Origin of the sequence: Synechococcus sp. MIT S9504 (assembly GCF_047497135.1) — a bacterium.
Classification (GTDB): Bacteria; Cyanobacteriota; Cyanobacteriia; order PCC-6307; family Cyanobiaceae; genus Synechococcus_C.
Window position 1 is genome coordinate 1596458 of sequence record NZ_CP138942.1, and the last position, 56564, is coordinate 1653021.

Annotated in this window: 57 protein-coding genes, 1 tRNA gene and 1 pseudogene (2 of these 59 running past the window's edge); 33 read left to right on the plus strand and 26 right to left on the minus strand. The window is 56.5% G+C overall.

What is annotated here, in order from left to right; all coding sequences use genetic code 11:
- The 3 genes in view from SIB58_RS09130 to lysA are tightly spaced (at most 27 nt apart) and all read right to left on the minus strand, a layout consistent with a single transcriptional unit that may run on beyond the window.
- Positions 1-225, minus strand: partial view of an isoprenyl transferase gene (locus SIB58_RS09130; protein WP_066912289.1) — the beginning only. 573 nt of this gene lie to the left of the window's left edge; 225 of the gene's 798 nt are visible here — the first part of the coding sequence; the start codon lies at positions 223-225; its stop codon lies off the left edge, out of view.
- Positions 222-1055 carry a diadenylate cyclase CdaA gene (cdaA, locus tag SIB58_RS09135; RefSeq protein WP_170953500.1) on the minus strand — a complete coding sequence of 278 codons (834 nt, stop codon included), beginning with the start codon at positions 1053-1055 and terminating at the stop codon, positions 222-224. Before cdaA ends, SIB58_RS09130 begins: the two co-directional genes overlap by 4 nt.
- A 27-nt stretch (positions 1056-1082) precedes the next feature.
- A complete protein-coding gene (gene lysA / locus SIB58_RS09140; protein ID WP_067325188.1) occupies positions 1083-2444 on the minus strand; it encodes a diaminopimelate decarboxylase in 1362 nt (453 codons plus the stop codon).
- A gap of 72 nt (positions 2445-2516) precedes the next feature.
- On the opposite strand from lysA, the gene SIB58_RS09145 reads away from it, so the two are divergent.
- The 5 genes from SIB58_RS09145 (at position 2517) to SIB58_RS09165 (ending at position 8412) form a co-directional block, all read left to right on the plus strand.
- The gene (locus SIB58_RS09145; protein WP_231857210.1) at positions 2517-2993 is read left to right on the plus strand and encodes a GNAT family N-acetyltransferase; all 477 of its coding nucleotides are present in this window, start codon (positions 2517-2519) and stop codon (positions 2991-2993) included.
- Between the two features lie 138 nt (positions 2994-3131).
- Positions 3132-5720 carry an ATP-dependent Clp protease ATP-binding subunit gene (locus SIB58_RS09150; RefSeq protein WP_066912298.1) on the plus strand — a complete coding sequence of 863 codons (2589 nt, stop codon included), beginning with the start codon at positions 3132-3134 and terminating at the stop codon, positions 5718-5720.
- Between the two features lie 5 nt (positions 5721-5725).
- On the plus strand, positions 5726-6850 hold the full coding sequence (locus SIB58_RS09155; RefSeq protein ID WP_067325185.1) for an iron-containing alcohol dehydrogenase family protein: 1125 nt from the start codon (positions 5726-5728) through the stop codon (positions 6848-6850).
- Positions 6847-7746, plus strand: a complete 900-nt coding sequence (locus SIB58_RS09160; RefSeq protein ID WP_066912302.1) for an alpha/beta fold hydrolase — start codon at positions 6847-6849, stop codon at positions 7744-7746. The genes SIB58_RS09155 and SIB58_RS09160 overlap by 4 nt, the downstream gene beginning before the upstream one ends.
- 36 nt (positions 7747-7782) lie before the next feature.
- The gene (locus SIB58_RS09165; protein ID WP_066912304.1) at positions 7783-8412 is read left to right on the plus strand and encodes a DUF2993 domain-containing protein; all 630 of its coding nucleotides are present in this window, start codon (positions 7783-7785) and stop codon (positions 8410-8412) included.
- Between the two features lie 33 nt (positions 8413-8445).
- On the opposite strand, the gene SIB58_RS09170 is transcribed toward SIB58_RS09165, so the two are convergent.
- Complete coding sequence (locus tag SIB58_RS09170; protein WP_066912306.1) at positions 8446-9363, minus strand: phosphatidate cytidylyltransferase; 918 nt, start codon at positions 9361-9363, stop codon at positions 8446-8448.
- A gap of 20 nt (positions 9364-9383) precedes the next feature.
- Positions 9384-10781: an aminotransferase class I/II-fold pyridoxal phosphate-dependent enzyme gene (locus SIB58_RS09175; RefSeq protein WP_067325528.1), complete on the minus strand. Its 1398-nt coding sequence runs from the start codon at positions 10779-10781 to the stop codon at positions 9384-9386.
- Positions 10782-11013: 232 nt separating this feature from the next.
- Between SIB58_RS09175 and SIB58_RS09180 the strand changes: the two genes are divergently transcribed.
- Both SIB58_RS09180 and SIB58_RS09185 read left to right on the plus strand, forming a co-directional pair.
- Positions 11014-12624, plus strand: a complete 1611-nt coding sequence (locus SIB58_RS09180) for an ABC1 kinase family protein (RefSeq protein ID WP_066912309.1) — start codon at positions 11014-11016, stop codon at positions 12622-12624.
- A 74-nt stretch (positions 12625-12698) separates the two neighbouring features.
- Entirely contained in the window at positions 12699-13178 is a 480-nt protein-coding gene (locus SIB58_RS09185; RefSeq protein WP_066912312.1) for a hypothetical protein, read from the plus strand.
- A gap of 24 nt (positions 13179-13202) precedes the next feature.
- Here the strand turns inward: SIB58_RS09185 and SIB58_RS09190 are convergent, their stop codons facing one another.
- Positions 13203-14168, minus strand: a complete 966-nt coding sequence (locus SIB58_RS09190) for an RpoD/SigA family RNA polymerase sigma factor (protein ID WP_414494647.1) — start codon at positions 14166-14168, stop codon at positions 13203-13205.
- Positions 14169-14258: 90 nt separating this feature from the next.
- Here SIB58_RS09190 and SIB58_RS09195 point away from each other — a divergent pair, with 90 nt between their 5' ends.
- From SIB58_RS09195 to SIB58_RS09210, 4 genes are all read left to right on the plus strand, one after another.
- Positions 14259-15029, plus strand: coding sequence for a response regulator transcription factor (locus tag SIB58_RS09195; protein ID WP_066910061.1), 771 nt, complete (start codon positions 14259-14261; stop codon positions 15027-15029).
- Between the two features lie 83 nt (positions 15030-15112).
- Positions 15113-16186: a sensor histidine kinase gene (locus SIB58_RS09200; RefSeq protein ID WP_231857144.1), complete on the plus strand. Its 1074-nt coding sequence runs from the start codon at positions 15113-15115 to the stop codon at positions 16184-16186.
- Between the two features lie 16 nt (positions 16187-16202).
- Positions 16203-16931 carry a pseudouridine synthase gene (locus SIB58_RS09205; protein WP_066909814.1) on the plus strand — a complete coding sequence of 243 codons (729 nt, stop codon included), beginning with the start codon at positions 16203-16205 and terminating at the stop codon, positions 16929-16931.
- A gap of 7 nt (positions 16932-16938) precedes the next feature.
- Positions 16939-17802 carry a helix-turn-helix domain-containing protein gene (locus tag SIB58_RS09210; protein WP_066909817.1) on the plus strand — a complete coding sequence of 288 codons (864 nt, stop codon included), beginning with the start codon at positions 16939-16941 and terminating at the stop codon, positions 17800-17802.
- Here SIB58_RS09210 and malQ read toward each other — a convergent pair.
- Positions 17766-19280 (minus strand): 4-alpha-glucanotransferase, encoded by a 1515-nt coding sequence (gene malQ, locus SIB58_RS09215; protein WP_066909820.1) that lies wholly within the window; start codon positions 19278-19280, stop codon positions 17766-17768. The genes SIB58_RS09210 and malQ overlap by 37 nt on opposite strands.
- Positions 19281-19313: 33 nt before the next feature.
- Positions 19314-20348 (minus strand): NAD(P)-dependent oxidoreductase, encoded by a 1035-nt coding sequence (locus SIB58_RS09220; RefSeq protein ID WP_197461168.1) that lies wholly within the window; start codon positions 20346-20348, stop codon positions 19314-19316.
- Between the two features lie 71 nt (positions 20349-20419).
- Here SIB58_RS09220 and SIB58_RS09225 point away from each other — a divergent pair, with 71 nt between their 5' ends.
- Positions 20420-21415 carry an LCP family protein gene (locus tag SIB58_RS09225; protein ID WP_066909823.1) on the plus strand — a complete coding sequence of 332 codons (996 nt, stop codon included), beginning with the start codon at positions 20420-20422 and terminating at the stop codon, positions 21413-21415.
- Here SIB58_RS09225 and SIB58_RS09230 read toward each other — a convergent pair.
- Entirely contained in the window at positions 21354-21884 is a 531-nt protein-coding gene (locus SIB58_RS09230) for a hypothetical protein (RefSeq protein ID WP_067326733.1), read from the minus strand. The two genes, SIB58_RS09225 and SIB58_RS09230, sit on opposite strands and share 62 nt — an antisense overlap.
- A gap of 96 nt (positions 21885-21980) precedes the next feature.
- Between SIB58_RS09230 and SIB58_RS09235 the strand changes: the two genes are divergently transcribed.
- The 6 genes from SIB58_RS09235 to SIB58_RS09260 all read left to right on the plus strand — a co-directional run bounded on the left by SIB58_RS09235 (position 21981) and on the right by SIB58_RS09260 (position 26360).
- Positions 21981-22976, plus strand: a complete 996-nt coding sequence (locus SIB58_RS09235) for a ribose-phosphate pyrophosphokinase (RefSeq protein WP_066910070.1) — start codon at positions 21981-21983, stop codon at positions 22974-22976.
- 409 nt (positions 22977-23385) lie between these two features.
- Positions 23386-23682, plus strand: coding sequence for a hypothetical protein (locus tag SIB58_RS09240; RefSeq protein WP_156486725.1), 297 nt, complete (start codon positions 23386-23388; stop codon positions 23680-23682).
- A gap of 269 nt (positions 23683-23951) precedes the next feature.
- Complete coding sequence (locus tag SIB58_RS09245) at positions 23952-24086, plus strand: hypothetical protein (protein ID WP_255355650.1); 135 nt, start codon at positions 23952-23954, stop codon at positions 24084-24086.
- A gap of 116 nt (positions 24087-24202) precedes the next feature.
- On the plus strand, positions 24203-24361 hold the full coding sequence (locus SIB58_RS09250) for a hypothetical protein (RefSeq protein WP_156486724.1): 159 nt from the start codon (positions 24203-24205) through the stop codon (positions 24359-24361).
- 414 nt (positions 24362-24775) lie between these two features.
- Complete coding sequence (locus SIB58_RS09255; RefSeq protein WP_156486723.1) at positions 24776-24937, plus strand: hypothetical protein; 162 nt, start codon at positions 24776-24778, stop codon at positions 24935-24937.
- A gap of 244 nt (positions 24938-25181) precedes the next feature.
- On the plus strand, positions 25182-26360 hold the full coding sequence (locus SIB58_RS09260) for a hypothetical protein (protein WP_156486722.1): 1179 nt from the start codon (positions 25182-25184) through the stop codon (positions 26358-26360).
- Between the two features lie 592 nt (positions 26361-26952).
- On the opposite strand, the pseudogene SIB58_RS09265 reads toward SIB58_RS09260, so the two are convergent.
- A pseudogene (locus SIB58_RS09265) lies at positions 26953-27057 on the minus strand (DUF3104 domain-containing protein); the annotation flags it as partial.
- A gap of 45 nt (positions 27058-27102) precedes the next feature.
- Entirely contained in the window at positions 27103-27372 is a 270-nt protein-coding gene (locus SIB58_RS09270) for a hypothetical protein (RefSeq protein WP_156486720.1), read from the minus strand.
- Positions 27373-27534: 162 nt separating this feature from the next.
- Between SIB58_RS09270 and SIB58_RS09275 the strand changes: the two genes are divergently transcribed.
- Positions 27535-28647: a glycoside hydrolase family 10 protein gene (locus SIB58_RS09275; protein ID WP_066910072.1), complete on the plus strand. Its 1113-nt coding sequence runs from the start codon at positions 27535-27537 to the stop codon at positions 28645-28647.
- Positions 28648-30121: 1474 nt separating this feature from the next.
- Here SIB58_RS09275 and SIB58_RS09280 read toward each other — a convergent pair.
- Both SIB58_RS09280 and SIB58_RS09285 read right to left on the minus strand, forming a co-directional pair.
- Positions 30122-30652, minus strand: coding sequence for an MFS transporter (locus SIB58_RS09280; protein ID WP_066909837.1), 531 nt, complete (start codon positions 30650-30652; stop codon positions 30122-30124).
- Positions 30653-30661: 9 nt separating this feature from the next.
- Complete coding sequence (locus SIB58_RS09285) at positions 30662-31279, minus strand: MFS transporter (protein ID WP_231884189.1); 618 nt, start codon at positions 31277-31279, stop codon at positions 30662-30664.
- 409 nt (positions 31280-31688) lie between these two features.
- Between SIB58_RS09285 and SIB58_RS09290 the strand changes: the two genes are divergently transcribed.
- Positions 31689-32141, plus strand: a complete 453-nt coding sequence (locus SIB58_RS09290) for a hypothetical protein (RefSeq protein ID WP_231857142.1) — start codon at positions 31689-31691, stop codon at positions 32139-32141.
- An 80-nt stretch (positions 32142-32221) separates the two neighbouring features.
- Complete coding sequence (locus SIB58_RS09295) at positions 32222-32734, plus strand: hypothetical protein (RefSeq protein ID WP_156486719.1); 513 nt, start codon at positions 32222-32224, stop codon at positions 32732-32734.
- A gap of 473 nt (positions 32735-33207) precedes the next feature.
- Here SIB58_RS09295 and pepN read toward each other — a convergent pair whose 3' ends face one another.
- From pepN to SIB58_RS09310, 3 genes are all read right to left on the minus strand, one after another.
- A complete protein-coding gene (gene pepN / locus SIB58_RS09300; protein WP_066909849.1) occupies positions 33208-35868 on the minus strand; it encodes an aminopeptidase N in 2661 nt (886 codons plus the stop codon).
- A gap of 392 nt (positions 35869-36260) precedes the next feature.
- A complete protein-coding gene (locus SIB58_RS09305) occupies positions 36261-36695 on the minus strand; it encodes a hypothetical protein (protein ID WP_156486718.1) in 435 nt (144 codons plus the stop codon).
- A gap of 457 nt (positions 36696-37152) precedes the next feature.
- Positions 37153-37728 (minus strand): hypothetical protein, encoded by a 576-nt coding sequence (locus SIB58_RS09310; protein ID WP_066909855.1) that lies wholly within the window; start codon positions 37726-37728, stop codon positions 37153-37155.
- A 103-nt stretch (positions 37729-37831) separates the two neighbouring features.
- On the opposite strand from SIB58_RS09310, the gene SIB58_RS09315 reads away from it, so the two are divergent.
- Positions 37832-38983, plus strand: a complete 1152-nt coding sequence (locus SIB58_RS09315; protein ID WP_067326745.1) for a histidine kinase — start codon at positions 37832-37834, stop codon at positions 38981-38983.
- Between the two features lie 41 nt (positions 38984-39024).
- Positions 39025-39097, plus strand: a tRNA-Glu gene (locus SIB58_RS09320).
- 118 nt (positions 39098-39215) lie between these two features.
- On the opposite strand, the gene SIB58_RS09325 is transcribed toward SIB58_RS09320, so the two are convergent.
- On the minus strand, positions 39216-39761 hold the full coding sequence (locus tag SIB58_RS09325; RefSeq protein WP_231884188.1) for an SRPBCC family protein: 546 nt from the start codon (positions 39759-39761) through the stop codon (positions 39216-39218).
- A gap of 141 nt (positions 39762-39902) precedes the next feature.
- Here SIB58_RS09325 and SIB58_RS09330 point away from each other — a divergent pair, with 141 nt between their 5' ends.
- From SIB58_RS09330 to SIB58_RS09360, 7 genes are all read left to right on the plus strand, one after another.
- Complete coding sequence (locus tag SIB58_RS09330) at positions 39903-41213, plus strand: FAD-binding oxidoreductase (RefSeq protein WP_156486717.1); 1311 nt, start codon at positions 39903-39905, stop codon at positions 41211-41213.
- Positions 41214-41367: 154 nt separating this feature from the next.
- Positions 41368-42891 (plus strand): glucose-6-phosphate dehydrogenase, encoded by a 1524-nt coding sequence (gene zwf / locus SIB58_RS09335; protein WP_066909861.1) that lies wholly within the window; start codon positions 41368-41370, stop codon positions 42889-42891.
- Between the two features lie 44 nt (positions 42892-42935).
- Positions 42936-44219: a glucose-6-phosphate dehydrogenase assembly protein OpcA gene (locus SIB58_RS09340; RefSeq protein WP_066909864.1), complete on the plus strand. Its 1284-nt coding sequence runs from the start codon at positions 42936-42938 to the stop codon at positions 44217-44219.
- 57 nt (positions 44220-44276) lie between these two features.
- Positions 44277-45671 carry a cobyrinate a,c-diamide synthase gene (locus SIB58_RS09345; RefSeq protein WP_066909867.1) on the plus strand — a complete coding sequence of 465 codons (1395 nt, stop codon included), beginning with the start codon at positions 44277-44279 and terminating at the stop codon, positions 45669-45671.
- The gene (locus tag SIB58_RS09350) at positions 45620-45973 is read left to right on the plus strand and encodes an acylphosphatase (RefSeq protein ID WP_066909870.1); all 354 of its coding nucleotides are present in this window, start codon (positions 45620-45622) and stop codon (positions 45971-45973) included. Before SIB58_RS09345 ends, SIB58_RS09350 begins: the two co-directional genes overlap by 52 nt.
- A gap of 82 nt (positions 45974-46055) precedes the next feature.
- The gene (locus SIB58_RS09355; RefSeq protein ID WP_066909873.1) at positions 46056-46649 is read left to right on the plus strand and encodes a histidine phosphatase family protein; all 594 of its coding nucleotides are present in this window, start codon (positions 46056-46058) and stop codon (positions 46647-46649) included.
- Positions 46649-47335, plus strand: a complete 687-nt coding sequence (locus SIB58_RS09360; protein WP_066909876.1) for a GAP family protein — start codon at positions 46649-46651, stop codon at positions 47333-47335. Before SIB58_RS09355 ends, SIB58_RS09360 begins: the two co-directional genes overlap by 1 nt.
- Before the next feature lie 39 nt (positions 47336-47374).
- On the opposite strand, the gene SIB58_RS09365 is transcribed toward SIB58_RS09360, so the two are convergent.
- Genes SIB58_RS09365 through folD form a run of 4 tightly spaced genes read right to left on the minus strand, consistent with a single transcriptional unit; the run spans position 47375 to position 51244 of the window.
- Positions 47375-48865, minus strand: a complete 1491-nt coding sequence (locus SIB58_RS09365) for an ATP-dependent DNA helicase (protein WP_066909879.1) — start codon at positions 48863-48865, stop codon at positions 47375-47377.
- Positions 48862-49368: a divergent PAP2 family protein gene (locus SIB58_RS09370; protein WP_067326724.1), complete on the minus strand. Its 507-nt coding sequence runs from the start codon at positions 49366-49368 to the stop codon at positions 48862-48864. The genes SIB58_RS09365 and SIB58_RS09370 overlap by 4 nt, the downstream gene beginning before the upstream one ends.
- A gap of 2 nt (positions 49369-49370) precedes the next feature.
- Positions 49371-50309, minus strand: a complete 939-nt coding sequence (crtE, locus tag SIB58_RS09375) for a geranylgeranyl diphosphate synthase CrtE (protein WP_066909884.1) — start codon at positions 50307-50309, stop codon at positions 49371-49373.
- Between the two features lie 53 nt (positions 50310-50362).
- Positions 50363-51244, minus strand: a complete 882-nt coding sequence (folD, locus tag SIB58_RS09380) for a bifunctional methylenetetrahydrofolate dehydrogenase/methenyltetrahydrofolate cyclohydrolase FolD (RefSeq protein ID WP_067326722.1) — start codon at positions 51242-51244, stop codon at positions 50363-50365.
- A gap of 59 nt (positions 51245-51303) precedes the next feature.
- Here folD and SIB58_RS09385 point away from each other — a divergent pair, with 59 nt between their 5' ends.
- Positions 51304-53418 (plus strand): HDIG domain-containing metalloprotein, encoded by a 2115-nt coding sequence (locus SIB58_RS09385; RefSeq protein WP_066909890.1) that lies wholly within the window; start codon positions 51304-51306, stop codon positions 53416-53418.
- A 34-nt stretch (positions 53419-53452) separates the two neighbouring features.
- On the opposite strand, the gene SIB58_RS09390 is transcribed toward SIB58_RS09385, so the two are convergent.
- The 5 genes from SIB58_RS09390 to SIB58_RS09410 all read right to left on the minus strand — a co-directional run bounded on the left by SIB58_RS09390 (position 53453) and on the right by SIB58_RS09410 (position 55911).
- On the minus strand, positions 53453-54100 hold the full coding sequence (locus tag SIB58_RS09390; protein ID WP_066910081.1) for an RluA family pseudouridine synthase: 648 nt from the start codon (positions 54098-54100) through the stop codon (positions 53453-53455).
- Positions 54101-54104: 4 nt separating this feature from the next.
- Entirely contained in the window at positions 54105-54506 is a 402-nt protein-coding gene (locus tag SIB58_RS09395; protein WP_066910084.1) for a hypothetical protein, read from the minus strand.
- A 103-nt stretch (positions 54507-54609) separates the two neighbouring features.
- Positions 54610-55188: a hypothetical protein gene (locus SIB58_RS09400; RefSeq protein WP_066909893.1), complete on the minus strand. Its 579-nt coding sequence runs from the start codon at positions 55186-55188 to the stop codon at positions 54610-54612.
- 42 nt (positions 55189-55230) lie between these two features.
- A complete protein-coding gene (locus SIB58_RS09405) occupies positions 55231-55530 on the minus strand; it encodes an MTH1187 family thiamine-binding protein (RefSeq protein ID WP_066909896.1) in 300 nt (99 codons plus the stop codon).
- 123 nt (positions 55531-55653) lie between these two features.
- Complete coding sequence (locus tag SIB58_RS09410) at positions 55654-55911, minus strand: hypothetical protein (protein ID WP_066909899.1); 258 nt, start codon at positions 55909-55911, stop codon at positions 55654-55656.
- Between the two features lie 85 nt (positions 55912-55996).
- On the opposite strand from SIB58_RS09410, the gene SIB58_RS09415 reads away from it, so the two are divergent.
- Both SIB58_RS09415 and SIB58_RS09420 read left to right on the plus strand, forming a co-directional pair.
- Complete coding sequence (locus SIB58_RS09415) at positions 55997-56467, plus strand: hypothetical protein (protein ID WP_066909902.1); 471 nt, start codon at positions 55997-55999, stop codon at positions 56465-56467.
- Between the two features lie 62 nt (positions 56468-56529).
- Positions 56530-56564, plus strand: the beginning of a protein-coding gene (locus tag SIB58_RS09420; protein ID WP_414494648.1) for a hypothetical protein. The gene runs 172 nt beyond the window's last position; only the first 35 of its 207 coding nucleotides appear in the window; its start codon is at positions 56530-56532; its stop codon lies off the right edge, out of view.

The following is a 56564-nucleotide window of genomic DNA, read 5'->3' on the forward strand; positions in this document are numbered from 1 at the left end:
GGTGAGTGCTTCAACACCCCAGTCGCTACATGACCTGAGGGTGGATTTGAGCGCCTCAACACCGGCCCTGTGTCCCATGACCCGTGGCAGACCTCGAGCTTTCGCCCAGCGACCGTTGCCGTCCATGATCACCGCGATATGACCAGGCATCCTGCGTGGATCCAGTCCCTCAGGACAGCACCGGGGTGCCGCTTGATCAGTACTGACGGCCAGTCTTTGGCTCAAGGCAGTGAATCCTGAGTGCCTGAACTCACGCTACGCGGAGATGGTGATTTCACCGGCGCGGTCGACACAGACGCGGCAATCAACTCGGTGAGCAAATCCTGCAAGCGTGAACTCGTGATCGGGCGTTCCAGACGTCCCTGGTTTGCCAGAGACAAGGTACCGGTCTCTTCGGAAATCACCACGCAGATGCAGCGATCAAACCGCTCAGTGATACCCAGAGCCGCCAGATGACGCGTGCCGTAGCGACTGATGCCCTGCCGTGACAACGGCAGGATCACCCCCGCAGAGATGATGCGGCTGCCCTTGATCACAACGGCACCGTCATGAAGAGGCGTATCGGAAGCGAACAGATTCAGCAGCAGTTCACTGCTCAGCTGGGCATCAATGGTGACCCCAGGATTGAGAAAATCCTCCGGTCTCAGATCACTGCCGAGATCGACAACGATCAAGGCCCCACGACGACTTTTAGACAGGCGACCCGCCGCGTCGGTGAGCTGGGCAACGGTGCTGGCAGTCGCCCTCATTTTGCTCTGGGGATTTCCCAGCAACACAGCAAGACGGCCCGTGCCGAGAAGTTCCATCAACCGACGCAACTCTCCCTGCCAGAGAATGGCCAGCGACAACGAGCAGGCAAGGACCAACGCATCAATGAGCGTTGAGGTCAGCGGCAGATTGAAAAAGCGCTTGACGAACCAGGCCAGCGCGACGAGGAAGAGGTAGCCCCGCAACAGCCAAAGCGTTCTCTGCTCATTGACTCTGGTGAAGAGCAAAAATCCGAGGAGAGAAGCGCAAAGGACGTCCAGAAGAAGGCGCAGTTGCAACACCTCCAACACCTTCGCCTTCGCCCTTTGGTGTCCCTAGTTTACAGAGCGCAACCGTTCAGGCATCAGGTCGTAACGCAGCAGATCTTCAGGCTGCTCTCTGCGCTGAACCAGCTCAGCATCTCCTGCATGCACAAGTACAGCGGCTGGTCTTGGAATGCGGTTGTAATTGGAACTCATCGAAGCGTTGTAAGCACCGGTGGCGAAGACCGCCAGAATCTCGCCACTGCTGCAGGCGGGGAAAGCAAGATCCTTGAGCAGCACATCTCCCGACTCACAGTGCTTACCCGCCAGAGTCACTGTCTCTTCAGCACCTGCCAGTGGACGGTCCGCCAAACATGTGGTGTAGAGAGATTGATACGTGATCGGCCTGGGGTTGTCACTCATGCCTCCATCAACAGACAAATAGGTGCGAATCCCCGGCACCACCTTGCGGGAACCGACGGTATAGACCGTCACACCTGAGGGCGCCACCAACGACCGGCCTGGCTCGCAGAGCAAACGCGGCAACTCAAGACCTCGCTCACTGCAGGCCGCCACGACGGCTTCAGCCACCACTTTCACCCAGGCATCGATCGTCGGTGGATCGTCGCTTTCCACGTAGCGGATTCCCAGTCCTCCTCCGACATTCAGATCCCGGACGGGATGGCCGAGTTCAAGGGCCAGACGCAGCGCATCGGCCATGACAGCGGCCAGGTCGCGATGGGGCTCGAGCTCAAAAATCTGTGAGCCGATATGGGCATGAAGGCCTTCAACCCTCGCCCAGGAACAGCCCTGGAGCCTGCGGAGCACAGGCTCGAGCTGATCAGGGTCAAAGCCAAACTTGCTGTCGAGATGCCCCGTGCGGATGTACTCGTGGGTATGACACTCAATACCGGGCGTGAAGCGAAGCATCAGCCGTACAGGCTGCCCGCCTTCAGGAACAATCCTCTCAAGACAATCCAGGTCGTGCTGGTTGTCCGCCACCACCATCACGTCATGGCCATAAGCCAAGGCCAGCTCTTCGACCGATTTATTATTGCCGTGAAGCACCATCCTCTCGGCAGGCATGCCACCATCAAGGGCGGTCATTAATTCACCCGCCGAGACGGCATCAAGCCCCAAACCCTCCGACGCCACCAGAGCCGTCAGAGCTAATGAGCTGTTGGCCTTCGAGGCATAGATCGCCAGTGATGGCCCAGGATAGTGACGCTTCAGTGCGTCGCAGTAAGCCTGGCAGGCCTGACGAATGCTGGCTTCGTCCAGAACATAAAGAGGCGTGCCATAGCGTTTGGCCAGCTCGCTCAAAACACAGCCCCCGACCGCGAGACGGCCCTGATCGTCAAGTTCTGCTGTGATCGGCGCAAGATTGCGATTCGGACTGTTCAGGTCACACCCTGATTCGTAGGGCTGTGGCATGGAGCGTCGGGTCGGTCGGACAGGCAATGTAAGGAGGCGCGTCGCCCAGGCAGTGCGGTTTTGGTTGGTGAAGTGGCCGTCAACGCACGACGACTGGGTCCCGACGACCTCAGTGCCTGCCTGCGGCTTGATCGCCTTGCCTTGAAGGGGCTCTGGACGAGACAGCAGTGGGAGAGAGAGCTTTCAGAGAACAACCGGCTGGTGATGGGCATCGACACCGAGGATCGAAGCCTGATCGCCCTGGCCTCTGGATGGCTGGTTCTTGATGAACTTCAGATCATGGCTGTGGCGGTGGATCCGATGCATCAACGCCGCGGCTTCGGAGCGAGGGTGCTGCAGTCGATCATCGATCGGGCTTCATGTCTAGGAGCAGTGTCAGCCACCCTTGAAGTGGCAGCAACGAATGCCGCGGGCCGGGCCTTCTACGCCCACAGCGGTTTCTGCCTCACAGGTCGCAGAACCGGTTACTACGCAAACGGCGACGATGCCCTGCTTCAGTCGAGATCAATCGGAAGTGGTAGGGATTTCCGCACTGATCAAACTGAATAAAGGAACACATTTCGGCATTGATTAATACTTTCTGAGGCATCCAACCCGCAACAACACTGGGATGTGCCTTTGGATCATTGATCCACAGCCACCCGTTCAGCCCTGATAGGTTGGATCGAACAGCTGTCGGCCTGAACAATGTTCGAGAGGTTTACCGAGAAGGCCATCAAGGTGATCATGCTTGCCCAGGAAGAGGCAAGACGGCTTGGTCACAATTTCGTGGGAACTGAGCAAATCCTGCTCGGGCTGATCGGTGAGGGAACTGGTGTTGCAGCAAAAGTGCTGAAGTCCATGGGTGTGAACCTCAAGGATGCCCGCGTTGAGGTTGAAAAAATCATTGGCCGCGGCTCTGGTTTCGTCGCCGTAGAAATTCCATTCACACCGCGTGCCAAGCGTGTCCTCGAGCTTTCTCTTGAGGAGGCCCGTCAACTGGGTCACAACTACATCGGCACGGAGCATTTGCTTCTTGGCCTGATCCGTGAAGGAGAGGGTGTTGCAGCGCGCGTTCTTGAAAATCTCGGGGTGGATCTGGCCAAGGTCCGCACCCAGGTGATTCGGATGCTCGGAGAAACCGCTGAAGTTGGAGCTGGAGGCGGTGGTGGTTCTGGTTCCAAAGGTTCCACCAAAACACCCACGCTCGATGAATTCGGCAGCAATCTCACACAGTTGGCCAGTGAGGCCAAGCTCGATCCGGTGGTGGGACGTCACAACGAAATTGATCGTGTCATTCAGATCCTTGGCCGCCGCACCAAGAACAATCCTGTGCTGATCGGTGAGCCGGGTGTTGGCAAAACGGCCATTGCTGAAGGCCTGGCTCAGCGCATCCAACAGGGTGATATTCCCGACATCCTCGAAGACAAGCGTGTTCTCACTCTCGATATCGGTCTTCTGGTTGCCGGGACCAAATACCGAGGTGAATTCGAGGAGCGCCTCAAAAAAATCATGGAGGAAATCAAGGGCGCCGGCAATGTGATTCTTGTGATCGACGAGGTGCACACACTGATTGGCGCGGGTGCCGCAGAGGGTGCCATTGATGCTGCCAACATCCTCAAACCAGCCCTTGCCAGAGGCGAGCTGCAATGCATCGGCGCCACCACACTGGATGAGTACCGGAAGCACATTGAGAGAGATGCGGCTCTGGAACGACGCTTCCAGCCTGTCAATGTCGGTGAACCTTCAATCGAGGACACCATCGAAATTCTGCGTGGACTGCGTGAGCGCTACGAACAGCATCACCGCCTGCGCATCACCGATGAAGCTCTGGAAGCCGCGGCCACCCTCGGCGATCGCTACATCTCCGATCGCTTTCTGCCTGACAAGGCAATCGATCTGATCGATGAGGCGGGCAGCCGCGTGCGGCTGCTGAATTCCAAGCTCCCCCCTGAAGCCAAGGAAGTCGACAAGGAGCTGCGCACAGTTCAGAAAGAGAAAGAAGATGCCGTCCGGGAGCAGGACTTTGCCCGTGCCGGTGAACTGCGAGACAAGGAAGTAGAGCTGCGTGAAAAAATTCGCACACTGCTTCAGAACAGCCGCCAAGACACGTCCAGCGAATCTGCAGAATCCAGCGAAACCTCCGAATCCTCGGCTGAGTCATCAGCGATTGAATCCGATCAGACGTCCTTCCAGGGTGCTGTTGCCGAATCAACCACCCCGGTAGTCAGCGAAGAGGACATTGCCCAGATCGTGGCGTCCTGGACCGGTGTTCCCGTGCAGAAGCTCACCGAAAGTGAGTCCGTCAAGTTGCTCAATATGGAAGAGACGCTTCACAAGCGCCTGATCGGACAGGACGAAGCTGTGAAAGCAGTTTCCAAAGCGATTCGCAGAGCACGTGTTGGTCTCAAGAATCCGAATCGTCCGATTGCCAGCTTCATCTTCTCCGGACCAACAGGTGTAGGCAAAACAGAACTGACGAAAGCCCTGGCTGCGTACTTCTTCGGAAGTGAAGACGCCATGATCCGTCTGGACATGTCGGAATTCATGGAGAGACATACGGTCAGCAAACTGATCGGTTCACCTCCTGGTTATGTGGGCTTCAATGAGGGTGGCCAGCTCACCGAGGCTGTACGACGACGCCCTTACACCGTTGTTCTATTCGACGAGATTGAAAAAGCGCATCCCGATGTGTTCAATCTCCTCCTGCAACTACTTGAAGACGGGCGTCTCACCGATTCCAAAGGTCGCACTGTTGATTTCAAAAACACTCTGATCATCATGACTTCGAACATTGGTTCGAAAGTGATTGAGAAAGGTGGTGGTGGCCTTGGTTTCGAATTCTCTGGTGATGAAAACGCCGAGGAGAATCAGTACAACCGCATCAAATCGCTCGTCAATGAAGAGCTCAAACAGTACTTCCGTCCTGAATTCCTCAATCGTCTTGACGAAATCATTGTGTTCAGGCAACTGAATCGCGAGGAAGTCAAGGAGATCGCAGAAATTATGTTGCGCGAGGTCTTCAACCGCATCGGTGAAAAGGGAATCACTCTGTCTGTTTCCGATGCTTTCAAGGAACGTCTTGTCGAGGAGGGATACAACCCTGCCTACGGAGCCCGTCCCTTGCGTCGGGCGGTGATGCGTCTGCTTGAAGACAGCCTTGCTGAAGAAGTCCTTTCCGGTCGCATCAAAGATGGTGATTCCGCTGAAGTGGACGTGGAAGATGGCAAGGTGGTGGTGAAGCATCTCACCGCTGTACCCAGCGAAACACCTGCTCTCGCTGGTGCCGGTCTCTGACCTGGATGATCCAATCAGCCTCCAGCAAAACCCCAATCTCAGTTCATTCCATCGCTCCTGCCCAGGTCATACGTGGGTCTGGAGCCTGGGATGAGGCTCAGAAGCCAATTTCAAAGCTCTTCCGCAACCCTCTGCTGCTCGGCAGAAGTGAGTCCACGCGGTCAATTCGATCCCGTCTCTGTCGTGAACTCAACAAAAGCGGTCTACGGGTGTTTCAGCAGAATCTCGAACATGATTGCTGTGAACTGGATCTTCAGCGGATTCAGAACGATTTCAGCAGGCAGTCCTGCGATGGAGTGATTGCGGCAGGGGGCGGCAAGGTCCTCGACAGTGGCAAGCTTCTGGCAGACAGGCTTGATGTCCCCTGTGTCACGGTTCCACTGAGTGCCGCAACCTGCGCCGGCTGGACCGCCCTCTCGAATCTTTACAGCCCTGATGGGGCCTTTGAATGTGATCAAGGGCTCAAGCGCTGCCCAGATCTGTTGGTTTTTGATCATGACTTACTGCTGAAGGCCCCTTCACGCACCCTGGCCAGCGGGATCGCCGACGCGCTTGCCAAGTGGTACGAAGCCTCCGTCAGTAGCGGGTCCAGCCGTGACGGGGTCATTCAGCAGGCCGTGCAAATGGCCAGAGTGCTGCGAGACCAGCTGCTGATCGACAGCATCGAGGCCATTCAGGAACCTGGAGGGGAAGCCTGGAGGCGGGTTGTCGACGCCTGTGGACTCACTGCGGGAGTTATTGGTGGTCTCGGTGGAGCTCGCTGTCGAACGGTCGCCGCTCACGCAGTTCATAACGGCCTGACTCAACTGGAAGCGTGTCATTCCGTTCTGCATGGCGAGAAAGTGGGGTTTGGCATCCTTGTGCAGCTGCGACTGGAAGAGCGCCTCGGCGGCAACCGTTTGGCTGCGCAGGCCCATCTCCAGCTGTTGCGTCTCTTACGCGAACTGGGTCTGCCGGTCTGCCTGGATGACCTGGGGCTAGGTCATGCCAGCCTCAATCAACTGCAGCAGGTCTGCCAGTTCGCCTGCAGAGAGGGATCTGATCTGCATCATCTCCCCTTCGAAGTCACTCCAGTTGCCTTGATGGAAGCTCTTGTGGGAGCTGCTGAAACGAGCCCAGTGTTGCCTTGAAAGCACTGTTGAATTCCATCAAAAGCGAACTGCTGGATCCAAAAGCCCGCACTCTGGCTGAGCATCTCGAGTGGTGGGATCTGCCCGAACTCAGCATTGACGCCTCGTTTCCTGTCGCTGTTGTCGGGCAAGGTCCTCCTCTGTTGCTGCTTCATGGCTTCGACAGCAGTTTCCTGGAATATCGCCGTCTGGCCCCGTTGTTGAGCCAACACTTCCAACTGTTTATTCCCGATCTGTTTGGCTTTGGCTTCTCACCGAGACCCCTTGAAGCGATCTATGGGCCCGAAAAGGTGCTGAGTCATCTGGATGCGGTGCTTGAACACCTCCCGAAAGGATCCCAGTGCGGCTTGATCGGAGCGTCCATGGGAGGGGCCGTTGCCGTCGAAATGGCACGACGTCAGCCCCATCGGATCGAGGCAATGATGCTGCTCGCACCGGCAGGACTCACTGGGAGACCGATGCCTGTCCCCCCTGTGTTAGATCGCTTCGGCGCCTGGTTCCTCAGTCGCCCGGGAGTGCGTCGAGGCCTTTGTCGACAGGCCTTTGCCGATCCCGACGCCAACGTCGGTGCCGCGGAAGAGCAGATTGCCTCACTGCATCTGCAGTGCCCGGGATGGGCCGAAGCCCTCGCAGCTTTTGCCCGTAGTGGCGGTTTTGCAGGTTGCGGCACACCGCTTCCCAATCAGCCTCTGCACGTGATCTGGGGAGACAATGACCGGATCCTCAGAGCTCCACAGAAAAAAGCAGCAGCTCTGATTCTCAACGACAGGATTGAACAGTTCGAGGATTGCGGACATCTTCCCCACATCGATCAGCCCGATCGGGTTGCCGAACGCTGTCTCAACTGGTTCCAATCCACCCTTTCCAACAGTCGTCCATCAGACCTCATCGGATGATGGGGCCCTGATCCGCCATCGTGGTGCTCAGCTTCCATGCCCCAGACCAGCTCCGGCCCCGTTCTGCAGATCCTGGCCAGTGGTCTTCAACGCTGGATCCGCAACCAGTGCGACTCGGTTGACGAGTTGAACCTGGCCCTTCAGGGGTCCGCCATCGAGCTGCTGAGAGGACGTTTGAAAGGTGTCTCGCTCGAGGCTCGCAGGGTGAGTTTCGATCAGCTGCCGCTGATGCGCGTCGAGTTGCAATCCGGAGCACTGAAGACCGTCTTTCGTCCTGGTCAACCCAACCAGCCGGTGCAGCTCAAAGATCCCTTCAGCATCGAAGGAGAGGTGGTTCTGGGCGGCACTGATCTCAACAAGGCTCTGGCGACCGATCGCTGGCGATGGTTGGCGGATCTACTGGCTGAACAGCTGATGGGCCTTACGCCACTGAGGTCACTGGCGATCGACAACGATCGCCTGGTGCTGACAGCGGATGTGATCACCGGCAAAGAACCTGTGCAGCGCAGCTTTTCACTCAGTGCGGATCGGGGAACCATCAGGCTTAACCATTGCGATGCTGAAGGACAATTTTTTCTGCCGATGGATGAGTCCATCACGATCGATGATGCCCGTTTGCAGGGCGGTCAGCTGGTGATCAAGGGCAATGCCACGGTTCATCCCTGAACGGTTCATCCCTGCAGGGGCACCCCTCAAGGGTCACCCCCGAGCCATCACTGGCATCACCAGGGTCACGACATAAAAGACCACGGCTGGTGTGAACAGATAACTGTCGATCCGATCCAGGATCCCGCCATGGCCAGGCAGGGCATCACCGGAATCCTTGACGCCTGCATCTCGCTTCATCATCGATTCAGTGAGATCACCCACCAGAGCGAAGAGAGCTACAAGCGCACCAAGACAACCGCCGGTAAAAGGTCCATAGGGCCACTCCAGCAGTGCACCTCCAAGTGCACCAAGCAGCAGCGCCGAAGCCAGTCCGCCGTAAGCACCTTCAATGGTTTTGGCAGGGGAGATCGGAGAAAGAGGGTGCCGACCGAAGCGGCGACCGATGACGTAAGAGCCGATGTCACTCGCCACCACCAACAGGCAGGCCATCAGGGTGATCAGCAGGCCGGAGCTGACCCAGTCCCATGAAATGTGGTCGACTAGGGGCGCGATGTCCACAGCCTGGAGGTTGCGAAGGCGCAGCCAATGACTGGGTAGAAACCCCAGATAAAAGAGACCGAAGATCGAGGCGGCAATATCCGCAATCGAACCGGTGATCGGCTGCAACAGCAACCAGCCGCAGATTGCAGCACCGGAAAGAGGCAAAACCGCATCGGCGAGAGAGGAGGCGATGCCTCCGTGAACAGACCACTGGGTGCTGATCAGCAGGAGCTGGCAAGCCACGAGTGTGGTTTTGGTGGCTGGACGCATGCCTTTGAACTGGGCCATGCGGAAGAACTCCAGCAAACCCAGATGCACAATCACACCCAGGGCAATCGTGAACCACCAACCTCCCAGACCCACTACCACTAACCCGAACAGCCCCACCAGCAACCCGCTGACGAGGCGTTTGTGATCGGCAGCTCGCCGCGTGCTTTGGGCCTTCCCGGTTGTGGCGTCTGAAATCACCTGTCAGATCCCAGGGCCCTTCAGGCCAGAACCTTCACCATACCGGGCACTTGATCGGGCCATCGCTGATGCTGAGACTGGAGCCATTGGCAGCGATCTGCAGAGATTCTCTCTCCCGGTATGAGCAAAGGAACACCCGGTGGATAAGGGCAGATCAACTCAGCTGCAATCTGATCAGCACATTCAGCCAATCGACGCCTGCAATGGGGATGACGTTGTGCTTGATCAGGAGTGAGTTCGGGAATCGAGGGGCTTTGAAATGGCGGCTCAGGAATGACAGGCAGCGGCACTCCATCACCTTCACGGGCTAAGGCCTCCCAGATCATCGCCAGGCGCTTCGCCAATCCCCGATGCTTGGCGAAGCCCAGACAGACGGTGAGACAAAGCGGCTCAGGCAACTCAGCGATCACACCCCGACGCATACAAAAGTCATCCGCATCCAGACCGCTGATACCGATCTCTGCCGTTGCAAGAATCAGTCGCAGCGGGTCATCACCGGGGTGGAGCATCACTCCCCGCTCGCGAAGAGCATCGATCAGGTTGATGGCTTCGTCCCGACGAGCCTCAAACCACCAAGTCCAACTGCTGGACTGCAACCAATCAAGGGTTGTCTCACAGGAGGCCAGCAGCAGAGCACTGGGGCTCGTGGTCTGCAGTCTGGCCAGAGAACGTTGCAGCCGTCCGTGCTCCACCCGTTCGGATCGATGCCACAGCACCGCTGTCTGTGCCAGCCCAGGCGCTGATTTATGCAGGGAATGCACAACCAGATCGGCTCCTGCGGCAAGAGCGGACACAGGACAACCCTCACCTGAGGCAAAAGCCAGATGCGTGCCATGGGCTTCATCCACCATCACCGGCAACCCCTTGGCATGGAGCAGCTCGATCAGCTCGCGGATCTCAGCGCAATAGCCGTGATAGGTGGGATGAACAAGAACAGCACCGGCAATACGACGACCTGGATCAGGCCAGGGGTCCAGGCTCTGCCGCAGACCTTCAACGGTCATCGCACCGGCGTGGCCGCGATCGGAGAAAAACGGCACCGGAAGAAACACCGGCATCACGCCGCCCAGCTCACAGGCAGCGATCAGAGAGCGATGGGCATTGCGAGGCAGCAGCACAGCCTCTCCGGGTTGCGCCATCGCCAGCAGGCCGGCCTGGAGCAGCCCCGTGGCACCGTTCACGCCAAACCAGCAGTGATCAACACCCATCACTTCAGCCAGCCGCGCCTGACTGCTCGCCACAGCGCCCTGCGCTTCGAGCGGACCACCGATCTCCGGCAACTCGGGCAGGTCCCAGCTACCCGGTGACTGACGCAGCAACCTCCGCAGACGCGGTGGCAGGGCTGCACCACGTCCATGCACCGGCAGATGCAAAGCCAGCCGTCGATCAGGTCGCAGAAGCTCTAGAAGCGACGGCATGAACGCAAGCAACAGACGACGGAGAGCGGCATAACCGGCCCTGTCATTTCAGATGGACTTCCCTGATTCAGCATGGCAATCCCTGCCGCTGCTGGCGGTTCTGATCGGTCAGCTCTCCGCAACACGGAGGCATCGTGAAGCCTTGAGAACTCTCTAAGATCGACAATCCCTAGCGCTGCTGGGCGTGGATTCGCTTCGCTACAACCCGGGCCGAGATGTCCGATGGCTCTTGATGCGCCCATGGATCGGCATACCGCGCTTGATCCAGATCTCCTGGGCTCTGCTTGGACTGTTCTTGAGCTTGCTGCTGAGGGGCAGTAGCAAAGATCCACGTGTTCAGCGCAATCTGGCTCGCACACTGCTGCGCACCCTGACCAACCTTGGTCCCTGCTTCATCAAGGTTGGGCAAGCCCTTTCGACTCGGCCGGATCTGATCCGTCGTGACTGGCTGGATGAGCTGACACGACTTCAAGACGATCTGCCTTCCTTCGACCATGCAATCGCGCTGAACACGATCGAAACGGAACTGGGTGCTCCGGCAGATCAGCTTTTTGATGAATTCCCGGATACTCCGATTGCGGCCGCAAGTCTTGGACAGGTCTACAAGGCCCGCGTCGGTTCACAGCGATGGGTCGCGGTCAAAGTTCAGAGACCGAATCTGACCTTCATCCTGCGGCGGGACATGGTTTTGATTCGCAGTCTGGGAATTCTGGCTGCCCCTTTTCTGCCACTAAATCTGGGCTTTGGACTCGGAGAAATCATTGATGAGTTCGGGCGAAGCCTGTTTGAAGAAATCGATTACTGCTGTGAAGCGGACAACGCCCGGCACTTCTCAAGGTTGTTCGCTGACAACGACGCGGTCACCATTCCTGACGTTGACGAAGAGCTTTCAAGCCGTCGCGTTCTCACCACCAGCTGGATCCAGGGCACCAAGCTTCGCGATCCTCAGGAGCTCAAGTCACAACGCCTTGATCCTGCGGCTCTGATCCGCACAGGCGTGATCAGTGGACTCCAGCAACTTCTGGAATTCGGTTATTTCCATGCTGACCCCCACCCCGGCAACCTCTTCGCTCTTCCAGGACGCAGTGGCGATCTCGGTCACGTGGCCTACGTAGATTTCGGCATGATGGACTCCATTAGTGATCAGGATCGACTGACGCTCACTGGAGCTGTTGTCCACCTGATCAATCGTGATTTCGAAGCGGTTGCCAGGGATTTTCAGGAGCTCGGCTTTCTTTCACCCGATGCTGATCTGGCGCCGATCATTCCCGCCCTGGAAGATGCGCTGGGAGGCAGTCTTGGCGATTCCGTTGGTTCCTTCAACTTCAAGGCAATCACCGACCGATTCTCGGAATTGATGTACGACTACCCCTTCCGAGTCCCTGCACGCTTCGCCCTGATCATTCGTGCAGTGGTCAGCCAGGAAGGCCTTGCTCTAAGACTTGACCCCGATTTCCGCATTATCGCGGTGGCCTACCCCTATGTGGCCAAGCGACTGCTCGCTGGCGACACCAGGGAAATGCGAGAGAAACTGATGGAAGTGATCTTTGATGAGCAGGGAAGTCTGCGCGTTGAGCGACTTGAAAGTCTTCTCGACGTCGTTGGCAACTACTCGGGTGGTCAGAGCAGTGGGGAGCTGCTGCCGGTGGCAGGGGCCGGCCTGCGCCTGTTGCTGAGTCGAGATGGGGGAAACCTGCGTCAGCGCCTCTTGCTGACCCTGGTCAAGGATGACCGCCTGAACATCTCGGATCTGAAAGAGCTCACCGCATTGATGAGAAAGACCTTTGGACCCCGACAGATTGCGGAGGGTGTGATGCAACGCCTGAATCCACTGGCGGCCTGATTCAGGCCGAACGGGCCCATCACCCCTGCAGCGGCACAGCGATAATGGCCATTCAAAGACTCACTCACTGACTTATGTCGATCGCGCCCGACACTGCTCCAATCGAGCTCGATCAGGCTCAGATCGACCTGCTGACTGAAGCATTCGGCGGTCTCAGCATGGATGACATCCTGCTGGACTACGCCAACCTGCAGCAGCCGCCATATGCCATGGCTGGGCTTGGCTTAGCAATCAGCTTGGCCTGCGGACTCACCTTCTCAAGGCTTGTTCAGAATCGTCTTGATGGCTGGAAGAAAGACAGATTGCCATTGCTTCCTCTTGGCAATGCTGAAACCGTGATGAGCTACACGGGAATCCTGATTGGCGTCACCTTGTTTATCGGAGGATCACTTCAGGTTTTCGGCTTTGCTTCAGGTGCGGCCTATCTGAGTGCCTTTGTGCTCTCAATCCTCACAGGTGGCGCACTCTGGGCTCAGCTTGAGCGATTGATGACGCAGGTGGAGGCTGGAAACTTCAAGGCGGTTGATTTCGACAACTTCGACGAATTCTTCTGATTGCTGTCGTTCAGTTTGCTGCTGTCAGGCCAAAACGTAGGCCTCTAATTGCACATCACCCCGACGCAGCATTTCCAGGCCTTCGCGTTCGAGTTTACGGGTGCGATCACGGCTCATTTTCAGCGATTTAGCAATGGCCGTGAGGCTCATCGGATCCTCTCCGTCCATCCCGTAGCGCATCCGCAACACACGCTCCTGCAGTTCCGGCAGCTGGCCCAGCAGATCGCCCAGATCTCCCTTCAGGCACTCGCCTTCCACCTGCTCACTCGGCAGTTCGCCATCACCCGCCAGCAGGTCCAGCAGTTCGGTGTCATCGCCATCGCCCACCTTCATCTCCAGGCTCACAGGCTGACGCGCACGGCACATCAAATCCTTCACCTCCTCCTCAGGCAGCTCCACAAATCCAGCCAGTTCCGTCACCGATGGCGTCCGGCCAAGCTCCTGGCTCAATTCACGCTGACCTTTCTTCAGCTTGTTCAGCATCTCCGTGATGTGGATCGGCAAACGGATCGTCCGGCTCTTCTCCGCAATCGCACGCGTGATCCCCTGACGGATCCACCAGTACGCATAGGTGCTGAACTTGTAGCCACGGGTCGGGTCGAACTTCTCCACACCACGCACCAGGCCGATCGTTCCCTCCTGGATCAGATCCAGCAGTTCCATATTCCGCTTGGTGTACTTCTTGGCCACACTCACCACCAGGCGCAGATTCGCCGCCACCATCCGCTCCTTGGCGCGGCGACCGGCCTGAAGCTTGCGCTTCAGTTGCGCCGCACTCAGCCCTGCTGCCTTGGCTAGCTCCGCCGCTGGCACAGTCTCTCCGCCGCGTTGATCACTCAGCTCCGCTTCCTGGGCTTCCAGATCCATCAGTTCCTGCACCTGACGACCCAGCGTGATCTCCTGCTGATGGCTCAGCAGCGGCACACGACCGATGTCACGCAAGTAGGAACGCACCAGGTCCGCATCGGGTAGCAGGGACAAGGGCGACATCGACTAATTACGAAACCTATCCGTTTCTTAATTTACCATCGTTTACAGGCGTTTCCCGCTAACGACCCACAGAAAAGACTTATGGCCAGAATGAGGCCAACTCAAGAGTCCCCGGTGACCTTCGCCACCGCCAGCAGCTCCGAAGCTTCTAACAACGTCAGTGCTGCTCACCTTCTGGTAGTGGAGGACGACACCTCGATCAGGGAGACCGTCAAGGAAGCGCTCAGAGCCGAGGGATTTGAGGTGACTGCCTGCGGAAATGGAAGCGAAGCCTTGGCCATGCTCACCGAACCGCAGGCAAACGTTGTTGATGCGCTTGTGCTTGATCTGATGCTTCCTGGACTAGGAGGACTGGATCTCTGTCGCGAGCTCAGGAAGCTCAATAACACCACCCCAATCCTTGTGATCAGCGCCAGGGACAGCGAGACCGATCGAGTGCTCGGCCTCGAAGTGGGTGCTGATGACTATCTGGTCAAACCGTTCGGACTCCGGGAGTTGGTGGCCCGCTGCCGGGCACTGCTGCGACGCTCGCAGCGAATCATTGCGAACCCCTCCAGCAGGGACAACATCGTTGAACGTGGCAACCTTTGTCTTTACTGCCAGGAATGCAGGGTGACTCGGGATGGCGAGGATCTCAGCCTTGCCCCCAAGGAATACAAGATTCTGGAGTTACTGATGCGCAACCCTAAACGTGTCTGGAGCCGCGATCAGCTGTTGGAACAGATCTGGGGCATCGACTTCGTCGGAGACACCAAAACCGTCGACGTGCATATCCGCTGGCTACGGGAAAAAATCGAGACCACTCCCTCCTCTCCAGACCACATCCGAACCGTTCGTGGATTCGGATACCGATTCGGCTGATTGATGTGAGCTCAGAGGCTTCGCTCATCCTCGGCATCACGATCGGTGTTGTGAGCGGTTGGGTTTTGCACAACCGCTTCAATCTGCGCTCCGGTGCCCGACGGCATGCAGCTCAGATCTCTCCGGTTTTGTCCGGTCACTCGCTGAGTACAGCTCAACTTCTGGCCTGGATCGATGCAGCCACCCAAGGGTGGCTGGTGCTCACACCGGATCTGACGATCGGTTTCATCAACTCAAGAGCGGAACGTTTGCTGCAGTTCTCCAGCAATCTGCTCGTACGAGGACAGGCCCTCGAGGATGTTGTGACCGTGCCTCAGCTTGAAGAGGCAATCGTGAGCGTCCGCTATCAACAACGGCCGCAACGCTGTGAATGGGAACAGCAAGGTGTGCCTCTCGAAGCCATCGTTCTGCCCGGCTCGGACGAATGGTTGCTGGTGCTCTTCCAGAACAGACAATCCCTGGAAGCACAGCAGGCCCAACAGGAACGCTGGGTAAGCGATGTTGCCCATGAACTGAAGACCCCACTCACGGCTCTGATGCTTGTGAGCGATCGGCTGGAAACAGCAGTGTCCGCTGATGACGGCATTCTTGTGGAGCGTCTGCAGAAGGAACTGAGACGCCTGCAACTGATGGTGGAGGATTTGCTAGAGCTCTCCAGGCTGGAGAACATCCTTCCTCACGAGCAGGGGAGCTACTCACCAGTCATCCTTGAAGAGCTGATAGAGGCCGCCTGGAACAGCATCCGTCCGCTAGCAGATCAGCGAGAGGTCACACTCTCCCTCAACACCGGAGAGCCAGGACCACTTCTGGGAGATCAACGCCGCTTGCATCGTGCCGTCCTCAACTTGCTGGACAACGCCTTGCGCTTCTCTCCTCAGGGAAGCGCCGTTGACGTGAAGATCCTCCCCAGTGGTGGGTGGTGGCTTGTCTGCGTCCGGGACCATGGCCCTGGGCTGAGTGAGAGTGATCTCACCAACATGTTCCAGCGCTTCTACCGCGGCGACCCCTCCCGTGCCCGCTCCAACCAAAGCGGCAGCGGCCTGGGACTAGCCATCGTCCAACAGATTGCGGTGAACCATGGAGGACGGGTTCAGGCCCGTAATCACCCTGACGGAGGCACATCGATTGAACTGTTGCTACCGCGCGGTGAGCACTGAGACAAAACCGAGCTGAATGCGCCAGCGACTTCAGAAACTGATGTCCGCCGCTGGGCACTGCTCACGACGCCAGGCAGAAAACCTGCTGCGTCAGGGCCGGGTCGAAGTGAACGGAACGATGGCAGAACTCGGTGATCAGGCTGATCCCGAAACGGATCTGATCTGTGTGGATGGGACGCCGTTAACCAAGATGACTGCAGAGCGGGTCCTGCTGCTCAACAAACCTCCTGGTGTTATCAGCAGCTGCCATGACCCTCAGGGTCGCGAGACCGTGCTGGACCTGATTCCTGCCGAGCTCCGGCGAGGACTGCATCCGGTAGGGCGACTGGATGCCGACAGCCGTGGAGCTTTGTTACTCAGCAACCAGGGAGAGCTCACCCTCAAGCTCACACACCCCCGCTATGCCCATAGCAAGACCTACAGGGTGACAGTGACCGGGACACCGGATCAGTCGAAGCTGGAACGATGGCGACAAGGCATGGAACTGGATGGCTCTCGAACCCTCCCGGCGAGCGTGAAACTGCTCCACAGCAAGCGTGGACACAGCACTCTGGAAGTCATTCTGCGAGAAGGACGCAACCGACAGATCCGCAGGATTGTCTCGCTGCTCGGTCATTCCGTTCTGGACCTACAGCGGGTTGCAATCGGCGGCCTGGCGCTTGGATCCACTGATGAAGGATGCTGGCGCAAGCTATCCAGGCAAGAATGGCGAAGCCTGATCAGCTCTCAGGCAGGTGAGGCGTAATTCGGCCATGGCTTTGTTCAAACGTTCCCTCCCATGGCGCTGGCGAAGAAGACGTCAGAGTGAAGACACTGCAACAGATCAAGTGGTCACAGCGGTCCCACTGATCGAGGCTGGGCAACGTCTGAGACAGCACCGTGAACAACGAGGGCTGAGCCTGAGAGATCTGTCACGGGAGGTGCGCATCACCACACCGGTTCTGGAAGCTCTGGAACGGGGCTGGGCAGACCGCCTACCGGAACCGGCTTACCTGGTGGCGATGCTGCACCGACTGGAGCAGTACCTCCAGCTCGAGCCCAACAGCCTGAGCGGAGCACTGCCTGAAGACTGTTTTCAACAGCGACTGCCCCAGGATCTGCGGCGGACACGCTTCACTCTGGGAAGTATCGACATTTTCACCACCTGGCAGGGGAGCCTCGTCTACATCGTTGTGATCAGCGTGTCGCTGCTGGCGTTGAATCAACAGCAACGACAGCTGGCGATCGATAACACCAAGTCCTTCACTCCTGTTCCACTGAATCTTCAGCAGGACTCCGATGCGCTCCTGCAAGGCCTGCGCCCGCTTGCCGAGCTCAGGTCGCAACAAACGGCTGACTCCGTTGCAAAGCTTCTGGACAACCAACTGCTGCCGGGGGTGCTTGAGGTCACCCTGAAGCAACCGAGCACCCTGACGCTCAGCAGTGAAGGAGGCGATCGCAGTTCTCTCAAAGGAGCAACCGGCACGCTCACCCTTCAGCTGCTTCCACCTCTTCAGCTCAGCGTTCAACCGGCACCCGCGGCAGGAGATGTTCGCTGGGACGGGCTCCCCCAAAAGGCGCAGAACAATCAGCCCGGGATCTATCGCCTTGACCAGACTTCAGCACGCAATCCATAGCCCTGAAGTGCTCCATCCAGCGAGTCGTCAAACACTGGTAGACGCCAACTCCAGTTGCCTCCGACCGTTCCGGGGGTGTTGAAGCGGGCGGCATCATCCAGGTGCAGCAGGTCCTGCAGTGGTGCGATCACCAACTGAGCCGTTGAAGCCATGCCCAGCTCCAGCAGCTGCCAGCCGGGGGCCTCAACCGGGCCATCAAGGCAACTGGCGAAGCGAGCACGGGAGTCGCCATCAAGCCGTTGCCACCAACCCAAGCTTGTTGGATTGTCGTGAGTTCCTGAATAGACCACCCATCCGGTGCCATGGATATTGGACGGCAGGTAAGGGTTCCGGGGATTGCCATCAAAAGCGAACTGCAGCACCTTCATTCCAGGTAGATGAAAATGATCACGCAGCTGCTCCACATCAGGAGTAATCACCCCCAGGTCCTCGGCCACCAGCGGTAAGCGGCCTCCCGCATCCCGACGCAGACAGCTGAGCAACTCACGACCAGGAGAACGTCGCCAAGCTCCGTGGATGGCCGTGGACTCCCCACCGGGAACAGACCAGTAGGACGCCAACGCACGGAAATGATCCAGTCTCAGTCGGTCGGCGAGCTGCCACTGACGCCGCAGACGATCCCTCCACCAGCGAAATCCTGTGCTGCGGTGCCGGGGCCAGCTGTAAACCGGCGTTCCCCACAGCTGTCCTGTCGCGGAGAAATAGTCAGGCGGAACTCCACTTTGTTCTCGCAGCCTTCCATCCGCCGCAATGGAAAACAATGCGCGATGGCTCCAAACATCAGCGCTGTCTCGGGCCACATAAAAGGGAAGATCCCCGAGAATCTCCACATCGAGTTCACGGGCAAGCTCACGCAGCCGCATCCATTGCAGGCTCAGATGCCACTGAAGTAGCTCCTGCTCCAGAAGACGATCCTGATTGGCCTGGCGCCACTTCTCCAAAGCTCTCTGATCGTGAACAGCCAGCTCCTGAGGCCAGTCCCACCAGGGACGTCCCTCGTTTTGTTCACGCAGCACGAGGAATGCAGCGTGATCCTGAAGCCAACGGGATTGATCCCGTCGCCATCGATCAAAGGCCGCATGGTGGGAGTGCGAAAGCTGGTCCCAGCAATGGCGCAATTGCCTGGCCAGAGCCGAAGCACGCCGATCTGCGAGGGAGAAATCCAGTGAAAGACCGTCTGCCTCATCAGCGGGAAGAGCCTCCAGATCACCTGGTTGAAGAAATCCCTGATCGCTCAGATCCTTGGCATCCAGCAACCAGGGATTGATGGCAAAACTGGATGGAGAGCTGTAGGGAGACCCGGTTCCATCCGGCGGTGACAGTGGCAGCAATTGCCACACGCCGATGCCGTGCTGCGCAAGGGCCTTGATCCAAAAGCGGGCAGGAGCTCCTAAACCTCCGCACACAGGCGAACCTGGAAGGGCTGTCGGATGCAGGAGAACACCGACGCGACGACGCGGCAGAGAAACAGTTGTCACGCGCGACTCGCTTTGAAAGTCAACGACATGACGTCAGAACAGAGCAGCATCACCGAGGTCCTGGCCGTCCATCCCATCACGCACAACGCGTTCAAAAAACTGCTCCAAAGTGTCGGTGCCATAGGAGGGCGTCGCTGCACTGTCGTATTGCTGACGCTGTTCGTCCCAGACAAGCATTGACTCTCCAGCGTAGTAGCGGCCGATCTTTCCAAATTCAGCCGTGTCTTCAAGTGAGGGAAACTTCCCGGATAAAAATTCGAGACAACCAACAGGAAGATCCATCAATGCAATCGGCAGGGAAATCATCCAGGGTTTTTTCCCTAAAGCCTTGAACAGCAGTTCGCCCTGCTGGCGGGCACTTAAGGCCTCTCCAGGGCCTCCAATCGGCAAAATCTGGTTGACCTTGTCTTGATCAACCACACAATCACTGAGATAGGACGCCAGATCAGACTCACTGATTGGCTTGCAACTTGCCAGCTCACCATCTCCGAACATCACGTACGGGGCGCCCTTGCGACAACTTTCAACCTGAGCTCCCAGGCTTTTGAAAAAAGCCGTCGGGCGAACGATGGAATAGGTCACATCACAGCCATCGCGAAGCTCCGCCTCAAGCGCAAGCTTCGCCTTCTGAAATTCCAACAGAGGTTTTTGAACGCAGATTGCTGACAAAAGAACAAAATGCGAGAGCCCTGCCTTCTTTCCCTGCCGATAGGTGTTGAGAGTGGCCTCGTAATCGATGGCCCATGAATCCTTACGTCCGCCGGTGCGTGAGGCCAGGCAGCTGATCACCACATCCACCGGCTGATCGAAAGCATTGCGAGCCAGTGAATCGCAATTGGTAACGTCACCGAACCGAACCTCCGCACCAGTGAAATCCACTTTGACGCTCTCCTGATTTTGGCGGCCGCCCACACCACTGCGCTCACGGGCGAAAGCCACGACGTCGTAACCGCGCGTGATCAGCTCCTTCACCACGAAACGACCGATATATCCCGTCGCGCCAAAGACCACAACACGCACCTTGTCTGGCGAACGATTCCGGAAGCCGTCGTTCAGAAGCATGGCCATAGAGTCGACACCTTCCATTATTCGCTTAGAACAAGGCGAGACTGCGACTCAGTTCTGGAGGATCCGGCGCAATGAAGGACGAGGGACCGACAGGTGATCCTTCACCGAGCCGATTGACGCGATGGTTCGGAAGCCATCCATTCAGAACCATTCTGAGAATCGCTACTGCTGTGGCAGGGGCCAGCCTGATCGCTGGAGGTCTCGGTGTGATCTGGCCGAAACCCGACCCGATGGCGGCGGAACCGCCTTCAGCGGATGATCCAGCCAGTCTGGCGCCACTTCCGGAGCGTCCGGTCATGGTGCTGGTGGTGGGCATCGATGCCGATGGAATCAATGATCCAAACAACAAAGCCGCGCCCAAAGGCCCAGCCAATGCCGACAGCCTGATGCTCGTCCAGGTCAGCTCCAGCGAACCCGTCCAAGTGCTGCAGCTTCCGACAGAACTGGCGGTGAATCTGCCCGGGCGAAAAACGCTTCAGTCGTTGGCTGATGCCTATCCACTGGGCGGCGTGGCCCTCACAGCCGATGTGATCGCTGAAGTGGTGGGATTGAAGCAGGGGGAACCTGACCGCTTTGTGGTGATTCCGCGACAGGCACTTCGCAGTCTTGTCGATGGACTGGGTGAAGTGGAAGTCACTCTCAATCAGTCCTATGAGCACAAGGACAAGGCCCAGAACTACAGCGTGAATCTTCAGGCGGGGCGACAAACACTGAACGGTCGCCAAGCTGAACAACTTGCGCGCTATAGGCCCCAGCCCAAGAATGATCAGGCACGCCGCACTCGGCAGCAGAGTCTGTTGAAGGGGATTCACGAGCAGCTGAATCAACCGAATGCCATCGCCCTACTGCCCGCAGTGATTGGCGAGGTAAGCGCGCAGATGGAAACGGATCTCACTCCGACTGAGATCATGAGCCTGACAGCGGCGGCACTCAGCAGCGATCAGCCCCCTGTGATCAGTCAGCTGGAACTCGCCCCTCGCACTGGCCAGCAGGTGATGCGGGAACTCAAGCCGGACCAGAAACTCCCCCTCTGGCCAACACCCCCTGACGATGCTGCAGACAACTGATCAGCCCTCTTGGGTCATCATCAGGGCCCTCCAGACATCCACACCAGGGAAGACCGTCATGGCGTCGTGCAGAAGCATCCCACTCACCGCCCAGTTGCACTAACCCCAGCAGGGAAAGGTTGAGCGATCGGGCGAAAGCCACAGAAGCTGGAACAATCCCACCAAAACGACCATCAGGTCGAGGCTGAGCCAGCATCAGAACAGGAATTCGCCAGGCCGCGAGAGCTTCGATCCAGCTGCCTGCTCCGCTTTCATCAACACCAACATCACCGCTCAGCTTGAGCACGGTCAACGCGCTGGAATCGCTTGTTTTTGCATCCAGTTCGCAGAGAAGTGGGTGGGGCGAAAGACCGCAGCCCTCCTCCATGAGGACAGCTCCAAACTCGGCAGCAAGGGAGCTGCAGGCTGCGGACATCTGCAACTCAGGCAGAGGACCGGCACCGATGACAACCAGTAGGTTCTGAGACATCTCGGCACGTTAAGAGGACCGGTTGAGGAAATGTTCAGGATGCATGGGTCCATGCACCTCTACGATCGAAGCACCAGTTTCTCGTTCGCGGGCATCGTGACCGGATTCCTGACTGCAGCCCGCGCCGAACAGGAAAAGATTCAGCACGACACGCGGCGTCTGCGACTTTTCACAGGAACATCAAACCCTGCCCTGTCGCGGGAAATCGCCGCCTATCTCGGCGTACCGGATGGTCCAAGAGTCTGCAAACGCTTCGCTGACGGCGAGCTCTACGTGCAGATTCAGGAATCGATCCGTGGCTGCGACGTCTTCCTGATCCAGCCCACTTGCGCTCCCGTGAACGATCACCTGATGGAGCTGCTGATCATGGTCGATGCCTGTCGTCGCGCATCCGCCCGTCAGGTCACCGCTGTTGTGCCTTACTACGGCTATGCCAGAGCTGACCGTAAAACGGCTGGCCGTGAGTCGATCACCGCGAAACTGACCGCCAACCTGCTGGTGACCTCCGGTGTTGACCGAGTGCTGGCGATGGATCTCCATTCCGCTCAGATCCAGGGCTACTTCGACATTCCCTGCGATCACATCTACGGCTCTCCTGTGCTTGTCGACTATTTATCTGATCAGGATCTGGGCGAGGTGGTGGTGGTCTCTCCAGATGTAGGGGGAGTGGCACGCGCCAGAGCCTTTGCCAAGCAGATGAATGATGCGCCTCTGGCGATTATCGACAAACGGCGCACAGGTCACAACATGGCCGAAAGCCTCACAGTGATTGGTGATGTGCAGAACAAGACCGCCATTCTCATCGACGACATGATCGACACCGGTGGCACAATCTGCGCCGGTGCACGGCTGCTGCGTGAAACGGGAGCGCGTCGTGTGCTTGCCTGCGCCACCCATGCCGTGTTCTCACCACCTGCAGCGGAGCGTCTCTCTGCAGAAGGTCTGTTTGAGCAGGTGGTGGTGACCAACTCGATTCCCATCCCTTCAGATCGTGTGTTCCCGCAGCTACAGGTCCTCTCGGTCGCCAACATGCTGGGCGAAGCGATCTGGCGTATTCATGAGGAGAGCTCCGTCAGTTCGATGTTCCGCTAAGTAATAGTGCACTCAGGAGCTGGAAAATTTAGTGTTTCTGCAGCACTGACGCATTACACCGTCGCCTCAACGTCGAGCCGAAACAGCATGAGATCGACTGCCACTGCTGGGATCTTGATCGTAATCACATTAGCTCAACGGCCACGGTGTCGCAGAACTAATGGACTGATGTGGTGCTGATGGCGGGTAGCGACACGGCCCAGCTACGTGACAGTCGCCAATGTGTCCCTTGCTCAATTGTCGCCCTAGTGCGTTTTTCTGAAGACGGCAGATGCTTGCAAGCTCCGACGAATTACAGCTGAAACGTGTAATTCAACGACAAACAGCCAATCAGAAAACTTACTTTTCAACAGCTGAGAAGCCACTGATTTCGTGAACATCAGCGAATGATCGAGATTTTGACCGGTGGATGAACTCGGAACCTGCTGAGGCGGTCCCGCGGGAGGAGCTGGATGGGCGGCAGATGATGACGCCTGGCGATCGGGTGATCCTGACCACCGAAGGTGAGCGACACCTCGGCTACATCAGGCCGATCGCTGGCATGGTGACCCGCACCTGGATGGGGTTTGATGCGGAGACCTACCGGGTGCGGCTGGATCAGGTCACGCTTCGCAACCCTCGGGTGACATGGGGCATCCATGGCTCTTCCAGTTGGGGCGTGCGCTGCTGCTGGCAGAGAAGGGGGACCCGTCTTACACCTGGCTGAAGCCGGATCTGAACAGCACCGAGCCCTTCGATTTGGAGATTGGAGCTGTGTTGATGGAGGTCCTGCAGGATCTGCGCTAAGATGGACCTGCCGCTAAGTACAAATACACACTGCAGCCCTGCTCAATTTTCAGACCAGATTGAGCACGTCTTGTATGCACAAGAATTGACTAAAGACGGACAATCTTGAAGCGCCTTGTCATGGAGGGGTTAATCTCTGAAGCGGCGCCCACCTTCACTTCTGATTAATAAAGTTATTCATCTATCACCATGGAAGACCCCAAGAACATCAAGGACGACAAGAAAAAGAAGGAGTCACCTGAACTCAAGGAAGAGTTGAGTAACGAGGAGTTGAAGGGTCTGTCTGGAGGTAAAGATGTGGATCCCAGACTTCAAAATGCCTGACGAAGGTAATTGGTCTACATGGTGACATAAAGAAAGAGGAGAGCAAGAGTAAGGCTCTCCTATTTGTTGTGTTTATGAGTTCATTGCTAGGTTTGAGTTACCCTTGAAGCAATACCATGGAAGCCCCCAAGAAAAAGAAGCAGTCACCAGAACTCAAGGAAGAGTTAACTGAAGACGAGTTGAAGGGTCTGTCTGGAGGTGACAAAGGCGTTACTGAGCAAACAGTGAACAACTGGATTGACGAAAGAATTCATTTTCTCGACCCATCGGCATAAATCAAGGTGAGGGCAAGAGTTAATCCCTCCCTACAGTTTCAGAAACTCTTTTATTAACACCATGGAAGACCCTAAGCAAGAGAAGCAGTCACCGGAACTCAAGGAAGAGTTGACTGAAGACAAGTTGAAGGGTGTTGATGGAGGCGCGCCAATTGGGGTGAATCCACTGCCCTTCCCCCCATCGATAAGAAATCCGGAACCCACCGCCCCTTCCGGAGGTTAATTGGCAAGTAAATAAATGAAGGCATAAAGAAAGAGGAGGGCAAGAGTATCTACTAGTAGCTGCCAACTTCCCACTATTTTACTGGCTCTATGACCGCTGTAAGCGTCTGTACTCAAGGAAGAGTTATCTGAGGAATAATTGAAGGGTCTGTCTGGAGGCACTGCTCAAAAGGCAGAGACGCAACGCCTGGTGTGACGGTTGGCCCCGCCAACACTGGTCTCAGCCGTCCCGATCGGATGCGACTGGACCTGCTGATCCTGTCCAGTCCGGCCACCAGTTGTGTCCAACTTTCTGAGATTCAGGCCGCTGTGCCAATCGCGTTTTGCCGAAACCTGCTCGTGATCACGCTTTAGCTAACGAACTCGTGATCACGCTCCCGTTGCCAAGCTCGTGGTCACGCTTTTGGCAAAACAAACTCACACCAATCACGCCCCGCAAATGCGGGGCGTTTAGCAGTCAAGCCCCTGAGTTAACAGACTGCTCGCACTCTGTGAGCAAGATCACAGACTTTTATGAGACAGATCACTGAGTCAGAAGCTGGAGCCGTTGATGGTGTGTTTGTCGAGAGGAAACACTCCTCCACCACTTCTTAAACCAATGCCTCACATCACCACCTGGAATGCAGTACGAGCCTCTCTTAGTGCTTGGAATAGTTACAACACTAAGAAGACGTGGTTCACAAAAGTCAAGCTAACCGATGCTGCCAGTAATGAAAGTGTTGCGCAAGACGCACTAGCAATCAAGGACTTTGCTAGGCCGATCGCACAAGGCGTTCTTGAGAATACTATTCAAGAGAATTTACTGGTTAATTCAGGTGTTGAATACGATCTGACTCATAAATTAAACAGTCAAGACCTTTTATCGAAGGGAATTGATTTAGGCACTGATCATTTTGAGAGACTGAATATTAATGGAGGCTTAAGCCATCGAACTGCATCTTATGGGCTTCCTGGAAACGGTTTTATTAACAATAACAGTGAACTATTAGAGGGTAAAGTCAAAGGATTGGATTCTAATCCAGGTGAAGACGGAGACCCTACCTGGCAGCATGGTAACGGTTGCCAAACGCATTTAAACACCCCTGAACCGTCAGCTAGTGAAAGATTTGAATCTGCATGGGACGAGAATTATGAACCCTCAAATCAGAATGATGACTTTCTGAACGGTTTCGACTTTCCCTTTCCAAGCAGTGACGGTGATAGCAATGCACCGGAGCCTGCACCACAAGACGATTCCGGCGGTGGTGGCATGACAGATCCGGATAATCCAATGTCTGTGGATCCGTCGCCATCTGAAGACGATTCTGAAGGTGACGATGGTAGCCAGGGTGGGATGAGCGATCCAGAAGCTCCAGTATGTGAAGACCCTGAGCCTTCTCAAGATGTTGATCAATCATCTGATAACCCAATGAATGATCATCAAGGCGATGGCGATGGAGCCCCGGCATTCGATATTCCTAATACTGATATCAATTGGGGGCCAGATGGTCAAAACAATGAAGCCGATTCAGCTTCTATTGGATTCATGGATGAATTAGACCCCATTACAAATTGGGGTTCTGACGGGAAGCAGGGAGATGCTGGTTTTGGATTATACATTGGAATTGGTGCTCGTGATCCTCATACAAACTGGGGCGGCGAACAACACGATGAGCACTACAATCCATCCAGTCTAATTAATAGACTAGGTGGCATTAACCCCAAACATAATGAGTCCTTTGATATCGATACGAATTTCTTGGAATCAATGGCAGCTGTTGGAAATGATTTCTTTTAACTGATAAATGCCAAGGAGCATGATTCGCACCAAAAAAACAAGCTATATAAGACCCAAGCTCGGGAAAAGCGTGCAGATCAAGTGGTTTCTGATAAAACCCGGCAAAAGATAATCGATCAGCCAACAGCAACCTTCCACCAACCCCGCCCCGCTAAGTGCGGGGTTTTTTATTGCCCTGGAGCCTTGGCGTCACCGGCTTCCACGTGAGCTGACCCTATCAATCCCCCCCCCCCCTCAGGGCAATTAAAGCAGGCTACAGAAACACGTAGCCACCTTGGAGAGGATACATGAGTTAATCCTTGCCCACCAAACTATCGACGCTTGATGAGATAGGGTTTATTTATTGGTAATTGACAACTTACTTAAGAACTTTATGCGCGGTTCCGTCGCCGTCGTACTTATCTGTGTTGTAAAAACCACCCCTAGTGCCGAAGTACAGGGTGACTAACACAAAAGGTATGGAGATATAAAGAAGTACCGTGGCTAAATCCATTTTTAATCTGCAACTCAGCTTGATATTTCGATGTTAGATGCAGGGTTTTGGATGTCGATGCTTTGCTTGAGGTTGAACACCAAGCGGGCCTACCTGCCTTCAGCAGTCCGGGATGACATGGGTGACCAGATCAGCGTTGACCCAGCGGATCACACCTGAATCCACATCAGCGATCTGGAAGAGATTGTGCAAGGACACGGCACGGGCAGCTCCGTCGTAGTAGAGATCGCCGAGTGAGGGGTGAGCTGATCAGGATTGCTTTTGGGCTGGAGAGACTGGGGTAGAAGCATCTGCACCATGGCTGAAACCAACGGTCACTCCCGTCCAGCGGCCAAGGCCGCAATTTCTGGAACAACATTCCCGCTCCACAGCCCTCTCGCCCTGGAGATGCCACCAAGCCAGCAAACTGATTCTTGGCCCTGAGGTGACTGAGTCGAGCGACGACAACGCCAAGGAGTAAACCACGAGGGCAACGTGCTGCCGTCGAGCCTCACCGGAAGGTGGGGCTTTTTTTTTCATGACTAGGCAGCGAAATAAGAGCCCGATAAGGTTGCAGAACAGTGTCGTTAAGCCAACGTGTGGTGTCGCAGAACGCCAGTCAGGGACTTGACTCTGCAGCGATGTTCCGCTGAACCCGTGACCAGAGCGCAACAGCAGCTCCGCCGAAAAATCGCAGGTGTGATGGCTGGGTTGCTGAGCCTCTGTGCTGGAGCTCCGGCATCAGCAGAGCTGCCCTCCGTTCAACCGAGACGCACACTGGGGGTGTGGCTGACCAACAGCCCAAGCCGTCTCTACTACGACCGTCAAAGCCTCATCCGGGCAATGGACGACCTGAAGGCGGCAGGATTCAATGTCATTTATCCCAATGTGTGGAGTCGCGGTACAACCTTTCATCGCAGTCGTTTCGCACCGGTTGAACCGGCCTTGAAGAAAGCCGGGCTTCAGCTCGACCCCATCTGCACCCTGAGTGAACAGGCGCATCAACGCGGGATGAAGGTCATCCCATGGTTTGAATACGGACTGATGGAGCCGGCTGATTCGACAATCGTTCGTCAACAGCCTGAATGGGTCTTAGCACGAGCTGACGGCAACACCGTCATGACCATGCACGGCAAGGACATGGTGTGGCTCAACCCCGCCCATCCTGAGGTGCGCGAACGTTTCATCGGCCTGGTGGTGGAGGTGATGAAACGCTGCCGGATGGACGGTCTCCAACTGGATGACCACTTCGCATGGCCGGTGGAACTGGGATACGACCCCTTCACCTCTGCTTTGTATGAAACGCAGACCGGATCACCGCCGCCCAAGGATCACACCAATCGCTATTGGATGACCTGGAGACGTCGTCAACTGACAGGCCTTTTGAGAGAACTGAGAGATCGATTGGAGAAGGAGTCACTCCCACAACGCATCAGTCTCTCGCCAGGACCTTTTCGATTTGCCTACAACCACTGGCTGCAGGACTGGGAGCTCTGGGCAGTTGGAGAATTGATTGATGATCTGGTCGTGCAGAACTATGCCTATTCACTCAAGGGGTTTGCCAAAGATCTCAATCAACCCGCATTGCGCAAAGCGCGTCAGTGGGGATTGCCTGTACAGATCGGAGTTCTTGCTGGTTTCGGGAAAAGAACCACACCAATCCCTGTACTTGCCGAAAAAAAGCGCCTCAGCAACGAGCAAGGTTATGGGGTAATTTACTTCTACTGGGAGGGATTATGGGGTAAACATAGCGGCAGGGAGGGTTCAAAGTTTCGCCGAGATGCTCTCCGAAAACTGGGTTCTCAGAACCGGTAAGCATCGATCAAACAACAATTCAATATGGGGCTTCTTCGGGTTTCCACGAGAAGGATTTATGACACATGCAGCCACAAAAGGATTTGCAAGGAGTGGGAGAAGTTCGGAACCAGAGAGGTTCAGACCTAGAGCCAGAACAGCCTGAACTGGTTCGGGACCTCGAACGATAGTTTGGGCCTGCGACAGACACCTGATTCTTTATAAAAATCACATAGAGACCGTTGCTCCCTTATACATAGTCAAGCATTTGTCGTTCTTCACAAGATGCAAAAGCAGGTTTTCTCGTCTATTTCATCATTTGCATTACTCCTGTCTCTAAATATATGTAGGCGTCTATATATGGACCCAGCCAGGGGTAAACATACTCTCACAAATTAGATTTGCAATCAGCATGCCGCTTACGCAGCAGAGATGCTGTCCGAAAAGAGACGAACCCGTTGAACGGTCGAAAAAGAAGCGAGCTTGCAAAAGGTGATGATAAAAATGGACAGAGAGACTTCCCCGCCCATATCAAACAGACTGCAAAGGACAGGCAGATATCGGCGTCGGGGCAATTCTGTATGCCCTCTCTATAGACAGCGCCTGGAAGGCATTCAAGGAGCCAAAGATGGTCCTGCAAGGACACTGAGAGGCAGAAGGCAGTGCCGCCAACACATCCCTCTGCTTATCCTTCTGTTCTTCTGATCTGTTGTTTCTATCTTCAATTCACCCATCTCTTTGCATGACCTGTTGCGTATTCCCCTCTTGCTGACATCCTTGCCGTAGATATTTCCAACAACAAAAGAGGAAAGTTTCAGAAGTGCCTGCTTATCACTGGAACCGTGGCTATGGTTTAGATCATCATTGGACAGCGCAATGGAAGAACCAACACAAGAGCGACAAACATCAAATCTGAAGAGAGAGTTGAGGGAAGTCGTGCTCAAAGCAGTGCCCGCAAGCACTGACGCCGACTGGGAACTACCTATTTATGACACCAAATACAGGAAGCCTCCTCAAATCGGGTAATTTCTTTTACCACTGATCACCACAAGATGATTCAGCTTCAAACATTCTAATGAATGAAGGCACTTGGTTCTTGATAGGCACAGCTCCATTTTTTACACCTACCGATATCGATGGCTGGCTTGGAAACATGAGTCATAAAGCCAGGGAGCCTTAAAAGAAATCAACCGCAATAGAATTAAAGGATACAAGTATTAGCGCGACATCAAAGAAGAGGCCAAACACTGTTTCAATACAAAGTAATAACCTCAGTCCCGCCCACAAAAATCAGCGGTGCCATTCACAGGCAAACAGGAGATCAAAGACATCAATCAATACCCAACATTTAGAAGCATTAGCGAAATATCAACTGCAGGGCAACAAACAAGGGTGAAAGAAATAGAGAAGATGCAATGACTTTGTTATGCCTTATTTAATCAAAAGATCGCAGAATTAATCTGGTAGTGCATGAACTCATACTGGGTCAAAGAATTCAGGGAACACTCAAAAGTGAGTCGATCTGTGGCTGTCTTGGTGCCATCAAAGCCAATACGAATCCGACCAGAGCCAGAAGCAAAACCAGCAGAAATGCACCTCGAAGGACCTCATCAAAGGCATAACCCATGAGCGGCGGGCCAATTCCAATCCCGAGCTCCTTTAACAATTGGAGTGTCCCCATAGCCTGGCCTGAGGAGGAACCGCGGGCAAACAAGGAGCAAATCGCAGCAGAAGTCAGAGCCAAGCCCATCGACATCAGGCTGACACCCACCACAGTGGTGACAAAGCTCGATGGAATCTGGACTGCCCAGATCAGCGCATCTCCAGCAATATTTAAGCAGTAGCCAATTCGAAAGATTCCATGGTCACTGCAATGTCGACTTAGACGAGGAATAATCGGCCACTGCTGAAGCACGCTGAGCAATCCTGCAAAACTGAACACAAATCCAGCGGTGCTGACATTCACCTTGTTTACACCGTGCAACATCAGACTTGCTGCATAGAGGCCGCCATAACCAGCCATCATCAGGAAGGTCTAAGCAAAACCAATCAGCTTGGGCCAGGAACGTTCTACCAATGCAAATGGTTGCTTAGGTGAATCAGATCGCCTGGTTTCCTGAAATCCAGCGGCGATCAAAATCACGTTAAGGAATAACATGATGCTGGCGATCCAGACAGGCAGGCGCACATTGAGACTTGCGAAGAGACCTCCCAGCCCTGGGCCAACAATCAGGCCAATGACGCTGGCCATGGCGACTAGACCGAAAGTTTTCGTCTGATCTTTGCGAGGCGTGATGTCAGCGATCACAGCCTCCGAAGTCGCTTCGCTGCCACCACCGATGCCGTCGACCAAACGGCCGGTGAACAGAGCAGGAACGGTTGAGGCAAAGCCAAAAATGGACATGCCGACGGTGCTGATGCCAAGGCAGCCGAGCAGGGTCTTTCGACGGCCACAACGATCGCTCAACCTTCCAGCGATTGGAGCCGAAACCGCTGAGGTCAGGGTGATGCTCGCCATGATCAGCCCAAGCATCAGACCGGACAAGTGAAAGCGAACGACGATGTAAGGAAGGATGCAATTGATCAGTGAGCGTGCCACCCGGTCGTTGACCAGGGTGAGGAACACCAGTCGCAGCGTTTGGGAACGTTTCACGGGTTGATTGGTCATCGCCAAAAGCCCCGATACGCCATCAGAATCTGCCAGTCCTACCAGACAGATCTTGATGGTCTTCAATGTCGTCGGGCGTGACACGGCAGGGAAAACCTGCCCCGTCTTGTGCAGAGTGAACCAGAGTCAGTACAACGTTCAGGCCACTGTCACTGGCAAGACTGAACTGGCAAGACCGAACTGAAAAGACTGAATCGATCAGTCATGACGTCTGATCATGTTCTGAGCGGAGCCTTACATCCTTTGTCAAGCGATCTGGCTTGCTGCACTGCGTGGTTGGGGATGGTTGAAGACAGGCATGAACTCTTTCCCTGACCGGTGCAAGCCTTAAATTCAAACAATGAAGGAACCCACTCTCATTGTCAGAACGCTCATTAGCGAGCTTCGCGAAGAGATGTCTGAAGCAGCAAGGGAACTGCTTAACAGAGCCACCTGGGATTTGCAGTGCCCTGTAATTGTCATAGATGCCAGAGAGCATCCCAAACGAGTTCTCAAGACATCAGTGAGAGGTCTCACAGGCACGATCACCACAAGCAACGTGATCGACAATCCATTGCTGCGGACGTTTCTGGCGCGTTTCAAGCAGGTTGGCGCCGAGGAAGCCCTTGATGAATTCATGCATGGACCGGAAGCAGAACACTTCTCAAAGCTCTGGGATCGCTATACCGATGAACGCCATCAACATGGAATCGCTGTTTGGTCGTATTCCGAAGCTGCGAAATTCGCCCTCAAATCGAAGCAGTGTTTTGAACAAGGGGAGATTGCCTGCGTTGCCATCACGGAGGGGAATGAAACGGAAGATCACGGCGTTCTCACTTTCTCGGTGAATTCCAGCTGGCTCTCCTGATTGCAGCAATCCACAAAGATGAATGCTCTTTCGAGAGAATGGAATAAGTTTCCCCGACTCGGACCAAAGCGAAAACGCGCATGTCATCAAATCGAGCCCGTCTGGACGTCTTGGTGTCTGAATGCCGAGAGATATTCGTGGAAGCAGCAATCAAGCTGAACGGGTTAAGCGCTTGGGATTTCTCCTGTCCTTGCGTTGTTCTCGATGGTCGTACGGATGAAATCAAAGCCGTGGTGATCGGCGTCGGAAGCATTGGCAACCTGGTTCCAACATCAGCCGCAATCGACAGCCCTGAGGTCAAGGAATGGCTTCGCATTGCAACGGAGAAAAGCCCCGAAGTGGCATTCACAGAGATGCTCAATGGCGATGAGGAACGCGCCAAACGATTCAATGAGGCTTACGAACGGCTGATTGAGGAGCGTCATGCCGGAATCAAAGGCCTTTGGTCTACCGATGATCTCTCCTCATTTGTATCCAGAAGTCAAGCGGCGTTCCCCAAGGCCATCAGCGCCGTTGCACTGCTACCAGGGCAAAAAGGTCAAAGTCACAGCATCTTCACATTCGAGAGCGACATCACATCTCTGCTGACTTGAAGATCACGAACAAACCAGGTTGATCCCTATCGGAATAGTGAAACCACCACTCCACTTTGAACTAAGAATCGAACTCACAAGGCCTGCTTTTATACATACTGAACTCCTTGAAGACGGCTTCAGCCTCGTAAAAGTCTTGGTCCTGTCTTAAAAAGTAGAGATGAGACTTCCACCATTCCCAAGTGTCTTCATGAATGTCTTTCTTAAGGAGATTCTCAAGAACTTCGCTGCTCATACCTCCCCTGCGAGTAACCGCAACCTAGAGAGCATCATTCCCGAGTCAATTGAGTTTCACAGGCCGTAACGCGATTGTCCTTAACTGTTCGATGTCGGGCAGGCGCTGCACAATCAACAGAGACTGCTGCAACCGAATCCACAAGCAAGAGGAGGGCTGCAGACCCAAACAAGCTTGAACTGAATTGAACTGACCTGGCCCAACTTCACCTGCTCAATCAGAACCCGTAGATCGCGGTTCAGGCTTCCATCAGCGTCACCACTTCACGGGTGTTTGTGGACAGATCCGCGGAAGCCAAAGTTGCCAATGCCCGTTTCACGGCGGCCTGACGTTCGCTGCCGTAGGTGCGCCAACGACTGAACACCTTGGCCAGCCGCGACGCTGTGATGGCGTTGCGCTGATCCACAGCGATGATCTGTTCAGCCATGAACTGATACCCACTGCCATCAAGAGCATGGAAGACACGTGGATTGCCCACGAGCCCGCCCAATACAGCACGCACGGAATTGGGCGCCATGGGGTCATAGCGAGGGTGTTCCAACAAGGCAGCAACCCTCTCAAGGGCATCCGCTCGCGGCGTTGAAGCTTCCAGCGAGAACCAAGTGTCAAAAATCACCGGACGCTCTTGCCAGCGATCGTGGAACGACTGCAAAGCCTGATCACGCTCGACACAGTCAAGCGGCTGCAATGCCCGCAGACCCGCTCGGGCCAGCGTCATCGAGGGGCCCTGGACAGCCTGAGCAGCATCAGAGCGCGCCTTTGAATCACCGGCAGCAGCCAGCCAGCTCCAGATCAGCCCCGTGAGCTGGCGCTCACCCTGGCCGGCAGGCCAAACCAGGTCCAGGCTGGACGCAACGCCATCCAGTCTGGACCTCAGCAAAGCTGCCAGCTGCGATCCAAGCTGCTCTCGCAGTTCACAGGCTGCGCGATCAAGCGCAGGGGGGTCGGCTTCGCGCTGAAGCGACTCGAGTTCGGCTGAACCGGGAAAGGCCAGGAGAGTGGCCAACACGGCAGGGTCCTGTTCTCCACTGCCAGCAAGCAGTTGGCGAAGGGCATCCAGCATGCTTGACTCCAGTTCTGCTTGAGGAGTTCCCGCAGCACGGGAGAGGATCAAACGCTTCCACAGCTGTTGGCCGGCATCCCAGCGCGCAAAGGCATCGTTATCCCCAGCAAACAGCGCAAACAGATCTTCAAGGGTCTGGCCTGCATCCCAGGTCACCGGGGCTGAGAAACGACGAAACAGCGAGACAACCGGTGGCTGCTCAGCAGGAGGCAAATCTTCCAGGACGATGGTCTTTGCCTCCTGATCAAGCACAAACAGCCGTTCATCTCCAGCACATCCGTCGGGTTGCAAGACAGACCAAAGCACAGGAATCACCAGTGCTTGCTTGCTTTCCTGCCCTGGAGTGGGGGGCGTTGATTGCTGCAGCGTCAGGCTCAGGCGTCCGGATTCACCATCCCAGACAGATTTCACTGCCACATGAGGCGTTCCCGCCTGGTGGTACCAAAGCCGAAATTGCTCAACATCAAAGCCAAGAGGCTGACCATCAGCACCGGCACCATCGACAATCGCCGCAACAAAATCCTCTGTGGTGGCGGCTTCTCCATCGTGACGCTGGAAAAACAAGCTCATACCCCGCATGAACCGCTCAGGCCCCAGCAGGGTCCGCAACATACGAATCAGTTCCGCCCCTTTTTCATAAATCGTGGTGGTGTAGAAATTATCGATGGCTTGATAGGAGTCCGGCTTCACAGGGTGAGCTGTGGGACCTGCATCCTCACGGAACTGAGTATTGCGAAGCATCGCTGCATCTTCTATTCGTTTCAAGGGTTCGGAATGAAGATCGGCGGTGAAGCACTGGTCACGAAAAACGGTGAGACCTTCCTTGAGCGACAACTGAAACCAATCGCGACAGGTGATTCGATTACCAGACCAGTTGTGAAAATACTCATGTCCAACAACACTTTCAATTCGCTCTAATTCACCATCAGTTGCAGATTCAGCATCAGCAAGAACCAGTTTCGAGTTGAAAATATTCAAACTTTTGTTTTCCATTGCACCCATATTGAAGTGGCGTACTGCAACGGTATTGAATTCATCAAGGTCGTACTCGAGTCCATAGACAGACTCATCCCATTCCATGGAACGTTTCAACGACGCCATGGCATGGGCCGTGAACGGCTCATCACCTGCCTCCACATGCAGACGCAAGGTCACCTTCCGACCGGAAGCCGTCACGTAATGGTCTCTGATCTCGCGCAGGTCCCCCGCTACAAGAGCAAATAGATAGGAGGGCTTTGGAAATGGATCTTCCCAGACAACCTCATGTCGCGAACCATCATCGAGAAGAGCCGATGCACTGATTTCATTTCCATTCGAAAGCAGCACTGGAAACCGTGTTCGGTCCGCCTCAATCCGAACCCGATAGCGACTCAGAACATCAGGACGATCTGGATGAAAGGTGATCCGTCGAAACCCTTCGGCCTCACATTGCGTTGTGAGCATTCCGCCGCTTTCATACAAACCCTCGAGTGACGTGTTGGCCTGTGGATCAAGACGACTGACAGTCGTTAACGTGAATGGTTGAGTCGGTGGTTCAAAAATTTCCAGCTGTTCATGGTTCAAGCGGTAGGAGCTGCTCTGAAGGGTGTGCCCATCAACAGCGATTGAAATCAATTCAAGATCAACTCCATGCAAAATCAGAGGTGTGGTTGCCTTGGGCTCGGAGGGCTCTAAGTGCAGGTCGGCCGTGACCAGAACAAAATCGGGCTGATGCACCACCACATTCAGCTCAACCCTGGGAATAGAAAAAGGGAACGGTTTGTAATCGGATAGACGCTGGGCTGGGGCAACCCCCGCCCAGCTGATGGTCGACTCAGAGGATGCGGTGGAAACCATGGACAGCTCACTCTTTGATCATCCTGACTCGTCCGATCAACAGATGGCGGGAGGGAAAACCTCACCAGTTTGCGGACTTCTGAGTTTTAGCGACGAATTGGCAAACAGAGGTGCAGAGTTGGTGGATTGGTCTCTGAAATCAAGCCGACCTGGTGATGACCGACAGGTCATGCGGGTGCATTTAAAAGCGACTAGCTCAGAGCTGCGGTGCACTGATCATTACTGAGACTTGCCAGACACCTACAAAGAAAACATGAATCCATTGTAATGCAGCCAATCTCAACTTTTAATCGACAAGAAGAGATTGGCTTATAGATTAATGCCCCCTGCTGAACTCACTCAAAGAACCTGATCTCAACCAAAAGATCAGAGTAGATCAGGTGAAGCAATGGTCAGCTTCCAGGCTGAGACTTCAGCAGCTTCTCTGCTTTTGTAACCTCTTTTTTGTAATCCTGAGGCAAGTCCTTTCCACAACGAACGCCGACGACAGGCAATAATTGCATCGCTAGACCATTGGCAACTTCCTCAGAAGTCAAAGCCTGTCCGTTCTTGACCCCTGAAATTTTGGACCCGTTGACTTCCTTGATGTAGCTCACCATTGGCACCATGTTGGCCTGCATTGCAGTCAAGAATGGAACCTTGCTTTTCGACAAAATGCACATGTTGATCGAAGCGACTGAAACCATTCGCTCGATTTCAATCGCTGTGGCCGGGGATTTCGCTCCACCTGCCCCTTGAGCGAATGCAATGGAAGTATTGAGAGGAAGCGCTGCGACCAGCAGAACAGTTCTGAACGCATTGGAAAGACTGGGACGGGGGATACGCACTGACAGACTTAGGGGAGCGGTCCCATGCTGCCTCATACCAGCTGAAAATGGCTAGGTATTTGTTGCGACAAGATCAATCCCAGACCAACAGCAAAGTGCTCAAAATCTGGGTATGCAGTGTTTTCAAGCCGAGAACAGAACAAAATTGATTCCAGTGTTGACAGCTCGGCACTCAGATCAAGCCACTAGTAGGCGGTCAAAATTTGATGGATAGCTGATCACAAGCAAACGTCTCGAACAACACCTGACGGATTCACGCCATATGGCTGGTTTGGATCAAATGAGAAGCACTGCAACAAGGCTGAGAAGCTTGATCAAGCCATGTTCAAGGCCTCAGCAAGATCCAAACAAAAGGCCGTTCAAAGCGCGACAGGAGAATCTGTCACTTGTGAACCGCGAAAGACATCGCCAACGGGAATGCCTAGGAACCAGGCGAGGACGCCTAGGACTGCACAACTCAATTCGAGTCAATTGGAGCCGAAGCATCTTCAAGACGGGTTTCGTGGTGATGTTCCACGATTTCCAGATCACCTTTCTGCCAGCTGTAGATGGCGCGCGATCGGAAACGATCCTGATCAATCAGACGTGTGTATTCCTGGACATCCCAGTCGAGGTAATGCGATTCGAACACCACCTCGTGTTCATCCACCTGACGAATCCTCGTTCGCGACTCGACTTCTTCGAGATAGGCACGACTACGCAGCAACTGGTGTCCCATCAGTGTTGCTTCCATCACCCCTTCACGCTGATAACGGGGTTTGCGATCAAAGAAATCTGTTTCGTGTTCAGGCCACCAGCTCATGCGGTAGTGAGGCTTGCCCACCCTCGATTCCGCAAAGATCTCCACCCGGATCATCATGTCCAGGAACAGGACCTCCTCATTTTTGAAAACGTATTGGCGTCGTGACCGCCATAGGCCCAGGTTTCGTGCAAACCAACGCCTGAGATTGCTGTCGAGATAAACCCGCTGCGAAGCCGGAGACTCACCGTCCGGGGGTGGAGCACCACGGCTTTCGACAGGGAGAAGGGCCATGCAAAGTCCTGACTGACAACAGTCTGTTCAAAATCGTCTTAGCGGTTCTGCTGACCTTTGCAAAAACCCATAAGGTAAGGCTCATCTTTTGGAGCAACACCTGGTGGGCGGGATCGATCCCACACCACGTCAGCAGCTGACTCTGCTCCTGGTCGCAGGTCGTCACCATCTCTCCAGCGGGGATCTGCGTTCGCTGATCCAGTTTCTGGAACAGGAGGACTGCGGTTTTGACGTGACACTCCAGGTTGCTGATCCTGTCGAGCACCCGGAACTGCTGGAACTTCACCGGTTGGTTGTCACACCTGCTCTGGTGAAGCTGCAACCCATGCCAAAGCAGGTCTTTGCAGGAAGCAGCATTTTCCAGCAACTACGCGGCTGGGTGCCTAGATGGCAGCAGGATGAGGTCGTGAGCGGTCTGGGCCTGAGCCTCAAGCCCACCGAGTTGGACGGAAGTCGTACTCAGCGGGAGCTTCAACTGGAGGATCAGCTGTTGGTTCTGCGGCAGGAGAATGAAACGCTGATTGATCGTCTGCAATCTCAAGAACGCCTTCTGAGAATGGTGGCCCACGAACTTCGCACGCCCCTGACGGCCGCGACGCTGGCACTGCAGAGCCAGCAACTGGGTCAGATCGATCTCAATCGATTCCGCGACGTCCTGAAGCGACGCCTCGACGAGATCGCACTTCTCTCCAAAGATCTGCTGGAGGTGGGAAGCACACGCTGGGAAGCTCTTTTCAACCCCCAACGACTTGACCTGGCCAACATTGCCGCAGAAGCAATTCTTGAACTGGAAAAGCTCTGGCTCGGTCGAGACGTAACCATCAACACAGACATTCCAGCCGATCTGCCAATGGTCTTCGCGGATCAGCGGCGCATGCGTCAGGTGCTGCTCAATCTTCTTGAGAACGCTCTCAAATACACCCAGGACGGCGGCACAATCGCACTCGCCATGGTGCATCGCACCAGTCAATGGGTGCAGGTAAGTGTCAGCGACAGCGGTCCTGGCATCCCCGAAGCCGAACAGCAACGCATTTTTCTGGACCGTGTACGACTTCCCCAAACCTCAGGAGGAACATCGGGCTTCGGAGTGGGGCTCTCCGTTTGCCGACGAATCGTTGAAGTTCATGGTGGACGCATCTGGGTTGTCTCAGAACCAGGAAAAGGAGCCTGCTTCACCTTCAATGTCCCTGTCTGGCAAGGACAAGGACAGGAGAACTTGATCACTGCCTTGACGGAGGGTCAGTCGGAACCGTAATTTCACTTGGTGCACGGGAGAACACCTGAGAGCACGGCCTCGCCCCCATCGTCTAGAGGCCTAGGACACCTCCCTTTCACGGAGGCGACAGGGGTTCGAATCCCCTTGGGGGTATTGATTGATTTGCTTTTCGCAGCAAAACATCTCATTTATGGATGTTTTTTTATGACAATTGATCAGCTTATGAGGGCCTCATTTAAGTGCCCCAAAAGGTTCAAGTAGAGAGAACCTTTTAGGCCTCACCGAAACGCCGGATAGTTTCTTCTTCAACTGCTAGAAGGTTGTCATTGAGATCTTGTCGCAAGCGTTGCTCGATCAGTGCAACGGGCATGCCCAGACATCCCTGAACAGTGAGTTCGTACAGCACCAGAGTTTGATCAGGAACAGCCTGCAAACGCCAGGCACCTTCAAAACGACGAAAATCACCTTTCAGCATTCTGAACTGAAGCAATCCTTCTGGACGATGCTCCGTGAGTTCAAGCTGCACTTCAGCTGAAAATTTCAGGCCTAAAACCAGTTGCTGACTGCCAACCTGCGCGAGAGTAACTCGATTTCCTGAACGCTCAATCAGCTTGCTACGGCTAAGATTGGGGATGAATTTGCTCAGCCCTTCGTAGTCAGTGAGCACCTGCCAAAGGTTGTCCACTGTCTGATCCGTTCGCAGCTGAACAGCCAAGCGACGAACACCCTGTGGCAGACGCTCGACAGTCTGTTCAATCGTCTGCTGACGACCTCTGGTTGCTCGCTGAAGGGTCGGCAAGGAGTCGGCGAAGTTCAACCTGAAAAATGTAACAACGGAATCCTAAAGAAAGTCAGGCTGAAGGCCAGACCGCAATCTGATGTGAGGGTCTGAACGACTTGGGCTTGCTCTTGATGACACGACTATGATCGCGCGATCTTTCAAGGGAACAGACATTCCATGCGTGTCAGCTCGGCGGGTACCAGCAGCTACAACGAACGGATGTTCACGCTGGTCGTTGTCTGGCTGCAGGCCGGCAAACACCTTCGATCGGAAGAGCGAATCACCGTTTCCTACGACCGCCTGCAAACAACTGTTCAGACCATTAATGGCAGAGGTGGCCGGATTCAGTCTGTGATTCCAAACAATGAGCCGATACAGGCAGGTGCACAGGCTACAAAAGCTACAACTGCTAAAGCTGTTGCTGCCAAGGCTTCTTCCTCGAGGGCTCCCGCCTCGAAGAGTTCTGCCAAACAGGCTGAAAAATCGGCAGCCGCAAAGGCTCCCGCTAAGCCTGCCTCCAAAGCAGCTGCAACTAAAGCTCCCACCAAGCCTGTAACCAAAGTGGATGCTTCCAAGGCTCCTGCAAAGTCTGCTCACCAATCGGTTCCCGTCAATCTTTACAAACCCAAAACCCCTTTTGTCGGAACCGTTCTAGGCAATTACAGCCTTCTGCAGGAAGGGGCGATTGGCCGCGTTCAGCACATCACATTCGACCTCAGTGGGGGTGATCCCCATCTTGAGTATGTCGAAGGCCAGTCGATCGGCATAATTCCCGAAGGGACCGACGCCAAAGGCAAGCCGCACAAGCTTCGTCTCTACTCAATTGCCAGCACTCGCCATGGAGATGACATGGCGGGCAAGACCGTTTCCCTTTGCGTCCGACAGCTCGAATACCAGAACGAAGCCGGAGAAGAGATCAAGGGTGTCTGCTCCACTTATCTCTGTGACATCAACCCTGGAGACAAAGTCAAGATCACAGGTCCTGTAGGCAAGGAGATGCTTCTTCCTGAAGATGAGGAAGCCAATGTCATTATGTTTGCCACTGGCACCGGCATCGCCCCAATGCGGACCTATCTGCGCCGCATGTTTGAAGCCGACGAACGTGACAAAAACGGCTGGAAGTTCCGAGGCAAGGCATGGCTGTTCATGGGTGCACCTAAGACGCCAAACCTCCTTTACGACGACGATTTCGAGAAGTATCAGGAGGAATTTCCTGACAACTTCCGCTACACGAAAGCCATTAGTCGCGAGCAGAAAAACACCAAGGGGGGTCGCATGTATATCCAGGACCGAGTCCTGGAGCACTCCGATGAAATCTTCTCGATGATCGAAGATCCCAAGACGCATGTCTACATGTGTGGACTACGTGGAATGGAACCTGGCATCGATGAGGCCATGACAGCTGCTGCAGCCTCCAAGGGGCTGGACTGGGCAGAGCTGCGTCCTCAGCTGAAGAAAGCCGACCGCTGGCACGTCGAGACTTATTGAGTCTTCAGGGTCTGATTCCCGACAAAAGCCCACCTTTCGGTGGGCTTTTTTTTGTTTTGGTTGTCCCGAGACGACGACAAAACATGGCGGGATGTTCTGGAGCACTGTCAGCACGGGGATTCCTGGTTAAACCTTCGTCAGAGCTTCCAGTGTCATGAGCGCAACGATGACAAACCCGCTGAGGGTCGGCCTGCGTCAGGAGCGAGTGATCGCCCCCCAATGCCTGGTGATCTTCGGTGCAAGTGGTGACCTCACGCATCGCAAGTTGGTGCCAGCGCTGTTCGAGCTGTTCAAACAGCGCCGCTTGCCAAGTGAATTCGCATTGCTGGGATGTGCTCGGCGCCCATGGAGTGATGAGGAATTCCGCCAAAAAATGGCAGAAGCCATGGAGAGCACGGTGAGTGAGAACCGTGCGGCCTGGGAGCAGTTCTCGGCTGGCATGTTCTACGAACCGGTGGATCTTCAGCAACCTGAGGACCTGGTGAAGCTCGGTCACCGACTCGACGAGATCGACAGATTGCGAGCCACCCGCAGCAATCGCACCTTCTACTTATCAGTCTCTCCAAAGTTCTATGGCAGCGGTTGTCGTGCTCTGGCTGATGCAGGCCTGCTGAAGGATCCGCAACGCAGTCGTGTGGTGATCGAAAAGCCCTTCGGCAGGGATTACGGCAGTGCTCAAACTCTGAATCGAGTGGTGCAAAGCTGCGGACAGGAAAATCAGATCTTTCGCATTGACCACTATCTGGGCAAGGAAACAGTCCAGAACATCATGGTTCTGAGGTTTGCCAACACCATCTTCGAGCCGATCTGGAACCGGAACTACATCTCAAGTGTTCAGATCACGGCGGCGGAAACGGTCGGTGTTGAGGAACGGGCCGGATACTACGAAACATCAGGCGCCCTCAGGGACATGGTGCAGAACCACCTGACCCAGATGCTGGCGATCACAGCCATGGAAACACCTGGACGCTTCGACCCTGAAGCCATCCGCAGTGAAAAGGCGAAGGTTCTTCAGGCAGCACGGCTGGCAGATGAAAACGAACCCTGGAATTGCTGCATCCGTGGTCAGTACGGCCCTGGTGGGACCCAGGACTCACCCTTGCCCGGCTATCGCCAGGAACATGGCGTGGATGCCAACAGCACGACAGAAACCTATGTGGCGATGAAACTGTTCATCGACAACTGGCGTTGGCAGGGTGTGCCCTTCTATGTGCGCACGGGCAAACGACTGCCCAAGCGTCTCAGCGAGGTCGTGCTCACCTTCAGAGAAGCACCGGTGCACCTTTTTGATGCCGCGGGTGGAGGTCCGACCGCCAATCAACTGGTTTTGAGAATTCAACCCGATGAAGGTGCTGAATTCCGTTTTGAAGTGAAGTCTCCAGGTTCCGGAATGCGCAGCCGACCAGTCGAGATGGAATTTTCCTACGACGAATCGTTCGGAGAGCCTTCCGATGAGGGCTATGTCCGACTGCTGGCCGACGCCATGCTCGGCGATCCCACGCTGTTCACTCGCAGTGATGAGGTGGAAGCGGCCTGGCGTCTCTACACCCCTCTTCTGGAGCTGATTGAAGACAGCCCCTGGCAGCTGCCGATCCACCCCTATGAGTCAAGAACCTGGGGACCGGCTGCATCCGATGCCCTTCTTGCCCGCGATGGCCTGCTCTGGCGTCGTCCTTGACCAGATCCGACTGACCACACCTGTCCCAATTAACTGGCTGCACCATGTCCCCCCAGCTCACGCTTCAAACCCCTCTCGAACTACCACCCTCTGAGGTACCTGGCTACCTAGAGCAACTCTGGTCGCGGGATCAGCCCAACAACGTCGGAGCACACACCTTCTGCCTGCTCGTCTGGCAACCGGCCTGGGTTGAGCAACAACTGGTGCGTACGGGCCGCCTGGATGGGCCGATCACCGGCGTGCAGAGATCGCAGCTGATTGCCGCAGGACGTCAGGCAGTTGTGGATGGCGATCTGCCCATCAGCACGCCACCGCTCACAGGAGCCGTGGCGACTTGCCTCAGCCAAATGGACGGAGGGCATACCAGCGAGGATCTGCGCGGCCAGCATGTGGATGCAGCTCTCAGCAACCTGCGCCCGCGGCGACTGATCACTCTGGCGCCAAGCCTCGATTCAGAACAGCCCCTTGAAACCCTGGTGGCTGCATACTGCCCGCTTCCTGAAGAAGGCGGTGGAACGGTCGCCTGCGGAGATGTGGTGGTGTTGCGTGGAGGCAAGCCTGCGCTGCAGCAGGGCCTCACAATTCTCGATCCTCTGTTGCCGGAGGAACTCCCCTCCTGGGTGTGGTGGAACGGAGCCCTCGATGAAGCCCCTGAGCTTCTGCAGCAACTTGCCAGCTCACCACGACGGCTGATTCTCGATTCCGCCCTGGGAGAACCTGGTTTCTGCCTCAACCTGCTGGCCTCAAGGATCGAAGCAGGGCAGGCGGTCAACGATCTCAACTGGCTGCGCCTTGGCAGCTGGCATCAAACCCTGGCCATGGTCTTCGATCCACCGCATCGCCGCGATGCACTTGGTCACGTGGTTCAGCTCGACATTGATGTCGAAGGCGACCATCCCGTCCAGGGACTCCTTCTGGCATCCTGGATCGCCGACCGTCTGAGCTGGGAGCTGCAGCACACCCAGCGCAACTCGGACCAGAGCATCAGCGCCAACTTCAGGCGCCCTGATGGCACTGATGTTCAGATGCGGGTGTCGCCGGTTCCCATGGGGCAACCCAGCATTCATCCCGGTCAGATTGTGGGGCTGCGCCTGATCTGCAAGCCGGACAACCAGCCTGCGATCTGCGTGATTCTCTGCGCTGAATCCGGAGGCTGCATGCGACTGGAAGCGGGTGGAATGGCCAGCATGGAACTGATTGAGGAAGTGGTTCCGGTGCAGCATTCCCCAGTGGAGGCGGATGTTTCTCGCCAGCTGGAAGGCGGCCACGACTCCACCAACCCACTGCTCGCTTCTGCGGCTCCACTAGCTGCCAAGCTGATCAGCTGAATCCCAGCTGAGCGGGGTCTCTCCTGTCGCTCCGCTCAAACCATCTCCGCTCACACCATGGCCTGCGTGATCGCTGCTCCGGCCAGCGGCAGCGGAAAAACTCTGCTGAGCCTCTGCCTGATTGCCTGGGCCCGCCAACTTGGGCACAGCATTCAGCCCTTCAAGGTCGGACCCGACTATCTCGACCCACAGCTGCTTTCGCTGGCGGCAACACTGCCCTGCCGAAATCTGGATCTCCCCCTTTGTGGCGATAACTGGGTTCAGCTCAGTTTCAACGGTTATGGCGGGCGTTCAGACATGACCCTGGTTGAGGGCGTGATGGGACTGTTCGATGGCATTGGAGCCAGCTCCGAGGGGAGTACGGCCGAAGTGGCGGTGAACCTGGACATTCCGGTGGTGCTGGTGGTGGATGCCGGAGGTCAGGCCCGTTCACTCGGAGCTCTGGTTCGAGGCTTCAGAGATCTCGATCCACGCCTCAACCTTGCTGGCGTTGTGCTGAATCGTGTGAGCAGTCCCAGACATCGGGAGCTGCTTGAGGAGGTGCTCACGGACATCGGCGTGCAATGCCTGGGCTGCCTACCGAAAGATCCCAGCCTGGAGCTTCCAAACCGGCATCTGGGTCTTGCTCCGGCCCATGAACTGAGCTGCCTGCAAAAGCGACTGGGTCACTGGGCTTCTCTGGCAAAGCAGCACCTCAACATGGACGTGTTTCGCACGCTCCTGCAGTCACCCAAGCGCGGTCCGGATCCGATTCAAAGTCTCTTCTCCCCAGCACCGGAGAGCTCACAACAACACGTTCTGCCCATCGCCGTCGCACAGGATGAGGCCTTCCACTTCCGCTACCCCGAGATGCAGGAGTGCCTGGAGCTGCTGGGGATGCCGGTGCTGCCCTGGAGTCCTTTGAGCGATGCCGCTCCACCATCAGAGGCGACCGGCCTGATCCTGCCTGGAGGATTCCCGGAGCTGCATGCAGAGCAGCTGAGCGAATGCAAGACAACCTTCTCATCACTGCACGCATGGCTTCGCGATAAGCCGATTTACGCCGAATGCGGAGGGATGCTGCTGCTGGGTCGAGGTCTGGCAGGTCCAGATGGAACTCTACACACAATGGCTGGTCTGTTGCCGTTTGAAGCCAGACTCGGAAGGCTACAGGTGGGCTACAGGCTGCTGGAGGCAAGAACAGACAGCCTGCTGTTGCGCAAGGGTGAAAGGCTCAGGGGCCATGAGTTCCACCGCTGGCAACTGTGCAGTGAATCAGATGAAAGCGTTGGCAGCTTTGGGCCGCTGTGGCAGGTTGAAGGTTGGAAAGTTGAGTGCAGAGCAGAGGGATGGAACCTGCCCAATCTCCACGCAAGCTGGGTCCACCTCCATTGGGCAGGATCCTCGATGATCCCCTGCAGATGGCGCGCCGCGCTCGGCTTCGCAGCGAAGCGGAACGTCGCCGCTTTGTGACCCGCAGCACCCGGCAACGGTCAGTCACCCTTCAGGAGCGCTGGCGTTTTCTCGTGGAAGGCACCGTTCAGGGCGTTGGCTTCCGGCAGGCCTGTCGGAGACGTGCTCTTGAACTGGGTCTCAGCGGTTGGGTCCGAAATCTCGATGACGGAAGAGTGGAAGTGCAGGCCGAAGGCGATCAGCTCCCCCTCAACGAACTGAGGCTTTGGTGTGAACAGGGTCCTAGCGAAGCGAGGGTTCGTCATGTCAGGCCCTGTCAGATGCCAATCACCGGTGCCGACTGGTTTGAGATCCGTCACTGACAACAAGGTCGCAAGCGATTGCAGGCGAAGCCAAATCAATCCCTGAAGGTCACAATCTGGAAAGAGACGGCTCCTTCTGGCCATGACACAACAACGCCAGCTCTGGCTCCTTCGCCATGGAGCCACCGAGTGGGCTCGCAACGGACGTCACACAGGTAACACCGACCTTCCTCTGCTTCCAGAGGGAGAAGACGAGGCACGTCAACTGGCTCCTGTGCTGAGCCAGCATAACTTTGCTGCCGTCTTCAGCTCACCTCTGCAACGCGCGCGCCAAACCTGCGAGCTGGGCGGACTGGGCGCAAACATGATGGTGATGAAGGAGTTACTGGAATGGAATTACGGTGATTACGAGGGCATCACCACTCCGGAGATTCAGCGCAGGGTGCCGGACTGGAGCGTCTTCAGCCATGGCTGTCCCAATGGCGAAGACGCTGAGGCCGTGCAAAAACGATGCGAAACCGCGATTCGGATTGCCTTGGAATCGCCTGGGGATGGAGATGTGGCGCTGTTTGCCCATGGACATATTCTGCGGGCCTTGGCCGGAACCTGGCTTGGACTGGGAGCCGTGGGCGGCAGGCTGCTGATGTTGAGCACCGGAAGTATCTGTGTGCTTGGTTTCGAGCATGGAAAGCATGCGATCGTGCGCTGGAATGCACCTGCTGACGGCCGGTTCTGATGAGCGACACAACCCTCTGGGCGGAACTGCTGGCCTATGGCACCGGCATTGGCCTCTCGCCGATCCATATCGCCGTTCTCCTACTGCTGCTCTTGGGTCCGAACCCGATCAAAAGAGGCGGATGGTTCGTCGCGACCTGGGTGATCACCACCCTTCTTGCCGCCACGCTGCTGGTGACGGTGGGGCATTCCCTTGTTCTGGACATGAGTCATGGCTCCCATCACCGCACGGGCCTGGATCTGCTGGCCGGCGGAGCGCTGGTCGCCATCGGTGGGCGGGAACTGATCAAATCCTTTACCGAGGGTTCGGAGCCGCCGTCCTGGACCAAAGGCATCGACCGTTTCCTGGCCATGCCGCTGCCGCTGCTGTTGTTGTTGGGTTCCGTCGGAGAATTCATCAGCCCCGACGACATCGTGCTGTTCGCCAAGTCAGCCGGTGTGGTTCTGTCCGCGCAGTTGCCCACCTGGCAGGAAGCGGTCGGCCTGGCTGCTTTCACATTCGGAGCAAGCCTGTTTCTGCTCACCCCTTTCTTGGCCGTGGTCATCGGCCGCGAGAATGTCGTTCCACTCCTCGAAAAAGGGAAAGAGGTGTTGTTTGCCCGTGGAAGCCTTCTGGTTGGTGGGGTGAGTCTCGGACTCGGGATCTACCTGGGATGGCAGGGCGTCAGTGGCATGACTGTGATCTGAAACGAATCACATGTCTTCAGAAGTCAAAGCCATGACCGACTAGCCCATCCCGCGCAAAGCCTTGCTCCAGGAGGCTGCATTGCGTTGGCTGTCACCCACCAAATAAACCCCATGCCTGGCACGACTGACGGCCACATAGGCCAGCTGTTGATGAAAAACCCGCCGATCAGGAGCGAGGCGATCAAGGCTGCGCGGGAACACATCATCAGCGACAAAAACCTCACCAAAGCTGCTGCCCTGACTGCGATGCACCGTGAGCACAGCAGCAGGCCCAAGCGATGCGAAAGCATCCCTCACCAGGAAGTAGCGGCGCCACAGCGGTCGCCCGCCACGTTTCCCCGCATTCCTTGCGTCCTGAGCCAGACGCTTCAGCAGTGCATCCAGGTGTTCCCTCGCCTGGCTGCCGGAGGGAGGCTGAAGGCGCAGATTGAGCTCGAGCTCACCGCTGCGAACCTTGGCGTTGAGGGTCTCGATCACCGGGGCGCCAAGACCGGCCAGTGACATCTGCGCTTCACCGGCAACTCCGAACTCCGCCAGATCGCAGCGTTCCGGCGACACGTCTTCAACGACGAGTTCTCGATTGGAACCCAGCACCAGGTCGGGCTCTTCACCGGTCTCGCCCCCGTCGCTAGACGCCGGTGCCATCACCGCTGTACGCGTGATCAACACCTCACCCGGCAAAACGGCCATCTGATCCGCCATCTCTCCATGAATGGCCCTGCGGGCATGGGGCACCAGGGCCTCCAGACGGCGGTTGGTGTAGCAGAGGATTCTTGCTGCATCAGGGTTATCCGAGGCCGCGGCCTGGCGCAGACCCTCCTGCGCACGCGACAACCAGTCGCCTCTGTTCAGCACACCCACCTGACCCAGATCCGAGCGCAAGGGTGGCAGCAGCGGCGGAACTTCGCAGGGCAAGCGACCGTCGCGCAGGCAGCTGGCGAGCTGAAGGACTGGACCCTGATGACGAACCACCTCGCGCAGACAGGCAGAAACAGCACGTTTCATGCCGAACACCGGGCTTTCGCTTTCACCCACAGGTGGCAACTGGGCCGGATCTCCCACAAAGACCAGTCGTGTCTTGAACGGGTGGGCACACTGCAAGGCGATCGAGAGCAACGAGCTGTCGACCATCGAGGCCTCATCGACCAGCACCAGACCGAGATGCTCCAAAGCTGCCGCGGTTTGTTCGGTGGATTCACACAGCTCCCGATCACCCTGTCGCTTGAGCTTCAGACGCAGCAAGCGATGGATTGTGGAGGGGTACCAGGTGGGCTGAAGACCTTCAAGGTTGAGGGCCTGTCGTAAAACCCCAACAGCTTTATGGGTTGGTGCCACAACGGTCCAGCAGAGACCGCTGCTCTCCACCTGCCTCAGCAAACGCATCGACAGGAAGGTCTTGCCGCTGCCGGCATAGCCGCTGAGGACAAAAGGAAGGCTTGCATCCTTCTGCTGCAGCCAGTCGGAGAAGGCCTCTGCCGCCTTGTTTTGATCCTCGGTGAGGCTCAGTTCAGCGTAGGGAAATGATGTCACCCCAGAGCGTTGGTGATCAGTTGCGTCAATTGAAGCGGTGATCCCAGATAATCGAGACCAAGCAAAGCAATGGTGGGGCCCAGCAAGCTTCCGACCAGCACTTCCGTTCGGGAATGTCCAAGCCGTTGCTTGAGTGGTTTCTCGAAGGGTGTCTTCCAGAGAGACTCCGGCAAGGCATTGACCCGTTCAGCGGTGAAACCGGCAGCACGCCTCACACCGCTGGCGTCGTACATCACCACGAACGCCACAGTGGCGGCAAGGGCAAAAACAGAAGAGGCGAATCCCTCCTGCCAGCCCACCGCCGCGGCCGTCCCGCTCACCAGTGCTGCATGACTGGACGGCATCCCACCGGTTTCGAACAGAACCGCAGGCCTCCAGCGGCGAAAGACGACGAGTTCAATCAGCAACTTCGACAGTTGAGCCAGTCCGCAAGCTGCAAGCCCCCAGGCCAGCACTCCATTGTCCAGAATCTGAAGGTGGATGCTGAGAGAGACGTCATCCATACTCAACGATCCCTGCTGGCCACGTAATCGGCCAGAGCCAGCAGAGGTTGGGCCTTGTCCTTCCAAGGCTGCAGAGCGGCTTTAGCCTCTTTCACCAATTCCAGGGCTCGGGTTCTCGAAGGCTCCAGTCCGAGCAGTTTTGGATAGGTGGTCTTGTCCGCCAATAGATCCTTGCCCGCCGTCTTGCCCAGGACTTCACTGCTGGCAGTGACATCGAGAATATCGTCCACAATCTGGAACGCCAGGCCGATGCCATTGGCGTAGGTGCACATGGCCTGCACCTGGGCATCACTGGCGCCACCGATCAAGGCGCCGGTGACCACGCAGGCTCTCAGCAGCGCAGCGGTCTTATGCAGATGGATGTATTCCAGCGTCTCGAGGTCGACCTGCTTGCCTTCGCATTCGAGATCAACCACCTGTCCGCCCACCAGGCCAGGCGCTCCCGAGACCATGGAGAGCTCTCCAACCACCTTCACCAACCTCTCGGCAGGCACATCGGCACTGCGCACCGCCACCATCTCGAAAGCGCGGCTGAGCAGAGCATCACCGGCGAGAATGGCCATGGCATCGCCGTAGACCTTGTGATTGGTGGGTCGACCACGCCTGAGATCGTCGTTGTCCATCGCCGGCAGATCGTCATGGATCAGCGACATGGTGTGGATCATCTCGACCGCCACCGCAGTTGGCATGGCCAGCGAGGCATCACCACCCACCAGCTCACAGGCTGCAAGACAGAGAATCGGGCGAAGTCGCTTGCCTCCTGCCAGCAGGGAATAGCGCATCGCATCCCTGAGAGATTCCGGCCGTTCAGGCCCCATCGAGGCGTCCAGGGCGGCTTCGACCCGCTCGCGGGACTGGTTCAAATAAGCCTTGAAATCAAAGCTCTGCTGAAGCTCACCCGGCGGCGGAACGCCTTCAGGGCTGGTCGCCGTGGCGGTCATGGGGAGCGTAATGCTGGGCGAATTCTGTCAGGCCGACGGGCCCGCGAGCACCATCAGATGATCAAGTCAGCCAGATCGTGATCGACCCCGTGGCGACGGCACCAGGCCACAACGGTGTTGACCAGCAGCATCGTGACGGTCATGGGGCCAACGCCTCCGGGCACGGGCGAGAGCGCTGCGGCAATGGGTTCCAGCTCTGCGGCCTTGACATCACCACAAAGACCACCCTCAGGACGGCGGTGGATCCCAACATCGACCACAACCGTGCCGGGGCTCACATGCTCGGCTCCCAGCATTTCCGGACGACCGGCTGCCACAACGAGAATATCTGCCTGACGAGTGAGGGCAGCGAGATCCCCGGTGCGCGAATGCGCAATGGTCACCGTTGCGTTCGCGGCCTGAAGCATCAATGCCATGGGCTGCCCCACCAGAATGCTTCGTCCGACCACCACCGCACGACGCCCCGCAGGATCGATGTCAGCACTGCGCAGCATGGCCATCACACCGGCTGGAGTGCAGCTGCGGGGGCCCTGCTCACCCTTGAGCAACCGGCCCAGATTCAGCGTATGCAGACCATCGGCATCCTTTTCAGGATTAATCGCTGCCAGCAGAGGGGTTTCATCGAGTCCCTGCGGAAGGGGAAGCTGCAACAGGATCCCATCCACCCTGGGGTTGTCATTCAACGCATGGATTGCCTCCAACACCTGCTCAGCCGAAGCATCTGCGGGAATGTGAGCTCCATAACTCTCAACGCCGATGCGGGCACAGGCCTTTTCCTTGTTAGCCACGTAGACCGCACTGGCTGGATCATCACCCACCCGCAGAACAGCCAACCCCGGCGGGCGACCGGCGGACTGACTCGCGGATTGGATCTGAGACTGCAGCCTCAGCTCGAGCGTCTTGGCCAGGGCCTTGCCATCCAACCTGAGGGCCATTGACATCCGATGCACTTGAATCCAGCATGCCGCTCCGACAGAGCTAGCGTCTGTTCTGGATGCTCCCGGCTGACTTGCGTTCGCATCGCCTTGCACGTCTCTGGAGGTCCTGGCTGAGGAGCGAATCACCGCGGAGACCGGTGCTGCGCTGGAACCGGCTGCAGAAAGCCACACTGCTGATCCTCTGTGTCCTGGTGGCACTGGTTTCCAGCTGGCCCTGGCTGGTGGAGCCCGACCTTCGACCAGGTCTGGCGGCCCCCTTCGATGCAGTGGCCCCGAAAAACGCAAGAGTTGTTGACAGCGAAGCTCTGGAACAGAGGCGTTCAAGCCTGGGATCCAGCACCGTCGTTCAGGTTCTGGATCCTCAGGAAAATGAGCAGATCCGCATGCGGCTGGAGCGACACCTCAGCGAATTGGAGCGAGTTGCCAAAAGCAATGACGCCGAGCGAATCGGGCCTGTGAATCTGTCTCCGGATGAGCAGCTCTGGCTGGAAAATCGAACCCAGGATGAGCGTCGGGACTGGGACATGGTTCTGCGCCGGGCGCTCGACAGGATGTTGAGTCAGGGGCTGGTCAATACCCTGGCTCAGGAGCAGCTTCGACGGGCCAGCGACCTGCAGCTCGAAGATCTGAACACAGTCTCGAAACCAGGTCGCAGCCTGGGCAGCAAGGTGCTGACCACCACGCTTCAGGGCGCCAGCAACCTGCAAACCGATCCGGTGAGGAGCCAGCGACTGATCGAGGACCTGATCACCCAACAAGGCATCCCCACCATTGAAGTGAATCGAGGCGATCTCATCACCCGCAAGGGGGAGTCGATCAGCTCACAGGCCTATGACGTCCTCGATTTTTTCGGGATGGTGAATCGCCGTCCGAAGCTGGGCATCTGGATCACTCGGTTCACAGAAGCACTCGCCAGCTGTGGGGTTCTGCTGCTGGTCATGCGCCGAGAACGTCCTTGCTTGGAGGCACCCCATGGCCTGCTCGCTCTGGGGCTGTTGCTGCTGAGCCAGGCCTGCAAACTGTGGTTCGGCGCCTCAGTGAGCCCTCTGGCTGTGATCGTGCCGCCCACCCTTCTCCTGGCTCAGGGCCTAGGCACAACCTGTGCTCTGGCCTGGATGGCTGTAGCCAGTCTTCTCTGGCCCACACCGGTTACAGGCCTTGGCGAAGGGCGCCTGCTGATTGCCGCAGCCACGGCCACCGTGGCTGCCTTACAGGCAGGTCGTCTGCGCAGCAGAGCCCAGCTGCTGCAACTCGCTGTCTTGCTGCCGGTGGGCGCATGGCTGGCTGAGCTGGTGCTGATGAGCCGAGATGGCCAACCGCTTGCAGGAACATGGATTCGCCTGCCATCCGATGCCGGTGAACTCGCATCGGAAGCTCTGCTGCTGGGGCTGGCGATGATGCTGACGATCCTGATCATTCCTCTGCTGGAAAGCTCCTTTGGGTTGCTGACAAGAGCGCGGTTGATGGAACTTGCCGATCAGGAGCGTCCATTACTGCGGCGGCTCTCCTCAGAGGCCCCAGGCACCTTTGAACACACACTGATGATCTGCGGTCTGGCCGAGGAGGGTGCGCGGTCGATCGGCGCTGATGTCGACCTGATCAGAACAGGTTCGCTCTATCACGATGTGGGCAAGCTTCATGCCCCCAACTGGTTCATCGAAAATCAGACCAGTGGAGAGAATCCGCACACTCAGCTGAACGACCCTTTGGCCAGCGCTGGAGTGCTCCAGGCACACGTTGATGAAGGGCTGAAACTGGCACGACGACACCGGCTTCCTCGGCCCATTGCCGACTTCATCCCTGAACATCAGGGCACGTTGCGGATGGGGTATTTCCTGCATCAAGCCCGTCAGCAGAACCCTCACATCTCGGAGAAACGCTTCCGCTATCACGGACCGACGCCTCGCTCCAAGGAGACAGGGATCATGATGCTGGCGGATGGATGCGAGGCGGCGTTGCGCTCACTGCCGCCTGACACAAGTGATCAGGAAGCTCGTGACACGGTCAAACGGATCGTGGAAGCACGAATCAGCGACGGCCAACTCAGCCAGAGCAGCCTCAGTCGGGCCGAACTGGAGCTGGTCATGCAGTCGTTCGTCCGCGTTTGGAGAAGAATGCGTCATCGCCGCATTCCCTATCCCATTCCGGCAAAGCGCAGCTTCTCCGCTTGAGCCCCGTCCGCCTTTATCCCGTAAGCCCTTGCCCCTACGCCCATGCCCAGGGGGGGAGTGCAGAGCGAACACGAACCCTTCGATGGTCAAAAGGGTCCTGAAAACTCAGCGCATAAGCATGCAGATGCATCGGGCCGGGCGCGTCGGAGGAGGTGTAGATGCGATCAGCACGGATGGGGGCATCCACGGCAGCCAGATGAGCACGCAACTGATGGGAACGCCCGGTCAGAGGCCGCAACCAAAGGCGCGTGCAATCGATTGACGGCGTCCACTTGCGCCAGAGCGTGCAACAGGGCTTGCCATCAGGATGCGGTCCATAAACAGGCGGCTGTCGCTGCAGCCTGGCCAGGGGAAGCTGAATGCTTCCTCGCCTGCCTGACAAGGGCCTGACCACATCAGCGAGATAAAGCTTCTGAACTCTGCGGACAGCAAACAGAGCACTGAGCGACCGCAGGCTGCTCTGATTTCTGGCCACAAGGATGAGTCCAGACGTATCCCGATCGAGGCGATGCACCAACCGAAGCTCAGGGCAGCAGCCCTGAAGTCGTGTGATGAGGGAATCGCTTTGATGGCAACCGAGGCCAGGCTGACTCAGCAGGCCGGATGGCTTGTCGACCACCAGATACTGAGGATGTTCGAGCACAAGTGAACAGCCCGCGAGCTGAGGAAGCTTTGCCGCCAAGACATCAAAGCCTGACGCCACGCCGGTGGGCAGGGCGGCACCAGTAGATCAGCGCCAGCACATTGATCAACCCAAGCAAGACAGGTCCCAATCCCATCGTCTGCGGCTCCAGCCCCAGAACCAGGCGAACGAGGCCATAGGGGATGGCTCCTGCAAGGCTCATGGACAGAGCCACAATCGCCAGAATCACTCCCCAGCGTCGCTGCGCCAGCAGGCCTGCTGAAGCCACAATGCCCACAATCGCAGCAGGCCAAGCCAGAGAAAAGGCAACGCTGATGTTGGTAATAGCGATGCCGGAGGAGGTCCCTTCTCGAAATGCCAGGAGACCGATCACTGGCAGCGCGATCAGGTTGGCCACCAGACCGAGCCAGGTCATCAACCAGTAGCCGTTGAGCCGCGGACCCATGGAGAGATGCCACACATCTGCACACCGTAAGGTCCGTGCCCCATCCAGCTGGGCGCGTTTCGCTCGGACGAGCAAGCTGATCCAGCTTCGGATGGGAAACCGCTCAGGGCTGAGAGCCAAGAGCAGCAGGTGGTTGAGTCACCTTGCGATCATTCAGACGTTCGGCGCAGAAACTGCGAAACAGAGCTTCCACTTCATCGGGAGGCATCCCCTGCACTAGACGTGCCTCAATTTCATCGCGGCGCTGCGACTGGTGATAGAGACGCAGCTCCTGGAAGGTGGTTCTGGATTGAGCCTCGATGCGCGCGAGGGCATTGCCGACCTGGTGATCAGCGAGCAACGGCCCGCCATGACAGTGCTGCATGACATGGGCTGATTCGTGGGCGAGGACCACCCAGACCTGCCTTGGATCGTCCTCGATGTTGTTGGCACAAAGCAGCAGGGCATTACGAGGGGCATGAAAGGCACCCAGAAGGGCCGACGGACAATCCTTGGCCACCAGAGTGTTGGTCCCCGCTCGACGAATAAGAGCGGCATAGCTTCCTATCCTGTCCCAGGTCTCAGCCTTGGACGATCCGGAGAAGAAAGGAGCGACCAGAGTCAGCACCAGCACCGTCAAGGCACGCACTCGAACCGACAGAGCCAGACCCAACAAACCACCCTCTCCAGTTCCTGGTCTCATTCAAGACACGCTGGACGAAAATGGCATCCCTCCCGCCGCAATTCACGGCATCAGGCGATTCACGCTGTTCACCTTGTCGCGAAACGACTGGATGCGATCAATGCGCGTGTTGACGCGCAGCGTGGCGTGAACCCGCGGCACTCCTTCCTGGTGGAGGCGCTCATGGCAGGCTTTCACACAAGCGAAGACCTCATCCCAGTCCCCTTCGATGGCTGTGCCATCAGGTCCGAGCTGATGATCCAGCCCGGAGGCGTTGATCACCTGTTGACACAGTGCGATGGAAGGCCCAAGCGACACACCAACCCCCAGTGGGACCAAACACAGATCAACGCTGACCCGCATGAGTCGCTCCGCAAACCCCCTAATGGTTGAGCCGGATCAAGCAAGGATGCAAGCGACGCGGCTCAGGACACTCGACGCATCAGCAGGATCACGCCCAAAACAAACCCTCGAGCAAACAATTTCTCAGGGAGCCCCGACACCACTCCCGGACTCCAAAAGGCAGGCACTGGGATAACCAAGAGTGCGCCATTCCCCGCAGCGGGTCTGCACTTCCAAAGCAATCCCACGCTGAACCACCGACATCGAACGCCCCTGCCCAGCGCACCAGCGGCTGGCCGCCGCTTCCGCCGCCGCGATCGATTCATAGGGAGCGTCTAAAACCGGATGCGGTTGCCCGTCCAGAGCCACAAGTCTGTACAGGGGGCAACCAGACTCAGGCATAGGTCCACTTTCACATCTGTCTACAGTGTTCCACGGCACAGGGGGATGAGCCATCCCGGAGCATGTGCCTAGCCCTCGTTGCGCGATGCCAAGCCAAGCTCTCACTGACGCCTACGGAACACTTCTGAGCCGCGCTCCCGCGCCTCTGTTCGCACGAGCAAGACAGCTTTATCTCAACAAATACTGCCTGGATGGACGGACGACCCAGAGCAAACTGCGCCTGTTCGTCGTGCAAGAGACCCTCGATGAACGGGTGGAAACCGATCAGGATGCAGGCCCTCTCGGCAGGATTGCCACACTTCAATCCAGCACGGAGGAACTGGCGCTCGTGAACTGGCAGCGTGACGAGCACCCTGGGCAGACGTTGATTGAGACATACCTCCAGCAAAGCTGGCAGTTGCGACCCTCTCTGATCACTGCAATCGCAGAACCCTGGTTCCGCAACAGCGGCTTTCAACTCCGCATCACCTTGCAGCAGCCCCTGACCTGGGTCCGGAGCAGCCGATATCAGGAGATTGATAATCAGTCAGGCAAAGGAAAACCCACGAAAAGCTGAAGTCACAGTTACCAGCTGCACAAAGCTGGCTAGGCAGAGTTCATGTCTCGCAGAGATTCATGATGAGATCTTCACTGCTTGAGCGGTATGTTCTGCG

Excerpts from the sequence above, each read along its gene's own strand:
- lysA (WP_067325188.1), bottom strand. The coding sequence starts at position 2,444 with ATGCCACAGCCCTACGAATCAGGGTGTGACCTGAACAGTCCGAATCGC.
- SIB58_RS09150 (WP_066912298.1), top strand. The coding sequence starts at position 3,132 with ATGTTCGAGAGGTTTACCGAGAAGGCCATCAAGGTGATCATGCTTGCC.
- SIB58_RS09155 (WP_067325185.1), top strand. The coding sequence starts at position 5,726 with ATGATCCAATCAGCCTCCAGCAAAACCCCAATCTCAGTTCATTCCATC.
- SIB58_RS09165 (WP_066912304.1), top strand. The coding sequence starts at position 7,783 with ATGCCCCAGACCAGCTCCGGCCCCGTTCTGCAGATCCTGGCCAGTGGT.
- SIB58_RS09175 (WP_067325528.1), bottom strand. The coding sequence starts at position 10,781 with ATGCCGTCGCTTCTAGAGCTTCTGCGACCTGATCGACGGCTGGCTTTG.
- SIB58_RS09180 (WP_066912309.1), top strand. The coding sequence starts at position 11,014 with ATGCGCCCATGGATCGGCATACCGCGCTTGATCCAGATCTCCTGGGCT.
- SIB58_RS09185 (WP_066912312.1), top strand. The coding sequence starts at position 12,699 with ATGTCGATCGCGCCCGACACTGCTCCAATCGAGCTCGATCAGGCTCAG.
- SIB58_RS09190 (WP_414494647.1), bottom strand. The coding sequence starts at position 14,168 with ATGTCGCCCTTGTCCCTGCTACCCGATGCGGACCTGGTGCGTTCCTAC.
- SIB58_RS09195 (WP_066910061.1), top strand. The coding sequence starts at position 14,259 with ATGAGGCCAACTCAAGAGTCCCCGGTGACCTTCGCCACCGCCAGCAGC.
- SIB58_RS09205 (WP_066909814.1), top strand. The coding sequence starts at position 16,203 with ATGCGCCAGCGACTTCAGAAACTGATGTCCGCCGCTGGGCACTGCTCA.
- SIB58_RS09210 (WP_066909817.1), top strand. The coding sequence starts at position 16,939 with ATGGCTTTGTTCAAACGTTCCCTCCCATGGCGCTGGCGAAGAAGACGT.
- SIB58_RS09220 (WP_197461168.1), bottom strand. The coding sequence starts at position 20,348 with ATGGCCATGCTTCTGAACGACGGCTTCCGGAATCGTTCGCCAGACAAG.
- SIB58_RS09225 (WP_066909823.1), top strand. The coding sequence starts at position 20,420 with ATGAAGGACGAGGGACCGACAGGTGATCCTTCACCGAGCCGATTGACG.
- SIB58_RS09230 (WP_067326733.1), bottom strand. The coding sequence starts at position 21,884 with ATGTCTCAGAACCTACTGGTTGTCATCGGTGCCGGTCCTCTGCCTGAG.
- SIB58_RS09240 (WP_156486725.1), top strand. The coding sequence starts at position 23,386 with ATGAACTCGGAACCTGCTGAGGCGGTCCCGCGGGAGGAGCTGGATGGG.
- SIB58_RS09245 (WP_255355650.1), top strand. The coding sequence starts at position 23,952 with ATGGAAGACCCCAAGAACATCAAGGACGACAAGAAAAAGAAGGAGTCA.
- SIB58_RS09250 (WP_156486724.1), top strand. The coding sequence starts at position 24,203 with ATGGAAGCCCCCAAGAAAAAGAAGCAGTCACCAGAACTCAAGGAAGAG.
- SIB58_RS09260 (WP_156486722.1), top strand. The coding sequence starts at position 25,182 with ATGCCTCACATCACCACCTGGAATGCAGTACGAGCCTCTCTTAGTGCT.
- SIB58_RS09270 (WP_156486720.1), bottom strand. The coding sequence starts at position 27,372 with ATGAAAAAAAAAGCCCCACCTTCCGGTGAGGCTCGACGGCAGCACGTT.
- SIB58_RS09275 (WP_066910072.1), top strand. The coding sequence starts at position 27,535 with ATGGCTGGGTTGCTGAGCCTCTGTGCTGGAGCTCCGGCATCAGCAGAG.
- SIB58_RS09280 (WP_066909837.1), bottom strand. The coding sequence starts at position 30,652 with ATGATGGCTGGTTATGGCGGCCTCTATGCAGCAAGTCTGATGTTGCAC.
- SIB58_RS09290 (WP_231857142.1), top strand. The coding sequence starts at position 31,689 with ATGTCTGAAGCAGCAAGGGAACTGCTTAACAGAGCCACCTGGGATTTG.
- SIB58_RS09295 (WP_156486719.1), top strand. The coding sequence starts at position 32,222 with ATGTCATCAAATCGAGCCCGTCTGGACGTCTTGGTGTCTGAATGCCGA.
- pepN (WP_066909849.1), bottom strand. The coding sequence starts at position 35,868 with ATGGTTTCCACCGCATCCTCTGAGTCGACCATCAGCTGGGCGGGGGTT.
- SIB58_RS09310 (WP_066909855.1), bottom strand. The coding sequence starts at position 37,728 with ATGGCCCTTCTCCCTGTCGAAAGCCGTGGTGCTCCACCCCCGGACGGT.
- SIB58_RS09330 (WP_156486717.1), top strand. The coding sequence starts at position 39,903 with ATGCGTGTCAGCTCGGCGGGTACCAGCAGCTACAACGAACGGATGTTC.
- zwf (WP_066909861.1), top strand. The coding sequence starts at position 41,368 with ATGAGCGCAACGATGACAAACCCGCTGAGGGTCGGCCTGCGTCAGGAG.
- SIB58_RS09340 (WP_066909864.1), top strand. The coding sequence starts at position 42,936 with ATGTCCCCCCAGCTCACGCTTCAAACCCCTCTCGAACTACCACCCTCT.
- SIB58_RS09345 (WP_066909867.1), top strand. The coding sequence starts at position 44,277 with ATGGCCTGCGTGATCGCTGCTCCGGCCAGCGGCAGCGGAAAAACTCTG.
- SIB58_RS09350 (WP_066909870.1), top strand. The coding sequence starts at position 45,620 with ATGGCGCGCCGCGCTCGGCTTCGCAGCGAAGCGGAACGTCGCCGCTTT.
- SIB58_RS09355 (WP_066909873.1), top strand. The coding sequence starts at position 46,056 with ATGACACAACAACGCCAGCTCTGGCTCCTTCGCCATGGAGCCACCGAG.
- SIB58_RS09360 (WP_066909876.1), top strand. The coding sequence starts at position 46,649 with ATGAGCGACACAACCCTCTGGGCGGAACTGCTGGCCTATGGCACCGGC.
- SIB58_RS09370 (WP_067326724.1), bottom strand. The coding sequence starts at position 49,368 with ATGGATGACGTCTCTCTCAGCATCCACCTTCAGATTCTGGACAATGGA.
- crtE (WP_066909884.1), bottom strand. The coding sequence starts at position 50,309 with ATGACCGCCACGGCGACCAGCCCTGAAGGCGTTCCGCCGCCGGGTGAG.
- folD (WP_067326722.1), bottom strand. The coding sequence starts at position 51,244 with ATGGCCCTCAGGTTGGATGGCAAGGCCCTGGCCAAGACGCTCGAGCTG.
- SIB58_RS09385 (WP_066909890.1), top strand. The coding sequence starts at position 51,304 with ATGCTCCCGGCTGACTTGCGTTCGCATCGCCTTGCACGTCTCTGGAGG.
- SIB58_RS09395 (WP_066910084.1), bottom strand. The coding sequence starts at position 54,506 with ATGGGTCCGCGGCTCAACGGCTACTGGTTGATGACCTGGCTCGGTCTG.
- SIB58_RS09400 (WP_066909893.1), bottom strand. The coding sequence starts at position 55,188 with ATGAGACCAGGAACTGGAGAGGGTGGTTTGTTGGGTCTGGCTCTGTCG.
- SIB58_RS09405 (WP_066909896.1), bottom strand. The coding sequence starts at position 55,530 with ATGCGGGTCAGCGTTGATCTGTGTTTGGTCCCACTGGGGGTTGGTGTG.
- SIB58_RS09410 (WP_066909899.1), bottom strand. The coding sequence starts at position 55,911 with ATGCCTGAGTCTGGTTGCCCCCTGTACAGACTTGTGGCTCTGGACGGG.
- SIB58_RS09415 (WP_066909902.1), top strand. The coding sequence starts at position 55,997 with ATGCCAAGCCAAGCTCTCACTGACGCCTACGGAACACTTCTGAGCCGC.